Annotated in this window: 41 protein-coding genes and 1 pseudogene (2 of these 42 only partly in view); 3 read left to right on the plus strand and 39 right to left on the minus strand. The window is 42.0% G+C overall.

The features are described from left to right. From iolG to F0342_RS03590, 19 genes are all read right to left on the minus strand, one after another. Positions 1-100, minus strand: partial view of an inositol 2-dehydrogenase gene (gene iolG, locus F0342_RS03500; protein WP_149154655.1) — the beginning only. 944 nt of this gene lie to the left of the window's left edge; only the first 100 of its 1,044 coding nucleotides appear in the window; it begins with the start codon at positions 98-100; the stop codon falls past the left edge of the window. A gap of 48 nt (positions 101-148) precedes the next feature. Next, positions 149-2,251: a DUF5054 domain-containing protein gene (locus F0342_RS03505; RefSeq protein WP_149154656.1), complete on the minus strand. Its 2,103-nt coding sequence runs from the start codon at positions 2,249-2,251 to the stop codon at positions 149-151. 23 nt (positions 2,252-2,274) lie between these two features. Continuing rightward, positions 2,275-3,042 (minus strand): sugar phosphate isomerase/epimerase family protein, encoded by a 768-nt coding sequence (locus F0342_RS03510; RefSeq protein WP_149154657.1) that lies wholly within the window; start codon positions 3,040-3,042, stop codon positions 2,275-2,277. A gap of 33 nt (positions 3,043-3,075) precedes the next feature. Further along, positions 3,076-4,050 carry an aldo/keto reductase gene (locus F0342_RS03515; protein WP_395940657.1) on the minus strand — a complete coding sequence of 325 codons (975 nt, stop codon included), beginning with the start codon at positions 4,048-4,050 and terminating at the stop codon, positions 3,076-3,078. A 183-nt stretch (positions 4,051-4,233) separates the two neighbouring features. Next, complete coding sequence (locus F0342_RS03520; RefSeq protein WP_188048389.1) at positions 4,234-5,088, minus strand: carbohydrate ABC transporter permease; 855 nt, start codon at positions 5,086-5,088, stop codon at positions 4,234-4,236. Next, on the minus strand, positions 5,088-6,014 hold the full coding sequence (locus F0342_RS03525; RefSeq protein ID WP_149154659.1) for a carbohydrate ABC transporter permease: 927 nt from the start codon (positions 6,012-6,014) through the stop codon (positions 5,088-5,090). Before F0342_RS03525 ends, F0342_RS03520 begins: the two co-directional genes overlap by 1 nt. A gap of 71 nt (positions 6,015-6,085) precedes the next feature. Continuing rightward, positions 6,086-7,402 carry an extracellular solute-binding protein gene (locus F0342_RS03530; RefSeq protein WP_149154660.1) on the minus strand — a complete coding sequence of 439 codons (1,317 nt, stop codon included), beginning with the start codon at positions 7,400-7,402 and terminating at the stop codon, positions 6,086-6,088. A gap of 86 nt (positions 7,403-7,488) precedes the next feature. Continuing rightward, a complete protein-coding gene (locus F0342_RS03535) occupies positions 7,489-8,529 on the minus strand; it encodes a LacI family DNA-binding transcriptional regulator (RefSeq protein WP_149154661.1) in 1,041 nt (346 codons plus the stop codon). A gap of 363 nt (positions 8,530-8,892) precedes the next feature. Beyond that, a complete protein-coding gene (locus F0342_RS03540) occupies positions 8,893-9,807 on the minus strand; it encodes a hypothetical protein (RefSeq protein ID WP_149154662.1) in 915 nt (304 codons plus the stop codon). A gap of 12 nt (positions 9,808-9,819) precedes the next feature. Next, on the minus strand, positions 9,820-10,545 hold the full coding sequence (locus F0342_RS03545) for a glycerophosphodiester phosphodiesterase (RefSeq protein WP_188048390.1): 726 nt from the start codon (positions 10,543-10,545) through the stop codon (positions 9,820-9,822). A 135-nt stretch (positions 10,546-10,680) separates the two neighbouring features. Then, positions 10,681-11,016, minus strand: coding sequence for an MgtC/SapB family protein (locus F0342_RS03550; protein WP_149154967.1), 336 nt, complete (start codon positions 11,014-11,016; stop codon positions 10,681-10,683). A gap of 18 nt (positions 11,017-11,034) precedes the next feature. After that, positions 11,035-12,342, minus strand: a complete 1,308-nt coding sequence (locus F0342_RS03555; RefSeq protein WP_149154664.1) for a CehA/McbA family metallohydrolase — start codon at positions 12,340-12,342, stop codon at positions 11,035-11,037. A gap of 18 nt (positions 12,343-12,360) precedes the next feature. Further along, positions 12,361-13,227, minus strand: a complete 867-nt coding sequence (locus tag F0342_RS03560; protein ID WP_149154665.1) for a carbohydrate ABC transporter permease — start codon at positions 13,225-13,227, stop codon at positions 12,361-12,363. Between the two features lie 3 nt (positions 13,228-13,230). Beyond that, entirely contained in the window at positions 13,231-14,106 is an 876-nt protein-coding gene (locus tag F0342_RS03565; RefSeq protein ID WP_149154666.1) for an ABC transporter permease subunit, read from the minus strand. 145 nt (positions 14,107-14,251) lie between these two features. Continuing rightward, entirely contained in the window at positions 14,252-15,658 is a 1,407-nt protein-coding gene (locus F0342_RS03570; RefSeq protein WP_149154667.1) for an extracellular solute-binding protein, read from the minus strand. Positions 15,659-15,765: 107 nt separating this feature from the next. Continuing rightward, complete coding sequence (locus tag F0342_RS03575) at positions 15,766-16,782, minus strand: LacI family DNA-binding transcriptional regulator (protein WP_149154668.1); 1,017 nt, start codon at positions 16,780-16,782, stop codon at positions 15,766-15,768. 744 nt (positions 16,783-17,526) lie between these two features. Then, the gene (locus F0342_RS03580; protein WP_149154669.1) at positions 17,527-18,387 is read right to left on the minus strand and encodes an ROK family protein; all 861 of its coding nucleotides are present in this window, start codon (positions 18,385-18,387) and stop codon (positions 17,527-17,529) included. 896 nt (positions 18,388-19,283) lie between these two features. Then, positions 19,284-21,206, minus strand: coding sequence for a PTS fructose transporter subunit IIABC (locus tag F0342_RS03585; protein WP_149154670.1), 1,923 nt, complete (start codon positions 21,204-21,206; stop codon positions 19,284-19,286). A gap of 128 nt (positions 21,207-21,334) precedes the next feature. Next, positions 21,335-23,281, minus strand: a complete 1,947-nt coding sequence (locus F0342_RS03590; protein ID WP_149154671.1) for a BglG family transcription antiterminator — start codon at positions 23,279-23,281, stop codon at positions 21,335-21,337. Between the two features lie 166 nt (positions 23,282-23,447). On the opposite strand from F0342_RS03590, the pseudogene F0342_RS03595 reads away from it, so the two are divergent. Beyond that, positions 23,448-23,681, plus strand: a pseudogene (locus tag F0342_RS03595) (LacI family DNA-binding transcriptional regulator); the annotation flags it as partial. A 260-nt stretch (positions 23,682-23,941) separates the two neighbouring features. Here the strand turns inward: F0342_RS03595 and F0342_RS03600 are convergent. From F0342_RS03600 to F0342_RS03615, 4 genes are all read right to left on the minus strand, one after another. Further along, the gene (locus F0342_RS03600) at positions 23,942-25,069 is read right to left on the minus strand and encodes a glycerate kinase family protein (RefSeq protein WP_149154673.1); all 1,128 of its coding nucleotides are present in this window, start codon (positions 25,067-25,069) and stop codon (positions 23,942-23,944) included. Positions 25,070-25,132: 63 nt separating this feature from the next. Beyond that, entirely contained in the window at positions 25,133-26,824 is a 1,692-nt protein-coding gene (locus F0342_RS03605; protein ID WP_149154674.1) for a sugar phosphorylase, read from the minus strand. 12 nt (positions 26,825-26,836) lie between these two features. Beyond that, positions 26,837-29,476, minus strand: a complete 2,640-nt coding sequence (locus F0342_RS03610) for a glycoside hydrolase family 38 N-terminal domain-containing protein (protein ID WP_149154675.1) — start codon at positions 29,474-29,476, stop codon at positions 26,837-26,839. Positions 29,477-29,542: 66 nt separating this feature from the next. Continuing rightward, the gene (locus tag F0342_RS03615) at positions 29,543-31,495 is read right to left on the minus strand and encodes a fructose-specific PTS transporter subunit EIIC (RefSeq protein ID WP_149154676.1); all 1,953 of its coding nucleotides are present in this window, start codon (positions 31,493-31,495) and stop codon (positions 29,543-29,545) included. 426 nt (positions 31,496-31,921) lie between these two features. Between F0342_RS03615 and F0342_RS03620 the strand changes: the two genes are divergently transcribed. Then, a complete protein-coding gene (locus F0342_RS03620; RefSeq protein ID WP_149154677.1) occupies positions 31,922-32,665 on the plus strand; it encodes a MurR/RpiR family transcriptional regulator in 744 nt (247 codons plus the stop codon). Positions 32,666-32,906: 241 nt separating this feature from the next. On the opposite strand, the gene F0342_RS03625 is transcribed toward F0342_RS03620, so the two are convergent. The 16 genes from F0342_RS03625 to F0342_RS03700 all read right to left on the minus strand — a co-directional run bounded on the left by F0342_RS03625 (position 32,907) and on the right by F0342_RS03700 (position 57,561). Beyond that, positions 32,907-33,779, minus strand: a complete 873-nt coding sequence (locus tag F0342_RS03625) for an ROK family protein (protein WP_149154678.1) — start codon at positions 33,777-33,779, stop codon at positions 32,907-32,909. Positions 33,780-33,894: 115 nt separating this feature from the next. Beyond that, positions 33,895-35,349 carry an ABC transporter substrate-binding protein gene (locus F0342_RS03630; RefSeq protein ID WP_395940658.1) on the minus strand — a complete coding sequence of 485 codons (1,455 nt, stop codon included), beginning with the start codon at positions 35,347-35,349 and terminating at the stop codon, positions 33,895-33,897. A gap of 71 nt (positions 35,350-35,420) precedes the next feature. Beyond that, the gene (locus F0342_RS03635) at positions 35,421-36,386 is read right to left on the minus strand and encodes a carbohydrate ABC transporter permease (RefSeq protein WP_149154680.1); all 966 of its coding nucleotides are present in this window, start codon (positions 36,384-36,386) and stop codon (positions 35,421-35,423) included. A gap of 32 nt (positions 36,387-36,418) precedes the next feature. Further along, entirely contained in the window at positions 36,419-37,357 is a 939-nt protein-coding gene (locus F0342_RS03640) for an ABC transporter permease (protein WP_149154681.1), read from the minus strand. Positions 37,358-37,522: 165 nt separating this feature from the next. After that, positions 37,523-39,010, minus strand: a complete 1,488-nt coding sequence (locus tag F0342_RS03645) for a response regulator transcription factor (RefSeq protein WP_149154682.1) — start codon at positions 39,008-39,010, stop codon at positions 37,523-37,525. 3 nt (positions 39,011-39,013) lie between these two features. Further along, entirely contained in the window at positions 39,014-40,696 is a 1,683-nt protein-coding gene (locus F0342_RS03650; RefSeq protein ID WP_188048391.1) for a sensor histidine kinase, read from the minus strand. A 261-nt stretch (positions 40,697-40,957) separates the two neighbouring features. Continuing rightward, entirely contained in the window at positions 40,958-44,068 is a 3,111-nt protein-coding gene (locus tag F0342_RS03655; protein ID WP_149154684.1) for an alpha-mannosidase, read from the minus strand. 13 nt (positions 44,069-44,081) lie between these two features. After that, positions 44,082-45,395: a glycoside hydrolase family 125 protein gene (locus F0342_RS03660; RefSeq protein ID WP_149154685.1), complete on the minus strand. Its 1,314-nt coding sequence runs from the start codon at positions 45,393-45,395 to the stop codon at positions 44,082-44,084. Between the two features lie 5 nt (positions 45,396-45,400). Beyond that, entirely contained in the window at positions 45,401-48,097 is a 2,697-nt protein-coding gene (locus F0342_RS03665; RefSeq protein ID WP_149154686.1) for an alpha-mannosidase, read from the minus strand. Continuing rightward, a complete protein-coding gene (locus F0342_RS03670; protein ID WP_188048392.1) occupies positions 48,094-48,723 on the minus strand; it encodes a YesL family protein in 630 nt (209 codons plus the stop codon). The genes F0342_RS03665 and F0342_RS03670 overlap by 4 nt, the downstream gene beginning before the upstream one ends. Next, a complete protein-coding gene (locus F0342_RS03675; protein WP_149154688.1) occupies positions 48,716-49,627 on the minus strand; it encodes an ROK family protein in 912 nt (303 codons plus the stop codon). Before F0342_RS03675 ends, F0342_RS03670 begins: the two co-directional genes overlap by 8 nt. Before the next feature lie 6 nt (positions 49,628-49,633). Then, complete coding sequence (locus F0342_RS03680) at positions 49,634-51,010, minus strand: glycoside hydrolase family 1 protein (protein ID WP_149154689.1); 1,377 nt, start codon at positions 51,008-51,010, stop codon at positions 49,634-49,636. A gap of 223 nt (positions 51,011-51,233) precedes the next feature. After that, complete coding sequence (manA, locus tag F0342_RS03685; protein ID WP_149154690.1) at positions 51,234-52,181, minus strand: mannose-6-phosphate isomerase, class I; 948 nt, start codon at positions 52,179-52,181, stop codon at positions 51,234-51,236. A gap of 400 nt (positions 52,182-52,581) precedes the next feature. Further along, a complete protein-coding gene (locus F0342_RS03690) occupies positions 52,582-55,206 on the minus strand; it encodes an endo-beta-N-acetylglucosaminidase (RefSeq protein ID WP_262481628.1) in 2,625 nt (874 codons plus the stop codon). Positions 55,207-55,748: 542 nt separating this feature from the next. After that, a complete protein-coding gene (locus tag F0342_RS03695) occupies positions 55,749-56,438 on the minus strand; it encodes a GNAT family N-acetyltransferase (protein WP_149154691.1) in 690 nt (229 codons plus the stop codon). Positions 56,439-56,451: 13 nt separating this feature from the next. Then, positions 56,452-57,561, minus strand: coding sequence for a mandelate racemase/muconate lactonizing enzyme family protein (locus F0342_RS03700; protein ID WP_149154692.1), 1,110 nt, complete (start codon positions 57,559-57,561; stop codon positions 56,452-56,454). Positions 57,562-57,648: 87 nt separating this feature from the next. On the opposite strand from F0342_RS03700, the gene F0342_RS03705 reads away from it, so the two are divergent. Then, a protein-coding gene (locus tag F0342_RS03705) for a transcriptional regulator (protein WP_149154693.1) crosses the window boundary here: on the plus strand, positions 57,649-57,671 show its 5' portion. The gene runs 1,234 nt beyond the window's last position; only the first 23 of its 1,257 coding nucleotides appear in the window; its start codon is at positions 57,649-57,651; its stop codon lies off the right edge, out of view.

The following is a 57,671-nucleotide window of genomic DNA, read 5'->3' on the forward strand; positions in this document are numbered from 1 at the left end:
TTTTAAGGTTTACGTTAGGATGATGAACCAGGTTTTCAGCATGTAACTTTCCGATTCTTCCCGCACCGATGATTCCAATCGTTAGTTTTGTTTTACTCATATGGACTTTCCCCCTTTAGAAAGTGGTTAGATTAATAGACTGGTAAAACTACAGTTTGATTGAGAATCTAAACTTGGCATCTTCTTCGTACCACATTGGAAAATTTGTTCCCCACACGTTATTGTATAAATTGAAGTGAAATCCTCCTTCAAGAGAAGAAAACGTATTATCAAGCTCAAGCAATCTTGGTTTGCCCGGTGACACCAAGGGGGCATCCTTGCTTTCAATCACAGCCTCACCGTCCGCCCCATGATAGGCCACCCCTGTTTGTACGGCATGAAGATTACGATTTCCATTTTTCACGACTTCCAAAGGTGAAACCCACTCTCCGATTTTGTCCATTTTCCATAAGTTATGATTATCAACCATTGGGATAAACGAAAACCAAATGGCCTCTGGTAATCGGTTCGCATCCTTATCAAACCAATTCAATTCAATCTCGATAGTCGAGTCGGTTTTACTAAAAAGATACATGAGTTCTATCACTCTTGGAGCTCCAAAATATTCAACCGCTTGATTAGGCAATTTCAACCTTACATGCACGTGATCTGCTTCTCTATGCGTCACTTTCCGAATCGATTCCACTTTGGGTTTATACTTTTCTTGTTTTGGGATGGGGTTGACTAGCTCGATTCCAGGTTTTCCTTGATCCGCTTCAGACCAACGATACGTTTGCCCAATATTGACTACATATTGCTGAAACCATGTGTGATAGTTTTCAACACCAAACGTTTCATACGTAATGACCCCTAATGGGTGATGCTGGTCCGCCCATTCCTTGCCGGAAGCGTCCACTAATTTAGAAATCGAACCATCCCCGGAAAATGCCGCCTCAAATGCACCAAGCTTATAGAGAGAGTCTAAATCAAGTGGATCTCCTTCCATTCCTTCTAATCGATTGGGAGAAAGGGAATGAAATGCCTCTTCGACTTCTTTCTGTTTATCCTCTGAAAGACAGGCAACCGCTTTTTGTAAATAGGCTCTTTGTTCGTTCCATGAACGCTCAAAGAAGCGATAGCTTCTCTCCTCCCAGGTGGTTGAAAATAATTGCTCTGACATACCATCAAATTCATGCATCGCAAATGATCCTATGTAGCTATATTTGTCAGGTACTGCATCCTTTGAGATGCGGTTTTGTTTTCGAGCCCTTTGGAAATCCTGTTTCGAATAATTCTTGTAATCATTTAGGTACTTCTTTTCATCTAGCCCCCATGTATGTTCAGGAATTAACAATAATAAATCTGAAAATCCCTTATATTCCTTACTGTTTTCTTGCATTCTTCCTTGATCGAGCCATTTGTTTCGTAGTCTCAGCAGTTCACGGTAGTGTGATATTTTCTTTGGATCTGTGCCGGTGCCATGGATCCACGTGTCCCCGATCTCCTCAAGGACAATCGGTAATCTATGTTTAATTGCTCTAAGTTTCACTGCAAATTCATCCATAGTCGATGCTTTAATCTTGGCATTCGGAAATTTCTTGGCCAGTTGGTGAAACTCATGTTTGATCTCTTCAATGGAAGGTGGCCCGCAATTATCACCGGTATGAGCGAATACCATGACTTCATTTATCCCGTCAATCTTGAGGACATCACCATAGTTATCAGCATAATTAACTATCACTTCTGTTCCATCGCTTCCTCTCCAACGAAATAGATTTGGGACGTTCGGCACTTTTGATGCCGGGTTCACCCCTAAATGCAAATATTCTATTCCGTTTTCAGCTAAAGAAGAAACCATCGCATTCGTATGTCCTGGAACGTCGGTCATTTTCGAAGAAATGGTATGTTTCCCGAATCTCTCATCTAGATTCTTTGAAATGGACAATGCATGCTCAAGGAGGCGTCGATCCATCAATTCTGTATGGGTTGTAAAGGGTAAACCATGCCAAGAGACATATCCTTTATGAATGGCTTCTTCCATTTTCTTTGCCTGTTGTTCATCGGCTCTTTTTAAATATTCATGAATGAGCCAGGAGCCCGTCGTCCAGACAAACTGGGCTTCTTCCCCCTCTTTTGCAAGCTCTTCGCTTAGTTGTATGGCCTTTGGTATATAGGAACTCATGTATTGATTGGTTACATTCTCTTCAAGGTCCGTAAATCCAAGATCTAAATGGGTCTTGAAAATTACATGCACCACTTCGATATCCTTCATGTCGATTCACCTCTAGTCATTTCTTAATTGCTCAAGTGGTTGGATGTCATATTCATTAAATTCTTCAGGCTTAATTCAAGACTGTCCAGTGGATTTCCTGAACACTCATCCTGTTCTACCGCATACCACTGAACACCGTTTTGTTCACCCCAGTTAAGGATAGGAAGAAAATCGATACACCCTTCACCGATTTCAACAAAATCTTCATATTTATCGGCACTCATATCCTTAAGGTGCACAATTGGCATGCGTGATGTACATCGCTGGATATAGGTAAGGGGGTCTAAGCCTGCTTTCTTCACCCAATAGGTATCAATTTCCGGGAAAATACGGACCCCATCTTCAGGGGCAAGAATATAATCCAGCGCAGTTACACCATCGACCGACGTCATGAATTCGAAATCGTGATTATGATAGCCAATATGAAAGCCTAGAGGGGAAGCCTTCCGGGAAATTTGAATCAGTTCTTTCTTCGCCTGAATATACCCTTCAGCATTTCTCATCTTTTCATCTAAATATGGGCAGATGATATCACTTGTTTCAAAGATCCTGGCTTCCTCGAGCACCTGGTCAAATTCATTCTTTAATCGATCTAGCGGCACATGCATGCCCGCTGTCTCAAGTCCTGCCTGCTTCATGACACGGGCAATTTCTTGTGCTGAATAGCCAAATAAACCATCGAGTTGTACAGCTTCCCACCCCATATCTTTTAATTTCCATAACACCCCTGGAAAGTCTAAGCTTATTTCGTTTCTTAAGGTATACAATTGAGCTGCAAATTTATGCTTCATGGGTTCCCTCTCCTTCCGTCCATGCTTCTTACATCAGATGTTTTCCAGTACATCTTCTTTTCCCCTGAGATTTAACCAGTTCATTTCCTTAGAAGTAAGGGTTATCTTAGAACCTTCTATGGAAGATGTCAGTTCTTCCTTTGTTTGAGGACCAATGATCGCACCCGCTAAGAACGGTTGATTGAGAACATAGGCCAGAGCGATTTGAATAGGAGTACACCCCTTTAACTCTGCCAGGTTCTGTGCACGCTTGTAGCGTTCCCAGTTCCCTTCTTGATAGTAGACTCGCACCATTTCTTCGTTGTCTTGAACGTCCGGGGAGAATCGACCGCTAAAGAATCCGCCTGCTTGAGAAGACCATGAAAAAAGTGGCATCTGCGTGCCGATATGCCAATCAAGCATGTCATCATTCACTGACACACAACCAGGCCATCTTGGCTCATTGCACTTTGCCAGGCTCAGATTCGGGCTGTTGAAGGTAAACCCTATCAATCCATGTTCAGCGGCATACTCATTCGCTTCCTGTATGCGCAGATGTGTCCAATTCGAGGCACCCATCGCATGAATTCGTCCAGCGTTAAGATGTTCATTTAAAGCTTCAATAATCTCGCCCACCTCAACCGTTTCATCATCTCGATGCAGCGCATAAAAATCGATGTAATCTGTCCGAAGACGTTCGAGACTTTCCATAAGATCATTTTTTATTGCTTTAGGATATAAACGCGGACCAGGTTCCCCATCATCCGGATGGGCACCTTTTGTCATGATAAAGAGCTTATTTCTCTTCCCGCTCTTCTCCAGCCATTCTCCTAATATAGACTCACTTTCAATATATTGATGAGCAGTGTCGAACATATTGCCGCCTAAGGCTACATACTCATCCAATATGGAAAAAGCTTGCTCCTTGCTCTCATATTCATATAAGTGAGCTGTCCCCATTATTAATCGCGAACAGCTTTTCTCCGCATACTTTTGATCAATAACAGCCTTTAATGTGTGATAGTTCACGAGGTAGTTCCCCCTTCTAATCTAGTTACTTTCGAAACTAGTCAAAGTAAATCGGATTACTGATCACAATCGGTTCTTCCGAGTTTACGTCCCAAAGCGCTTTATCTGTCTAAATCCAACATAAGTCTTAATTCCTCCATATCGTTTTCGATTGAAAAGGGAAAGGTCAACTGTTTATCGTACTCACGTCTCTTTCCCTCCTGTACCGAGTCCACCTAATCCTTGTTCAAATAAAGGTTGAAGAATAAAGTATAAAATGATCATCGGAAGTGCGGCCGTTGTCGCCCCAGCCATAATCAGAGGCCAATCGATATTGTATTGACCTTGGAATGCTTTCAAGGCAATTTGGACGGTATACATTTCCTGCGACCTGGCAATCGTTAACGGCCATAAGTATTCATTCCAATGACTGAGAAAGCTGAAAATTGTGACTAATGCAATCGCAGGTTTATTCAACGGAAGGATAATTCTCCAATAAATTTGAAATTTAGAACACCCATCAATGGTAGCTTGCTCATCCAATTCACGAGGAACCGATAGGAAATTCTGTCTCATAAGGAAAATAGCAAATCCTGTCACGGCGAAGGGCAAAATGAGTCCGGCATATGAATCAAGCAATCCATCAGGTCCTGCGAACGGAACATTTTTCATCATGAAGAATAGTGGAACGACCATCAGTCCAGTTGGAATCATCATAGTTGCAAGCACCATCATAAACAGCTTATCCCGGCCAGGAAATCGAAGGCGTGCAAAAGCAAACGCTGCAAGGGACGATAGGAAAACATTGATCAACGTAGCAAGCACAGACACGACAAAACTGTTGAAAAATGCTCTTGGCAAATTGGTTTCCTGCCAAATCCTTAAGAAATTCTCCCAATAGTATTCAGTAGGTATGATCTTCGGTGGCCATGCCATGACATCACCTTGTGTTTTGACAGATGTCATAAACATCCAAATATAAGGACCTAAGAAAATCAGCAAGACAATCGAAAGCATAACGTACAAAAGGACATTTCGAATCATGTTTGACTTTTTCATCATTTTTTATCCTTTCCTGATGATAGTCTTAGTTGGAGCCATGTAACTCCTAATAAGAATGGGAATAATACAAATGATAGGGCCGCACCATAACCGACATAGTTAAACTCAAAGGATTGCTGCCAAATATGTTTGATGGCAACCATCGTACTATCCATCGGTCCACCATTGGTCAAGATGTCTACAACCGCTACGACCTGGAAGGATCCAATGACAGACATAACCATGCAGTAGACTAAGATGGGCATTATGGATGGCAATGTAATATGAACAAATTGCTTCCAAGAGTTTGCACCATCAATGCGGGCAGCTTCATAGAGAGACTGAGGAACCGCTTGAAGCGCTGCAAGGAATATCGGGATATTGTAAGCAGTCCCTCTCCATGCACCAATGAGGATTAGAATGAGCATGGCCGTTGTAGGCTGTAACAGCCAGGCAGGAGGGGTCTCTACACCAGCTACTTTCAATATGTAATTTAAGATTCCTAGGTTATTATCGAAAACCCATAAGAAGATCATGGCGGTAATAACTTCTGAAGTGATCGTAGGTAAAAAATAAAATACTTTAAAAAAACGGATTCCTTTAAGCTTTCGATTCAATAGAACTGCCACCGCAATGGCTCCGCTTAATCCGATGGCCATCGAACCTACTGTATACACGAGCGTGTTGCCGATACTTTTGATAAACAAGGCATCCTGAAGCATTCGGGCATAGTTTTCCAGTCCATTGAATACAGCAGGATTCGGAAGACTATATTCGTGAAAGCTCAGCCAAATCAAATAGATGATGGGCACAATCGAAAACAAGGTTAAAAACGTCAAGGCAGGTAGTACAAATAGATAGGATCCAATATGGTCTTTAAGCTTATGCATTTCTTTTTTCGGTTTTATGACTGAATTGTATTCATTAACAGTCTCTGTTTTCATCCTTTTCACTCCCTTATAAGAAAAAGGTATGTACCTACATACCTTTTTCTGCTCACCCTTTGTTAACGAACTTAATTCGGATTCTCAATCTCCCGCTCTGCGATTTTCTGTGCATCATCCAGCACTTCCTGCGGATCGGCACCATCAAACACAGCACGTAATGCTTTACCCCACGCATCATTTGCTTCCGGGAATGCTTCAAGCTTATACGGTTGGGCATGTTGGAGTGTTTCAACATATGGCTTAAGTAATGGATCATTATAAAACTCATCTTCATATAAATGAGCTTTTACCGGATGACGACCTTCTTCCTTCGCTAAACGGATTGCATATTTATCAGAAATGAACCATTTCATCAATTCAAATGAGGCCACTTTATTCTCCGACCCTTTAGGCACGAACAAACTTCCTCCACCTAATACAGAACCTTGTTCAGCACCTGGAAGTGGAGCGGTAGCTAAATCTTCGTATGCATCCGGGAACTCATTCTTGATTCTAGCAATATCCCATGGTCCAGAAACGAATGAAACCGCTCTTCCTGTTCCAAACATGGCGACAGGATGATCTGTTTGACGCTGTTGCGGCGGTGGTACAGGTGAAGATTTATCAACTGTTGCTAATCCCGTGTACTTCTCCATCGTTTCAACGATGACAGGATCATTTAAATTGGCCGTTATGTCTTCACCGGTAAATTTCAGGTTGTTTGTCCCTGCTGCCACAACATTTCCAAAGAAACTCCATCCGCTTGCACTTGTTACGATCCCGTATTGAGAACCATCTTTCTTCGTTAATTTTTTAGAGACTTCAACTAATTCATCCATCGTTTTAGGGACTTCTGTTATACCGTTTTCTTCAAAAACTCTCTTATTATAGAGATAGATTGTCGTATTTATATCAATTGGCACACCGTATTTAACACCCTTCCATACGGTATCCTCAATCCCGCCAGGAACAAACTGATCTTCTTCTCCCCATTCATCCCATAAATCATCAAGCGGTTCAGCCAATCCCTGTGCTCCCATTGCAAACGCATGAGCATGTGCCATATCTGGAACAGCACCACTTGAAACAGCCAGTTTCACTTTATTACTCATATCTCCCCATTCAATCCCTACTGTCTTAACCGAGATATTAGGGTACACTTCTTTAAATTCTTCAATAGCCTCAGTGATCGGTGCTGTGTTCGCATAATCAGCAGCCAACCAAATTTCTAAATCTGTCTTTGGTAAATCTGCCACCTTTTGATTAAAAGCAGGAAGCCCTTCAGCAACCAGATCGCGGTCAGGCGGGTTGACAGTGATTTTCTCTTCTGTAGAACTCCCGGTTGATGATTGACATCCAGCTAGTACTAGTAAAACGGCGACTACAAATAACAATACTTTTTTCATTGTTCTCCCCCTTGTTCTACCATCAAGTTAAAACGCTTACATTTTACACCCTATGAAGCATACCCCTTGCTAAACCCACCTTCCCCTTATCTCCCCCCTTCAACTGTGAGTCTCTCATTTATTCCCTTACATGAATCTCTCAGAACCAACTTGGCAGGGATGATTTTACACTTTGGTGACAACTCATGATGAAGTGTGCTGATTAACATGTTTGCAGCTTCTTCCCCCAATTTTTCAGGAAGCAATTCTATACTGGTCAATGTAGGATTGATCTCATGCGCAAGGGTCTCATTGTTGCTTAGAGCGACTAGCGAAACATCATTTGGAATATCGATCCCAAGCTCCCTTGCTCCCCTTATGGCACCTAAGGCCACTCGATCAGTATCAGCAATGATTGCTGTGTATTTTTTCTTTTTATAGTTTTCCAGTAAACTCATATATCCGTATTCTGAACCATTTTTATATTCTGAAATATCATAATATACGACATCTTCTTCTGGAAATGGGATCGAGTAGTTTTCATAGGCTTGTCTCAAACCCGATTTCCGGTCCTCTGAAACCGTCATATGTGAGGAGGCATTCAAGAACAGAATCTCTTTATGACCAAGTCCAATCAAATATTCTCCTACTTCCTTCACCATCTCCGTATTGTTGTTGTCAACATATTTCGTATCACCATTTGTATCATTCGGTCTTCCGATAATGACAAAAGGTGTATTCGAGGCTTTGTATTTCTTGATTCTCTGGTCTTCATCCCGTGGATTTAACAGAATGACTCCATCAACTGGATCATTCGAGGCGAAGCTCGTTTCCTCTTCTTCGAATATCCGGTCCAATAGAACTCTGTACCCGTTTTCAGAACATTTTTTCACAACACTATTAATCACTTTCATTTCGAAACTGCTTAATTCAAACTCTGCATATGTAGGCATTTTAAGACCAATGATCATTGTCTTTTTCGTCGCTAAACTGCGCGCCATATGGTTTGGAACATAGTTCAATTGATTGGCCACTTCTAATACTCTATTCGTCACTTCGATACTGATGGGCCGTTTTTTACTAAATACATTGGATACGGTACTTTTAGATACACCTGCTTCTCTTGCTACATCACCAATGGTTGTCACGCTATCTCCTCTTCTCTCTTCGTTAAACCGGTTTCATTGATAGTAAAAAAAATATCCATTATATAAGGTAATTATGGCTTTTTATAGATAAAAATAGTGAATGATCATCGTGTTTTATCGAACCGGTTTCATTATTGATGAGTCCATTATATTTAATATTTTAAAATAAGTCAATATTCTGAATAATACTTTTTTGTGAGTTTGAGTGGTCATTTTCATTCCTCACCTTTTTTCAATAGTATGACCCGCAGCAAGTCCCTTCGAAGCAATCACTATGAGAAAAAGAAGACATTCTGTATATCCGTTCCAAGAAAACAAAAAGGATGTACAAATCTCCTTCATTAATGTTTTGACGCTTCATGGTTATTCCAAAGAATGAACAAACCGCTCAGGCCATTCCATTTTCGGATGAAAATTATAATGTAAGGAATGTGTGAAGATGACGGCATTTACCCATTTGGTTTTAAACATTAATGGCTTTTCAATCAAATAATCTAAAAGGTCTACCTTTACTGAATAATCAGTATAGTCATCAAGGTCACCTTCAAACCCTTTTGGCCAATACCGTTTTAAAGGGTGATCAGGTAAACGGCCACCTGATTTAACTAGTTGATACGATTCTTTCAGCCAATCTGAAAGTAGAATACCCGTTAAAGGTTCCTTCATCTTTTCCCACCCGCAAAGTAGAGACCCATGTTTCCCCCATTCGATTCTGATAATCGCTCTCTGTTGATGATTTTGTGCTTCTTTAACGGCAGCTTCTGAACTGAGAACTCTAGAATGGAACCAGCACATGACATTAGTCACCACTTCAGTTACTGGATGATACTCAATCCAAATTTCTTCATGATCACACGGTTCATAATCATCAGGGAAATCATAATCGTCCTCCCAGAATAAGTGATAACCCATCAGAGGCTTAGACGGATGATGAATAGCGACAATATCTTTTAGAGGAAAACACTCTTTTGGAGTAATCATGAGGATCGGACAAAATGTTTGGATCAGCCGTATTTCTTTTTTAGAGAGTGGCACCAAGGGGTCTAACTCTAGCACTCTTTGATACAGCTCTCCTGCTTTGCGTAAATAACCATCTAAGTGATAAAACTCAGCCTGCTGTGAGGTATACTTTACTTGCTGAGGATAGACTTTTTTTAAAAGTTCCAGTTGAGTAATCGCGAGTTCATAAAAATGATTCGTTGATATCTTCTCTTTTTTCATATTTGCCATGATTTCTTGATTTCGCTTATTCCACTCATGTAAAAACGTTTCAATCATCAGACAATCTCCTCACCCTTTTCTTTTATTTCTTAAGCCTACAAGAGTTGTCACCTCATTCGTTGTGATGGAATGAACATCCATTTCTATAAACCTATTCATCATATCCAACTCATCTACTGTCCATACTGATGTAGGAAGTCCTCTTAATCTTGCAGGTTCGATGAAATCTTCCCTACATAGCTGATAATTGACATTAATTCCACAGCATGAGCAAATAATCGCATCTTCGATCGTTTTTTTCACAAAGGCTTTATAGTCTTCTTCTCCCTTTAGAAAGTGACTTGCATTTGCATTTAACAACACTTGGTACGGGGAGTAAAACGTTTTGACATAAATTGCTGTTTCTTTTTCACATCCGGAGAAGATGGCGCTATCCCTCATCTTATGTTTCTCAACCGTCTGGATCAAAGGATCAATGACATCAAGATCCTTCACATCCAGATTGATCATTCGATGGCGCTCCTTGATAAGAGGTAACACTTCATCAAGCAAGTAAATGTTGCCTTCTTTCATGATGTGTTTTAATTCCACATACGTTAAATCTCTCAATCTCTTAAATTCTGCATTTGTCCGGACTTCCTCATCATGATGCAGGACTACTTTTCCATCTCTCGTGACCCGAATATCCACCTCTATCACATCTGCCCCTGCATTCAAACCTTCCATGACAGAAGTCACAGAGTTCGGCCGAGTATCCATGCATCCAGAATGGGCTGTTATCAATGGCTTGCTCAATCTAATCACCTCGCATTTATGGTGGGATGGAGGGACTGGTACATTGTCCCAACTCACCTATTTGTTTGGCAAGAAACAAGGGACCTGTCACCATGTACCACATATCCCTCCCTCAATTCTGAAAGATTCCTTCCATTAAAACCACCTTCTTGCCGAGGTTGTTAAGCCATACACAATTAAATTGGGTCTAACTAGAATGGCGCCCGCTGCTAACCAATCCCATATACCACTTGCTGCTACACGTGATGGATCATATCGGACATTCGGATGGTCAACCCATTCTAAAAATCCATAGATCGACAGAAGCAGCAAGCAGCTTCCTAACGATACCAATAGATGTGTTTTTAATCCTGCGGTCTTATTGGAATATTCTCTTTCCCATCCGATGATGTATCCAAGAAGAGCAGATATTCCAAGACGCTTTTCAAAAAGAAAATCGTACGAATTCAATTGAGTATCAATGAAATCCATAACCTTCACACTGATCCCTTAGTCTTTATTTTTATAGAGGTTTCCTTCGTTTGAGAAATAAATCGGATTGCTTAACGCTGCCATTAACCTTCTTTTCACTTGTGGAAAATAACGCCATACTTCCACACGATAAAAAGTACGATTATCTATAGCCCACGAAAGTTCCAATGTATCCAATCCCTCTTCCACCATGACTTGTTGTTCGTTACCTTCGTTTGATATTACTTTGACAATGTCACTAAATTGGACATCATTCACTTTCAGCACTACTTGATCATCCTTTTCTTCACATAGTTCACCTACCATACGGTCTCCGCAAGTCAGGTTAATAAACGGCCCTTGTGGCGAATAGCTTAGGACCACATGCCCTTTATTAATTGATTTAAGTATTTCAGTACTTGTTAGGGACTTACTATACACCCAGTTAGCAGGCATCCCATGCTTCACGTAAGGATCCGGTCGATGTGTATCACTGCCGCCAACCGCAACTAGCCTTCTCCCTGACACAAGTTGTTCATGCCACCAATCAACTGCATTCTGATTTTCCTCTCTCCACGGTCCGTTCCAAACTTCTACCCAATCGTAATCAAAATCCCAATCCCACCTCCAGCCGGTATTGCGACAATATGGATGATTAAACGAAATATAGGCACCCTGATCACGAGCTTCTTTTAACCGACTATGCAATTCATCCATTGTTGATACACGAAAATCCTTAACAGGATCCTCTGCACCGAATAAATTTAGATGTCCTTTATTTGTTGTAAGCTCCATCCCAGGGATAAACAAGGTGTTTGTGTCACGTGGAAACGCTTCATTTTGACTTGCTGCGTTATGATCGGTTAAGCCTATGAAATCAAGCCCCATTTTTTCAGCAAATCCTGCGTTTTCCTCCAGCGTAAAAATGCCATCACTGTGAACACTATGAACGTGGAGATCTCCTATTAACCAGCGTTCTTGTTCCAATGTATATTCAATGGTTACATTTACTGTACAACCTGGTTTAGCAACTTTATAGCTTCCAAGCAGAACAGCCCATTCCCCGGCTTCGATGGCGCCATGCAAATATCCGGGTGTCGCCTTTGCCTGATGTATGTAGAATTCTTTTCTGGCCCCCCCGCTCCAGCCGCGAACACGATTTTGATCACGGACACCTAAATCAATAATGCTTGATGCTACACCATCATTTGACACTTCCATTACTACCTTAATTTGTTCCACTCCTTCTGGAACGGAGAAAGGAACTTCAATATATAATCCCTCTTCATCATGTGAAATAAATCTTTGCACTGTTTCAGTATTGGATTTCTCTCGAACAATTCCCATTTTTCATCCCTCCACTTGCTATTCTTTTGATGAACCAAGCATAATACCTTTCACAAAATACTTTTGTACATATGGATAAATCACCAGCAACGGAATGAGAGCAATGATGATCCCTGCCATCCTGACATTTGCTGTTATAAAGTCACTGCTCGATGTTGAATCAGACGTAAAAATGATAGAACGAAGTGCAAGCTGGAGTGTATATTTTTGATCATCGTTTATATACAAGAGTGCCGAAGTAAAGTGATTCCACCTGCTTACAAATTCGAATAATGTGACCGTCGCAAGACCTGGTTTTGCTAACGGTAAAAATACCCGAAAGAATATTCGCAAATCTCCAGCCCCATCCATTCTTGCAGATTCAGCCAAATCATGCGATACGGTAGAGAAATAGTTTCTCATTAAGAGAACGCTAAATCCTGAAACTAAACCGTGTATGACAAGAGAAGAAAGTGTATTTAATAACCCAAGCTCCTTGTTCACCACGTATAAAGGAATCATGATGGCCTCTCCAGGAATCATCATCGTTAACATGATAAGAGTTATCATAAGTTTCTTACCAGGTAACCCTCTTTGGACTAGTACATAGCCAGCCATCGCAGATAAAAAGACGTGAAGGATAGTACCTACCACCGTTACAATAACATTATTATAAAACGGCCTCCAAAGTTCCATTTTATTCCAAATGGTAACGTATCCCTCGAAGCTGATTTCCGTAGGGAATAGTTTAATCCCTGGTTTCATCGATTCGATATTTGAAGACAATGAAACGGTAAGGGCATTCAGTAAAGGTACAATCATCGTAAGTATTAATAGTAATAGAAAAAGAGTATTCAGGCTGTAAAAAAGTCTTCTCTTCAAACTCCACTGACTCCATCCCTTCATGTTCTATACCTCCTCATCAAAACGCAACATTTTTCTCGCAACAAGGGTAAGAATGAGCGTAAATAAAATAACGATAAATGAGGCTGCCGTCGCAACTCCCATTTGAAATTGGAGTATTCCCTTTTCATACGTATAAGTCATTAAGACGTCAACTTGCCTGATAATTGCTGGGTTTCGCATAACAAAAATTTGATCAAATATTTTTAAAACACCTAATATATTTAATAAAAATACAACCTTCATTGTTGGATATAATTGCGGGATCATGATATGTCTTATTTCTTGCCAACGGGTTGCACCATCTATTTTCGCTGCTTCATATAATGTAGGGCTTATCCCAACAATGGCCGCTAAGTAAAGGATGCAAATATACCCCATATCCTTCCAAATGGCAGTAAGGACCATTAAAGGGCGTGCATATTCATCTTGTGTAAAGAAATGGATCGGTTTCCCACCAAATGCTTTAATGATTTCATTTACCAGTCCTCCATCGGGAGATAAGATGTAAATCCATATCCCACCAACGACAACCCATGAAAATAAATGTGGGATATAGATAACCATTTGTGTAAACTTTTTAAAGGCTGTCCGAACAACCTCATTAAGTGATATAGCTACAATGATAGGAAAGAAAAATCCGACAATTAATATTCCCCCGCCAATTAATAACGTGTTAACTAAGACACGCCAAAATATCGGATCATGTATAACCGTCATATAATTTTCAAAACCGACAAATGGTTTATCCCCTATTATTCTAAATTCCTGGAAGCTAATCACTAACCCCCTTATCAATGGGTAATAAGCAAATAGAATAAAATAGGCGAAAATAGGGATCATCATTAGGTACAGCCAAGTGTGTCGTTTAAGAGCATTCATTCATATCATCACCTTTTATAATCTCGGATACTAGGAGTTTTTAAAAAAACAAAAGGTTTACGGAGTTGGTATATTTAGGTTCCTACCATCCATATTTTAAAAAGAAGGTGGGCTTTCGCACCACCCTGTACGGAGCAACTTCGAATTATTTATCGATTAAACCTGCATCCATTAGTTCCTTATGCATCTTCTCTACTGCTTCTTTTGCTGGCATTTCACCCGTCATTGCTTTAAATGCATAGTTTTGAATGATTTTCTCTGCTTGTGGCCAATCTGCTGTGGAAACTTCCAGAGAAGAGTTTGCAAGAATGAGTTCTTGTGCATCTTCAACACCTGGCAGTAAACCGAATGGATTTTCAAAGTTTGTGTTGTTCGGAATCGGAGAACCATGGTCCATGCTATGTTCCTTTCCAACATCCGTTAACTCATATTTCCCATCAGTTAAAGTGTAATCGTGGTCTAAAATTCCCAGAGTCGATAAAATGTTCCCTTCTTCAGAGTGCCAGAATTCAAGGAATTCCATTGCAACATCAGGATGTTCAGCATTTACAGGTATTGCCCATACACTTGGATCACCACGGCGAAGCATGATTTTACCATCTTTACCTTCAGCGCCAGTAATACCTTTTGCCTCGAAAGTCGTATTTGGATCTTCAGTTTGGCGAATGTTGTTAAATAATCCAACCCATGCGTCCCAATATGTAACCACCCCTACACGGTCGGTTAAAAATAGTTCACGCATTTTCCCTGAATCATTTGTTGCAAAGTTTGGATCCAGTAATCCCTCTTCATAAAGGTTTGCAAACCATTCAAAAACTGGAACGGCAGCATCTGTTGAGATTGGTATTGTACGGTTACCGTCTTCATCAATGACATATCGATATTTAACCCCTGCAGCACTTAAGAATCCTTGGATATCATATAAACCAGCTGTTGAAAGACCATACGTATCATCTTTTCCGTTTCCATCTGGATCTTGCTCTTTGAATGCTTTAAACACGTTGTAATAATCATCAAGTGTTTTGGGAGCTTCAAGATTTAATTTTTCCATCCAATCCTGTCGGACAATTGGTAATGTTCCACCTTCAAATTTATTAAACACACCGTAGATTTTACCTTCATCATACGTAATCAGTTCCCATTCATCTGTCGGAATGACTGTTGAATCAGCTAATACCTTAGAAGTATCAATTTTGTCATTTAACTCTGTTAACACACCTTGGTCAACTAGAATATCCATCTGGTTTTTTGTAAGTAGTAGAAGATCGAATTTTTCACCTGAAGAAATAGAAGCCATTAATTTTTGACTATAGTCAGCTGGAGGCTTAACTAAATCCACCTTAATGCCTGTTAATCTTTCAATTTCTTTTATAAACAGATCATTTTCTTCCGGTGTTTTTCCACCGACCACACTTGATAAGATACGAAGTGTCTTTTCTTCTTTATCATCTTTTTTATCCGTTGATGTTTCATTTGAGGAACAAGCACTGATGAATAAACTAATAATAACCATAAATAAAACCAGTAGCTTCAAGCTTTTTTTCTGCTTCATTGCATTTCCTCCCTTTTTTCAATACTATTCCCAGTCACAAATTTGCAACTGTAAAGGTTGTAACTATTTAACATACATCCCCCCTTTCAAATAACATAATCAAACGTTTATTCATGTTTTGTGATGTGTGCACATGAATCCCTTACATAAAGTTTTGCAGGTATCTTTTTTTGCCTTGGGGACAGCTGTTCCTGTAACACATTAATTAACATTTCAGCTGCTTCCTCCCCTAATTTTTCTGGGAACAATTCAACACTTGTTAACTTAGGTGTCGTCTCCAGAGCAATTGTTTCATTATTGCTTAGTGCAACCAATGATAGTTTCTTGGGTATTTCAATTCCCCGTTCCCTTGCTCCCCGGAGTACACCTAATGCTACCCGATCAGTATCAGCGATGATCGCTGTATAATTTTTTTTGTTATATGTTTCTAGCAAACTATAATATCCATAATCTGATTCATTTTTATATTTGTTCTGATCGTTATACATTACATTCGCTTCATTAAACGGTACATCATAATTTTCATATGCTTGTTTCAAACCTTCTTCACGATCCTCAGCAACAGTCATTCCTAACGTTGCATTTAAGAAAAGAATTTCCATATGACCCTTTTGTAATAAAAATTCACCTACATCCTTGACAATTTCTACATTATTATTATCAACATACTTTGTATCTACATCATTTTTATTTGGCCTTCCAATTAATACACACGGCAGATTTAGCTCTTTGTATCGGATAATTCTTTGGTCTTCATTCTTTGGATTCATTAATATAACTCCATCTACTGGATCACGCGAATACAAGCCTTCATCCAATCCATTCACTCGATCCAAAAGAACTTTATACCCGCATTCTGTACATTTCCTGACTACTCCATTAATCACATTCATATCAAAACTACTTAACTTAAAATCGACAGTGGGCATTTTCAATCCAATGATCATTGTTTTCTTAATTGCAAGACTCCTAGCTACATAATTCGGAACATAATGAAGTTCCTTCGCTATATTGAGAACACGTTCTGTTACTTCAGCGCTTATCGGTCTTTTTTTACTAAACACACTAGAAACAGTCCCTTTTGAAACTCCTGCTTTTTTTGCAACATCATCAATCGTTACCATTTTTTCTCACCCTTGCTTCCTTGTAAGTAAACCGGTTTAATAATAATTAAAAAAATTATCTTTTTTCCGCAAACAAATGGTATAAAGATCCCTTTAAACTCTCAATTAAATTGTACGCCTCACTTGTTCATTTCTGTTGTATTTCTACCAAGCTACTCTTTACTTATTCAATGATTCAAGGATATCTTACCGGTTGATTCAGTAAATAGAAACGCCTACAAAGTAAAACATTGTAAGCTACATGTAAATAAAACATCATTAAACCGGTTTAATACATGAATACGCTTACATTATATTGAATATTCATAAAAAAATCAATATTCAGAATATATTTTCCGTAGAGTAATACATCATGTTATGACCAACCAACTTCCATTCAAACCTTTTTTATAGTAAAAACGTATCTTTGAAGATGATAGTCCCATAGAAGTTACAGGTACCTAAGAATGGGAATAGGGTTTGGCTTGGCTGTTAGTTAAAAAGGTTTTGAGAGAAGTCCTTTACCAAAACCTTTCTATATTACCTACTGCTGTCCTTTGTGGACCCTTCATCCTTCTCAAGGATCTCATTATTAAAGAATAGTAGATAAAGCTTCAGCATAATAAGCCATCACCAGGAATGGAAGGTTGCACCTCCTCAAAATGAAAAATGGGGACGAGAAATTGACCTTCTTGTCCCTAAAGCAGTTTATTTTATTTTTTTTAATAACTCAAAAGCTTCTTCCTTTGTCCTAACTTCTATGTTTTAGGCTGAAACCAATCCGATTGCTCCTGCCAATCCAGCATTATCACCCAGATTCGGGGGAACAATATACTCTTCTATTCTCTCCATTATTTGTTCATGTTGAATATAATCTCCCATGATCGATTGTACATGAGTATGTATGAGTGGAAACAGCTGTTTCTGCTTCATTACCCCTCCTCCAAGAATGATCCGTTTTGGAGATAATATGAGAATATATTGAGTGATCGCTTGTGCAAGGTAGTAAGCTTCCATCTCCCATACCTTCTTCTCATTACTTAATTCATATGCTTTCTTCCCCCATCGTTTCTCAATGGCAGGACCAGCTGCAAGTCCTTCAAGGCAATCACCATGGTACGAACAGTTTCCTTGATAGTGGTCTTCTACGTGTCGCCGGACAAGGATATGCCCCATTTCAGGATGAGTCAAACCGTGGACAAGTTTACCTTCCACCAATGCCCCTACACCAATCCCCGTTCCAACAGTGATATAAATACAACTATCGAGTCCTTTCGCAGCTCCCCAAAGACTTTCCCCCAGAGCAGCAGCATTTACATCCGTGTCAAATCCAATCGGGATAGAAAAGTGTTTCTTGAGTTCGCCAATCAGATTCACATGATTCCAGTGCCTTTTCGGTGTGCTGGTTATGTAGCCGTAGGTAGAGCTCGAACGATCAAGATCAACCGGTCCGAAAGAACCTACACCTAATGCGCTAATCTTCTTATTCTGAAAAAAGGAATGGACATGCTCCAACGTTTCATCAGGAGTAGTCGTTGGAATTGTTACACGTTCGAATATATTTCCATCCTTGTCACCTACCCCACAAACAAACTTGGTTCCTCCTGCTTCAATTGCTCCAATCATCCTTTGTTGCTCCTTTCCATCACTTTCCAAAGTTCTAGTTATACTGACTTCTTTCCGAAAACCCTTACAATTACTATAATCGAATTCTCAACGTATAGAAAGCTTGTCTTTCTAGCCCGTCAGGTTTCATAACAGTAATTCTTTGATGGATACTCTTCATATAATCCTGTAGCTTGCAACCCTAAAAGCTAACTTTCTTTAAGCATCTAATAATTCCTACAGTCCTCTTCCCCCGCCGACTCTAAAACACCTCTTTTAGCAAATATTGTTGCTATCTTAAGGAAGAAAGTAGTAGTTGATTTCCGCTCCAGGTGCTCGCTTTCCGCGGGGCGTGAGTTGAGCCTCCTCGGGCTTTGCCCTGTGGGGTCTCAACTTCTAGCTCCGGCGGCTAGCCCCTCGAGGTCATAAGTTAAATGGTCCAAGAAGGCAAAAAACGCCTTCCCGGCCCATTTAGCTTATGCTTGTCGGGGCTGGGCGAGCCGCCTCCGCTTTTCGTACTTTCCCGCTATTCCCGCAGGAGTCGAGCACCTTCCTCTCCAATCAACTTTCTGAGCATGTTTCTTTTTAAAAAGATAAATATTAGCAAACAACATTTTTTAAAGAGTGTTTTTTGACACCTTTTAGATCTGTCACGAAAGATCTCTTAAAGATGGTGAGAAAAAACTGCGTAGACTCCGGCGGATTTTGGTCGTGCCGAGACCCCGTTCGACTAAGCTGAAGAGGCTTGGCCGAACGCTAGCTGCAAGGAGCAGTTCCCCTCGCCATCCAGCACACACTGATTGACAAAGCCTCGTCAGAGCTTATGTTTAAAAACAACAATCTTTGCGAAAAGAGCCAACAGTAAAAAAAAGAAACTCAACTTTTACAATAAAGTTGAGTTTCTTTCATTCTATCACCTATTCGATCATTTCTAATAATTTATAAGCTTTCTCTTTGGTTTCAGCATTCAACAACTGATTCCGATAGTCTTCGTCCATCAGCTGTCGGGAAAGCAACTGCAAGATTTTCAGATGCTCATTTCCTTCACTTTCTTTCGGCACGGCAATCATGAAAATCAACTTGGCATCCGATCCATCCAGACTCTTCCAATCCACACCGTCTTTCTTGATTCCAAACACAACACTTGGTTTTGTAACGGCAGTGGACTTCCCATGAGGAATGGCAATATTCATACCGATCCCCGTGGTACTTTCTTCTTCCCGGTCTATGATGGCCTGTCTAAAATCGATGGGTGAAGTGATCGTTCCCGCTCTATCTAATTTTTGAATCATTTCATCAATAACATCGTCACGTGTAGAACCTTTCAAGTCAACATCAATCAGCTCTAAATTGGTTATATCCGTTAGCTTGTTGATTTCAATTGACTCCATTTGAGGTTGCTCTTCAGCAATTTCTGCTGAGTTTGTAATTTCACCCTCTGCTACCGCCTCTTCATCCGTAACAACATCCTTCTTTAAAAGGTTGACCACTAACGCGGTGACAACGGCACCAGCAATAACAGCAACAAAGAACATCAATACGTTATCCACCGCACCAAGGACAGCAACAATCGGACCACCATGGGCCACTCGGTCTCCTACATGACCAAGCATCGCAATGACGGATCCTGTCATAGAACCAACCATGATACTTGGAATGACACGGAGTGGGTCTTGTGCCGCAAATGGAATTGCTCCTTCTGTAATACCGAATAAGCCCATTGTAAATGCTGCTTTCCCTGTTTCTCTTTCAGAAGCCTGGAATTTCTTTTTGCCGATGAAAGTGGCCAGTCCCATCCCAATTGGCGGGATACAAATGGCTACGGCTATCGGTCCCATAATTTCATAGTTTCCTTCTGCAATCATGGCAGAACCGAAGAGGAAGGCAACCTTGTTCACCGGTCCTCCCATATCGAAGGAGATCATGGCGCCAAGTATGAGGGCAAGTAAGATAGAGCTTGTCCCTTGCATTCCTGCCAGCCAGCCTGTTAGTACTTCAAATGTTTGAGCGACTGGTGCACCAATTATAAATACAAATGCCAGTCCGACAATTAAGGATGCCAACACCGGTATAATGATAATCGGCATGATTGGTTGAATGGCTTTAGGTACTTTAATCTTTTTAATATAAAGGGCAACGTATCCAGCCAGGAAACCAGCTATGATACCACCGATGAACCCTGCACCGGCTTCACTTCCATAGAAACTTCCATTCGCTGCAATATACCCACCGACGATACCCGGTGCAAGTCCAGGTCTGTCTGCAATACTATACGCGATGAACCCTGCCAGGATCGGGACCATGAATGTGAATGATGCTCCGCCGATCGCTTCAATGCTCTTCCAGAATGAATCCTCTGGTATGACGAGACCACCCGGCGTTTTCACTCCACCCATCGTCAAGGCAACGGCAATCAATAATCCACCAATCACAATGAACGGGATCATATACGATACGCCATTCATTAGGTGGCGGTAGATTGGGTTTTCTTTCTTCTCCGCCTGTTTCTTTTCTCCGGAAGTAGAGTGATAGACAGGTACATCGCCACTCATTACTTTCTTAAGCAACTGCTCCGGTTTACGAATGCCATCCTGCACTCCGGCTACTAATACTTTCTTTCCATTGAACCGCTCTTTGTTTACGGTTTTATCAGCAGCAATGATAATACCGTCTGCTTCTTGTATATCCTTTTCAGTGAACTCATTTTCTACCCCGATGGAACCCTGGGTCTCTACTTTCAATTGGACCCCCAACTGTTTCGCTGCTTTTTCCAGATTTTCAGCAGCCATATAAGTATGGGCAATACCATTAGGACAAGATGTAATGGCTAGTAGTTTCATCTCTCATTCTCCTTTTTCGTAATCGCTTACAATCACTATACAATGAAAAGCCGAAACAAAAAGACCATTCTTTTACCGGAGCTCCGGTAAAAAGCCAAAAATAAGAAGCAAAGCCATTTCGCTTTACTTCATTCATTCTTGAACACAGATAGAAAGTTCATGATATCCTGCTGCACAATCAACGATTGAATCTTCTTGGGATCTTCACTCAAAGAGGAGATTTCGCTAAATAGTTGTTTCACTTCTTTCTGCTCTTCATTTTTCACTGCCAACAGAAAGACTAATGATACTTTTTCTACTCCCCATTCTATAGGTTCCTTTAAGGTCGCAATACCAATTGACGATTGCTTGATCAAGTCCGGGTGTCCATGTGGTATGGCTATCCCTGCCCCGATGGCGGTAGCTGACATTCTCTCCCTTATCATGGTGCTTTCGATATATTCTTTTTCGACGTAGCCTTTTGAATAGAGAGAGGCAGCGAGCTTCTTTATGACCTCATATTTGTTTGTTTCTTCCTGTTGAAGAAACACCAAAAATGGATTGGTATATTTTAATAAGATAGATTCCTCAGGTGATCGTTTTAGGGAGCGTTTATCCTGCTTTAGCCACTGCTCCAGACGTTCTTCATCACTATTTTCCAACAGAGGTGACACGACGATATGAGGGACGTTGATTTCCGGCAAAGAAATGGTGCTGATCACCAAGTCCACTTCTTGCTTACAGAGGAAATCCTGTAATTCAGACTTAGCAATACTTCCTAAAACGTTTACAGAATAGAATTTCCGTTCAATTTTCGTACGCAATAATTGAGACATACCGATACCCATATGACAAACCAGTACAACTTTTGTTGTGGTTAGATGTTGATTTTTGATTCTCTCAAGTGAAGATTGAAAGTGTAAGGTTAAATAAGCTGCTTCTTCTTCAGGAATATCAAGAGCTAATGATTGATTAATATCCACTAACGAAAGCATCATTTGATCAAACATATAAGGATACATTTTCTTGATTTCATGTAACATGACATTCGAGACAGGCAGTCCATGTTCCAAACGATTAAGTGTTGAATGCAAATGGACGTTTAATCCTTCCCATAATTCCCGGTCATTAGTAAAATCGATGTTCGTAGATTGGGATACCCGATCCACTAGCATACTCATCACCTTTAAGAGAATAGGATTGTCATCTTGAAAGCTTTGGTTTAAGGTGTCCTTCTGAGATCGATATTTCCCGCCAAGGAAATGAAGGGTCAGGTAAGCCTTTTCTTTATCTGGAAAATGAATGGAGAAGAAAGGTTCAAGCTTCTCTAAGAAATCAACAGCCCAACGATACTCGGTTTTCTTTTGTAAAAAAAGACGTTCTTCCTCTGATATAGAAATGATTTGTCCCAGTTTGGTCCTCTTGATCATAAGAAGAGTATGAAGGACAATCCGTTCAAAGCTTTCGTCGGTAAAACGCAGAGCATATTTCCGCTGCACTTCTTTCAGCTCCGTATTTACAACCTTGAATTCTGTAGAAGAAAATTGATCCTTCATGAAATCATGAATAAGCGCTGGATGATTGACCATTTCCGATAAACGGGACAAGGCTGAGCGCTTATTCTTTTCTGTGCCTTCTAATGTTAAGCCTACCTTTTGCCTGGTACCTAACTTAATATCAAAACGCTTTAACCATGTTTCAATTTTTTCTATATCTCTTTTTATAATGGCCTTACTCACGTAAAACCGGCTCATAAAGTCCTGAGATGTGACCGGAGTAGTATCCATTAGTAGATGATAGGCTATTTGAATAACCCTTCTTTCGTCATCCTGGTCACTCGATGTCGAATCAGTGGAATGGAGGAGACCGAACAGCTTTTTTTCATCCTCTTCGTTTACTTCCAAACAGACACCCAGTCCAGGTTTTCGAATTAGTTCAGCAGAAGAAATACCTTCTAAAAAATGTTGGATCGCTTTCAAATCGTTTCGTACCGTCTTTTCAGAGCACTGTACTTGGTCGGTAATATTCCTTACTAATATATAATGATTGGATTCACCTATAAGCATACGCAAGATTTCGTTTTGTCTCTCATTCATGATTTCACCTTCTTTATGTTAGAAACAACTGGCCATTTGTCTATTTTATGATACTTTTTGCATATTGAAATGTAAACCAGGGACGGACCTCACCAAGCACCTTCTAAAATCACCTTCCATAAGGTAAAATAATGACATGATCAAGAACGAACAAGGAGGATTTTGATTGATCACAATCAAGGAAGTGGCCAGGAGAGCTCAAGTATCGAGTGCAACAGTATCCAGAATGTTGAACAATTCCGGGTATGTAAGTGAAGAGGCACGAGATCGAATTCTGAAAGTAATAGAAGAAACAGGATATGTTCCAAGTGAGAATGCGAAATCGCTTCGGACGAAAAAAACGAAGGTGATTGGTGTCATCCTGCCGAAGCTCGGTTCAGAAACGACGAGCCGGATGGTGAGAATAGTGAGATAAAGATTTTTCGACAGCTTGGCATGATTTTCTTAAATCTCGCATGATTAACTGGATTCAGGACGTAATCTTCCGAAAAGAGGCACGATTTTTTTATTTCCCGCTCGATCTTAGCTAATTCTCGCATAATTCTTATAAAATAAGAGATTTATAGAGTCCAAGGTTACCGTTATGATGGGCTTATAACCTAAATAAAGAAAAATGCGACCTAAAATATGAAAAAAGACGAGGCAAACACCCCGTCTCACTCAATTCTTCAACAATCGCACAACCTGCTCAACCGTCACCCGGATCTGCTCACTCGTCACCTCACTCTTTAACGCTTCCTTCAGCGACCGGCACTCCGTCTGAATCGAAAATACAGCATCAAGATACTGATTCACCACTGCCAAATCCGTATCAATCCGACCCGCGATCCCGATTACTTTCTTACTGTGCTTCTTCGCCAGTTTCGCAACCCCAACCGGCACTTTCCCCATCAGTGATTGCTGATCCAAGCTTCCTTCTCCGGTGAAGATGATGTCTGCTTTCTTCACTTTCTCTTCTAACTTGGTAAGTTCAATAATCGTATCCACCCCCGATTGAAGAACCCCGTTCAAAGCCGCCACAATACTTCCACCAAGCCCTCCGGCAGCTCCCGATCCAGGGACATCTTGGACGTCGATCCCATACACTTCACTAAATAGGGAAGAGAGCCTCACCAAACCGGCGTCAAGTTCTACTATCCCCTCAGTAGTTGCGCCCTTCTGTCTGCCAAAAATATGGGCAGCACCCATCCTTCCGTAAAAAGGATTCGTGACATCGCTCGCAATCGTGAACGAGCATTTCTCCAGTTCGGGTAACCGCTCATGATCAGAAAAGGAAGCTGCCCTAAGCAATGGATTCCCTTCTATCCCAAGCTCTACTCCGTCCTCATCATAAAATGTCCATCCCAAAGCCTGCAACATCCCGACTCCCCCGTCGTTCGTAGCACTCCCTCCAAGGGAAATGACAATGTTGCGATATCCGTTCATGACGGCATCCTTTATCTGTTCACCCAAACCATAGGTATTCGCCTTCATCGGATTCCGTTTCTCAAATGGTACAAGGGGAAGTCCGCTGCTGCGGGCACTCTCAATAAACGCAGTGTCACCATAAAGAACAACATAACGTGCAAGGACAGGGTTCATTAACGGATCATTGACCGGGACTTCCTTCTCTTCTCCATCCAGACATGAGAGCAGGGCATCCAGGGTTCCCTCTCCACCATCTGCCATGGGAGAGTTCTCAACATGAGCTGATGGCATAACAGAAAGGATCCCCTTACGAGCCGCTTCTCCCACTTCAAAAGCTGATAATGAATCCTTATAGGAATCAGAAGCTATTAAAAAATTCATATCACACACGCTCCTATGAAAAGGTGCCAGAAGCCTGTAAAAGCGACTGGCACCTATATTGATCTATTGTTTTACCCACATGAATTCATACGGATTTAATTCAACTTCTCCACTTACTTCTTTCCCGCTCTGTAAATCGAAGCCTGGGTGAGGAAGTGTTACAACTACGGGAGCAGCATCCAGATTGACTATAAATATGATGCTCTCTCCTGTTTCCTGATTAAAACGCTTCAGTCCGAATAGATTGGCCCCCAGTTCCAGCACTTCCTGCCCTGCATACGGAGAAAAAGCCGATTCCTTCTGACGGATCGAAATCATTTCCTGTAAGCCTTCAAAGATCCCTTTACGACGGGAGTTTGTCTCTAACTCCTCAAGGATGCTTGAAAGCTCCAGCTTCTCGCGATTGATCCTGCGATTGATGCCTGACGTTTCAACCCCGGATTCATCATTGTGAGAACCCAGTAAGGAATGATAATAAATGGCCGGAACTCCCACAAACGATAACAGGATCGAATGTGCGGCAAGCATCTTCTTTACTTCCAGCTCTTCTGTCGTATCCTCGCCTCGGTTGACCAATGCTGCTGAATAGTTGATGTTCAACTCATATACAGACTGGCTTCCGTCACTATTGGCTTTGTATGAAACACGCCCGCCGTTCACGGTCACTTTGTCCACGAGCAGTTGCTTCTCCTCATTAGTCAGAATTCCCTCAGTCGGACGCATCCCGATTCCGTCATGACTGGCAAGAAAGTTGAAATAAGTCGCAGTATCTGATACGGTATCAATCGTTTTCGCCCATTCCGTCAGCTTTTCACCATTGTGAGTTGTCAATGAGAACAGCACCAACGGAGGCAGGGAGAATTGATAAACCATATTGGCTTCATCGGTTCCATCACCGAAATAGCTGATATTTTCTTGATGTGGGACATTCGTTTCCGTAATGATTTGTGTATTCGGCTTAAAGAAGTCCATGACTTCTCTCCACAGCTTGATGATTTCATGTGCCTGGGACAAATGGATGGAGGTTGTACCTGATTCCTTCCAAATGAAACCGATGGCATCCAATCGGATACTTGTCCCGCCCTTACTTGCATACTCAAGTAAAATATCCGTCGTTTCCTCCAATACCGGGAAGTGGCGGAAATTCAAATCGACCTGATCTTCACTAAACGTCGTCCAGGCCGTTTTCACGCCGTCCTGTCCTTCGTATTCATGATACAAAGGCGATGTGCGGGGACGAACCACTTCACTTGCATCAAAAGAGGGATCCTTTGGAACAAAGTATTCCTTGTATCTCTCTTCACCATTGATATAACCTTGAAACCACGCACTGGATTTCGAAATATGATTGGCAACAAAATCAAACATTAAGCGATAATCCTGAGCCAGCTCTTCAATGTTCGACCAATTCCCGAGCTTCGGGTCCACTTGACGATAGTCCACGACGGAGAAACCATCATCGGATGTATAAGGAAACATCGGCAGCAAGTGAACGTCCGTAATCGAACCCTTCACCTTTTCATTTAAGAAGGTGCGAAGAGAGGCAAGTGTGGGTTTGCCCTCTTCGTAAATGCTGTCACCATACGTGATCAGATAAACGTTTTCTTCAGACACAGGCGCTGCGCTTTCCCAGGGATGACGACTCCATTTATCCACGAGCTCTGTAAAAGAAGTCAGGAACTCCTCTTTGAAATCTTCCCCATAGATCGTTCTTAATCTTTCTTCCACATTTCTTACTAATTCTTGCTTTGTCATGACTTCACCTTCTTATGATAGTTTTAATGTGAGGTGGCTCTTCGGATTGACTCTCATCTCCGTGCCCGCATCTTCCTGGTATTCCTCCGCAAGATTTGTGATGGAAACCTTACTGAATTCATGATTTAATTTCACGGTTTGAACGGTTTCAGTCGGATTGAACAAGCGAATGACTATCGACTTGTCATCATAAGCGCGTTTGCAGCTGCTCATGACAATGGAAGAGTTGTCCATTTCAAATAGTGAAACAGCTTCCGCCATCTCCTTAATCGGATAAGGAATTTCAAAACGCTCCAGGCGTTCTTCAAAAGTATTTAAGCTTTGTTTCTGATAAGAAGCATGCCTGTCCACATATTGATTCGTTAGGTCAAACATCGCCACCGGCTCTGCATCCCCGACATAAATGCCGTATTCAAACACCATCTTCTGCTTCATCTGCGCGTCAGGGGTATAAACGACTTTATTGTTAATGCCCGATGCTCTTCCCGGACGCCACAACAGATCATCTTTCCCTAACAGACCAACGCTTCTAAATAAAGTAAGTGCGAGTTCACCTGAATCTTCAAGCACTTCATATTCCTTGATCCCTCTTGTAACGGCTGCAAAGGTATGGGATTCGGTCGATACCCCTGCAAAGTTTTCAAGTGAGTAAATCGGGACAGGTGCTTCTGCAAACCCTTTTTCTTTCCAATCCTTCATATACGGATTGTTCACATTCCGCTCAATCAGCCCGAACCCCTGATCGGCAAAGGAAGTCTGAGGTTTGTTCGTCCCTGTGTTCAATCGAACGCGTACACGGTGATCCTCAACAGAATTCTCGATCGTATGTTGAACCCGAACGAACTTTTCATTTTTTCGAAGCTCAAGAGTCGAGATGATCACCAACGCTTCACTGTTGATTTCCGACTGGCGGTCCTCCAGGTTTCCTGGTACAAGGGCCTCATGCTTCACTATGATTTTCTGTGATAGTCCACCTGCTTCTACAGAAAGCAGCTCTCCATTTTCCAACCATAGAGGCTGATCACCTTCTAAAGGAGAGAAGTCATAGGAATCTCCTGCATCACCAACGTTTTCAAATCGAAGCAGATTGGAAATTACTTTGCCCATACCTTTCTCAGTCAGGGTCAGATTACCATCCACGAATTCCACTTTTACGTGTTCATTTTCAATCGCCTGACTTCCGCTCTCTTCAAGCTTTTTCATTCCTTCGCTGAGTTCTTCAACGATATATGTCTTGTACCCGATTCCCGCAACATCTTTCAATTCTGCCAACACGACGGTACGATAATAACCCGGCACTTCTACCTGCTTCTCGCCTTCCGCTGTCACAACGATTCTTTTACCGCCGCTTATATATTCCTGGTCGATGGCTTCCATATCAACAGGCTCGCCGCTTTGATCCTTCACGTTGAATTGATTAGACTTTGTAAACAGGACAGCCTCCACAGTCCCGGAAAATACAGACGCATTCGTGTTAAAGAATACATAAATGGAGTCCTTGCCAAGTTTGTTGCTGATCGCTTCAGTCATTTGTTTCTTCAAGATATTCAGGAGTCCTTCTGCAATCCGGTTCACCTTTTCCAGTCGTTGAACGATATCACGATTGGTATCATCGGAGTTACACCCGCCGATACTGTCGTGGGCATGGACATCAAAGAGTTCCTTCCACATTCCGTCTAACCATGCCTGGGGATAACGAAGGCCCAAAGATTGACCAATGACGGCCAGTGGCTCCAGTACATTCAAAATCTTATGTTCAATTTCATAGTTTGCTTTTTTAATATCATAGCGCTGGGAACGAATCGTGTTATGAATGCGGGATTTCTGCGTCGCCGTCAGTTCACCTTCAATCACATTCGAAAAATCCGCCTCGTTCTCCCAGGCATCCTTCATGAAGGTCTCATAGTCGGAAAGGACAAACTCATAGTCCTCTGAGCTTTCATTCAGCCGCTTAATGGTTTCAGGGAAATGCTCACGCACAAGCACCTGATCCCCGCCTGCCGGGAGAAGGAGATGGTCACTATTCTGATTCATATCAGCCAGTTTCTCCAGAATCGGAAACAGTCTATCCTCTTTATATTCCTCTGAAGCTTCAAGGAATTTCCCCGGTCCATATCCGAAATAAATATTGTTGGCGTGCACTGTTTCACCGTCTGGGGATTTCCACTTGAAATTCAAATCACCTTTCAATTGGTCGGTGTAGATTCCGCGCTGAAGGACACTGTTATCGATACCGAATCCTTTGAAAATCGAAGGCAGATACTGATTCTGCCCGAAAATATCAGGCAGGTAACCACAATTCATACTGTGACCGAAGCTCTTTGAGATCTTCGTTCCATACAAAAGATTGCGTATGATGGATTCTTTATTCACCAAAAGGGAATCCGTCTGCGTATACCAAGGTCCGATAAATAGCTGCTTCTCTTCCACAAGCAGCTTCAATCGGTCCCTGTTTTCAGGACGGACCTTCAAATACTCCTCCACGATGCTTGCCTGAGCATCGAATACATAACCCGTATAGTCTTGATCTGTTTCAAGGACATCTAAGAGATGATCCAGGTTTTCTGCAAGTAATACATTTGAATCTTCTATTGTAAAATACCACTCACGATCCCAGTGGGAATGAGGTACGACATAAACGCGCTTTTTCATGGATGTTCCCTCCAAATAATAGGTAAAGGGTTCCGGGTCCATAAAGACCCAGCCCCCTTTTTTAGATTATTTTTCGTTCTTTTTCAAAAGTGCAAAGCGGATGAATATGTTTGCGAAGGCGATGAATAACGCCCCGACAGCTAGTCCGATCAGGTAAGCCCAAACATTTTCAACGAGCGGCCAGCCCCAGATAGCAGGGAGTGGATACCACTGAACTGCCCCAAGGACTACAGCTGTTACAGATCCTAAAATAGCTCCGATGATGTTGATCGGTATCGTGATCAGCGGGTTACGAAGCATAAATGGAATCGCTCCCTCACTGATGGCGATAAATCCAAGTAATAATGACGTATTCCCTGCCACTCGCAGGTTCGCATCGAACACACGGCGACCGACTACATATTTATCGATAACCGTCGCCAGTCCCAAACCGATCGGCGGGATAACGATGGCTAATACCCGGGCTGTTAACGGATAAATTTGATCAGCAGCAAGCCCGATGGCAATCGCTCCGGCTGCTTTGTTGATCGGTCCACCTAAGTCAAAGGCAGTGGCAGCTGCGATGATACTTGCGAGCACTACATTGCCTGCCCCTTGAGCTGCTGTGATCCACTCACTTAGAAGCGCATTTAATCCGCCGAAAACGGGATCAACAATGTAGAAATTCAGGAAGAAAATCGTTAACACAGAAATCGCAGGGATGATTAACATCGGTTTCATTGCAATTAAATTTTTATTTAACTTAATTTTTTCATTTAAGAATTTAGAGACATATCCGGCCGTTAATCCAAGGATTAGTGCCCCTAGGAAACCTGATGGAATTCCACCTTCGATTCCCCAGAACGTATAGTGAAGTCCTGCTGCAAACACCCCTCCAATAAACCCTGATACAAGTCCAACCCTGTCGGCTATTGAATAAGCCACGAAAGCCCCGAAAATTGGATACATAAACTTAAAGATCATACCGCCAAATTTATCGAGATGATGAAGGATCACCAACAGTTCATTTGAGTGAGTCGCATACTTAATATCATGAATTTGATCTACGAGTCCCAGTGGCATGGCAGAGAGTTTCGCAATCCCCATCATCAAACCGGCTGCGACAAGGACAGGAATCATATAAGAAATCCCGGTCATGACCGCCTGAGTGATCTCAGACAGAAGGCCTTGCTTATTACCTCCAGTAGAAACCTCTACTTCACTACTGTCCCCCGAAACGGTTCCATCGGGATTCGTCAACGCGCGATTAATGATTTCCTTGGCATGCTTCAATGGTTCCGCTACACGTGTTTGAACGTAAGGCTTCCCAGCGAAACGTTCCTTATTCTTAGGAGCAATATCGGTAGCGAAGACAACGGCATCCGCTTCTTTCAAAATCGCCCCCCGGTGCTCATCTTCAATCCCATTCGCACCCTGTTTCTCCGTTAGAACGCGGACACCCATTTCACGCCCTGCTTTTTCCAATGCCTCTGCAGACATATATGTGTGGGCGATACCCGCTGCACAGGCCGTGATGGCCAGTACCGTTTTGGTATATTCTTGAGGAGCCTCGACTGCTTCTTCCTTTTGGTCCAGTAATGTTAGAAACTCTGAAGGTGAAGAAGCTCTCATCAAGTTATCGATATAACCTCTGTCCATAAGTCTTGTACTCAGTTCAGAAAGGACACTTAAATGGGTTGAACCGGCTTCTGCATCCGGAATGGCAAGCAAGAACACGAGCTGGACTTTGTTCGTCGGATCAATGCTTTCCCATGTATCGATGCCGTTACGAAGTCTGGCGACGGCAAATTTCGCTGTCTTTACAGCTGAGCTTTTCCCATGGGGGATCGCAAGCCCTGCCTCTAATCCTGTAGGAGAGATCTGTTCCCTCTCCAGTACGGCTTGTAAAAAATCTTCCTTAGACGTTAAAACATCCTGTTTATATAACGCATCCACAAGCGTTTCAAGAATCTCTTGTTTTGAGTTTGATTCAATATCAAATATGACCAACTGTTCATCTGTCATGTTTCTTAATTCCATGAGGTTCACCTCTCTATAAATGATGGTTATTCTTCGTAAACACTGTTGCTATTTTCACAGGGAACGAAGTAGTTGATTTCCACTCCAGGACGCTCGCTTTCCGCGGGGCGCGCGGTGAGCCTCCTCGGCGCAAGCGCCTGTGGGGTCTCACCTGTCCCGCTATTCCCGCAGGAGTCGACCGTCCTTCCGTTCCAATCAACTTTCTTAGATACGGTTGTACAGAATCCTTATTTAAACAACGTTCTGAGTATGTGTCTGAAATCCCTTACAATGTAGTTATAACACAGAAACCACAAGGTCTTTTGTACATCCAGCGTACAATTGTACAGAATGAAAGCCTTATCATGAGTGAGGTAGATAAAAGAGTATAGCAATCAGTGATATAATGAATGATAAACAATGAAACGGTTTACAAAGGAGTATTCTATGGGGAAAGTATTGGATCGATTTTCTTCCCATATCGGGGAGCTTACATACGCAGAAAAACATGTCCTTTATTATGTAGAGGAGAATTTGGAGACAGCGAAGAATCAATCGCTGACCGCCATGGCCGAAAGCAATAGCGTCAGTACCACTACGATCATTCGTATGTGTCATAAGCTTGGGCTCGGGGGCTTCTCTGAATTCAAGTTTAACCTAAAGAGTATCGAGGAAAACGTGGGGCCAGGTGAAAACATGCTCGAGCGTTATCGCCAGGATACGAATCGAACACTTGAGTCTTTACGGGTGGAAGAATTGGAAAGAATCAGCGAACAGCTTTTACAAGCAAATCGGGTGATGATTGTAGCCGTGGGGTTAACGAAGATGGCGGGAGAATACTTTAGCAAACTGTTTATGCAGGTTAACAAGCCAACGTCATACGTGTATGAATCACATATCATCGACTTGCTCCCCAATATGGTTCAGCAGGACGATCTCATCGTCTTCATCTCATCCAGTGGAGAGACAAAGACCATCGTCGGGGCAGCTGAGAAGATCCGTTATAAGAATGCCGACTCCCTGGCGATCACCAATTCAGCAGACAGCACACTGGCCAAGCTCACCCGGAACGCCATCAGCGCCGATGTACAAAAAGTACAGTTTGCGGGGTATGATTTGACGCCACGATCTACGATGGTGATCTTGATTGATTTGATTTTTGAATTTTACTTGAAGAAAGTGATGAAGTGATCATTAAACAAGTGTTTAGTTGGATTCTTCCTATTGCTTAGGGGTTTCCAATGATTAATCAAACGTTTGTTTAAATCCATACAAGGAAGGATACGTATTCAAAAAAGTACTCGAATACATAATAAACATGAAAGCTTCAATAACCTCAATTATTCCTAATGTCGTGGAAAAGCTTATAAAACGTAAAAGACCTCAACAACTTCTCTCATTCGTTAAGGTCTTTTCAGCAACTTCCCCCTATTTATTTACATGTTCTTAGTACACCTTCCCTGGCTAAAAACATCGATCCCATCACTCCCTGATTGTCATTCAATTCAGGAGGCACAATATACTGTTCAAAGTCGTCAATATTGACATATTGATTTAGTAGTTTTGCTACTTCCCCTCGAATGAGTGGGTATAAAATGTTTTGCTTCATGACTCCGCCACCCAAAATGATTTTTTCTGGAGCGAGGATTAAGATGTAGTTTACGATGGCTTGGGCAAGGTAGTAGGCCTCAAGTTCCCAAACTACTTGCATCTCTTCCAGCTCGTCCCCTTTCTTTCCGTATCGGGTATGTATAGCCGTACCAGAAGCCAGGCCTTCTAAACAATCCCGATGATAGTGACAGCTGCCTTCAAAAGAATCTTCTGAGTGCCTGGGTACATAAATATGGCCCATTTCGGTATTGAAGAGCCCCTTTGACACTTTACCATTTTGAACAAATCCCGCCCCAATCCCCGTTCCGACGGTTATATATAAACAACTGTCGGACTCCTGTGCAGCTCCTGAATGAAATTCCCCCAATGCCGCTGCATTCACATCTGTATCAACATAAACAGGAACAGAAAAGTGACCTGAGAGGGCTTGATAGATATTGAAATTCTTCCAAAGTTGTTTAGGTGTATTTAATAGTTGTCCAAAATTGTTTCTATTCTTATTTAATTCTATCGGCCCAAAACAGCCTACTCCAATCGAAGTTAAAGCGTATTTGGAAAAGTATGAGTAGACGTTCCCTAATGTTGTCTCAGGATCTTGAGTAGGAAAGACCGTCTTACTTATGATTTCCCCCTTCTCATTTCCCATGGCACAAACAAATTTCGTTCCACCGGCTTCTATTGCACCATATAACATGAATCTCCCTCCAATTGAAAGAAGGGTTCCAACTTGTCTGAACCCTTCCCTTCAAATTATTATCCATTGTTGCTAATCGTGTAATGATATAAAGGAGAGGTGTCCCCCCGCGCTCCTATTGTTCCTTCTTCCACTCGTCATATTGCTTTTGAATTTCATCCAATACTTTCTGCATGCCGGCTTCGTTTAGCTTTTTATTGAAAGCCGGTAAGTATTCTTCAGGATCTACAGCACCTTTTAATAATGCAGGAGAGAATTCACTTGTAACATTCGAGATTGCTGCAATTTCTGTTCTAACCGGATTAGAGTCAAAATAGAAACCAAGTGCCGGAGACGATTTTGCGCTTTCATTGAATCTTTCAAATGCCTCCCATTTGTCTGCCGGATCATCTTCGTAAAGCTTTAGGATCAGCTGATTCCCGATTGCAAAGCTCGGCATGTTATAGTTTTCAACACGAGCAGGTAAGTCTTTAATCGTTCCATCTTCGTTCTCTTCATAGTGAACCCCTTCGATTCCTTTATCAAGCAAGTTCCTTAAATATTCGTCGGAGTTTAATAGATTCAAAAACATCATGGCTCTTTCAGGATGTTTTGAGGTAGCTGAAATGGCTTGCATGGAACCTGTCACTGAGTTATTGAAGATATATGGTTCATGAAGTTCTCTAGTTACGATTTCATATCCTGCTGATCTGGACCAGATGTCTTCTGCATATGGCTGATAAATCTCTTTACGGACGAACCAGTTAGCCGTTTCCAGGGGCCATGAGTCTGTGCTTGTTGCTGCATCTTTTTGGATGTAGCCTTTTTTATAGTATTCATGCATCGTTTTTAACGTTTCCATCGTAACATCTTCTTCGTATTTGTTCACAACCTCATCAGTGTTTCCATCTAAACGGAATGCAAATGGTAACTCCTCTTGAAGGATGGAGTCGAACGGAAGATACGCATCAAATGTTGCAATAGGTGTTACATTCTTTTCTTTTTCTTTAATAACAGCCAGCAACGGCTCTAGATCTTCAATTGAGTTCACTTTTGAAATATCCAGTCCATGTTTTTTTACCAGTTCATTATTAAAGGAAAGGACGGCTTGCTGACCTACTTCTTTATTAGTTGGTACTGCATAAAGTTCCCCATCAATCTTAGCGCCTTCAAGGAATGCCGGGTCAATTAGCTTCTTCATGTCTTTCCCGTATTCATCCATTAAGTCACTCAATCCAACAAATGCTCCCCTTCTTGCATTTAATGCGTAATTGTTGGCCCATGAGCTTGTGAAGGCAATATCATACTCTTCTCCAGAAGTTGTGATAACCTGCATCCGATCATTATACTCTCCCCAATCCAGAAGTTTAAGGTCGATAGAGGTGTTGATCTTTTCCTTCGTGTACTTGTTTACCTCTTTCATGACATCTTCAACATCTTTTTGAGGTGTTCCGATTAAATACCAGGTCAGAGTAACATGATCCTCCGTGGAGTCACCTGATGTTTCCCCGCTTGAACTTTTCCCGCTACATGCTGCCAATATCCCCATAAGCAGCACCAATACAAGTGAAAGTACCCCTACTTTTTTCATTTCCATCCCCCAGTTCGTTTAATTGATTTGGTTCTATCAAAAAAGGAATTGCGTTCCTTCAATGAATACGATCAATCTTTTACTCCTCCAATAGTCAGCCCTTTTATAAAGTACTTTTGAAAGAAAGGATACGATAAAGCAATTGGAAGAGTGGCAATAACCACCATCGCCATTCTAGCTGAATCTTGCGGAATTGATTCTAAGATTGAACTGTTTTGATTCGATAGCATGGCATTCTGTTTAATAAAGTCCATATTGTTCTCAATCCGCATTAATAGCGATTGCAATGGTATCAAGTTCGGATCGTCAATGAAAAGGAGAGCGTTAAACCAATCGTTCCAATATGCAAGGGTATTGAATAGTGCAATGGTTGCTATACCTGGAACAGATAACGGCAGAACAATGGTTAGAAATATTCTCCACTCTCCAGCTCCGTCGATGCGGGCGGACTCAAGTATTGCCTCAGGTACGGATCGTAGGAAAAACGTTCTCATGATTATGATATAGAAAGCATTAACAGCCATTGGAAGAATTAAAGCCCACATCGAATTCTTCAAATCCAGAAATTGTGTCATCACGATGTAGAATGGAACCATTCCTCCGCTAAATAGCATCGTGAAAAAAGCGATAAATGTAAATTGCTTTCTGAATATAAACTGCTTTCTTGATATAGCATAGGCATACAATGCAATGACCGTCACACTGATGAAAGTACCTAATACTGTAACCAAAATGGTTACTCCATAAGCTCTCACCACCTGTGCTTTCATTTCCCATAAATACTTATATGCTTCCAAACTCCACTGTTCCGGAATAAGTTGATAACCATTTTCCGCTAATGATTGTTCATTACTAAGCGAAATGATAATCACATATAAAAATGGAAATATACATAGAAAGGCAAAGGTACCAAGCAATAGATGCATAAAGATGCTCGTCTTACCTGAGAATCCATAAGGGTTATACGTTTTTTTCTTCGATTGTTTCTTATCCGCTTCCTTCTGGTAACTCGTCGTGACATTAGTGGATGTTTCCATCTAGTACTCTCCTTTCTCTCTAAGGTATTTTCTTAGAACAAGGCATTATCTTCATCAATCTTTCTCACAACATAGTTAGTTATTAGAATTAATATAAATCCAACGGTTGCTTGGTATAAACCAGCTGCTGTACTCATTCCTATATCCCCCATTGTCATCAATCCCCGGTAAACATAGGTATCGATAACATTTGTTACAGAGTAAAGAGGTCCCGAGTCACGAGGGATTTGATAGAACAATCCGAAATCGGCGCTGAAGATGCTGCCAATATTCAGTATCGTTAATATCACAATGAGTGGCATGATCATAGGAATGGTAACGTGACGAATCTGCTGCCACTTATTTGCTCCATCAATCATTGCCGCTTCATAATGCGTCCTATCAATACCGACAATGGCAGCAAGATACACAATACTGCTAAACCCTACACCTTTCCACTGGCTAATAACTGTGATGAAATAAGGCCAATATTTTGGTTCGTTATACCACGAAACGGGCTCTATATTAAAGAAGCCCAACACACTATTAAATAATCCCTTGTCTACACTAAGAAAGGCGAATACAAAGTAACTAACTACCACCCACGATAAGAAATGAGGAAACAACATTCCAGTCTGATAGATTTTGGCTAATTTCTGCTTCGTTATTTCACTTAATATAATGGCTACGGCTACGGATAATATCAATCCGACTATGATAAAGAGGATGTTATAGAGTAGGGTATTTCTCGTTATGACAAACGCATCATTTGTACTGAACAAGAATCTGAAATTTTCAAATCCCACCCATTCACTGTGAAATACGCTGGCAAAAAAGCCATCCGGATGAAACCGAAAGTTCTTAAATGCAATGATCTGCCCAAACATGGGAATATATTTCATGACGATGAGCCATATAAACCCTGGTAAAATCATTAATAGCCATATTCGGTTATCGTACACATTTTTAACAAATCGATTGACTCTGCTCATGTTTCTCCTCCCTTCTAATCTCTATAATTCAATTATATGAAAACCCTTACATGATAAAAAGTTGAGATACCTTAGATTTACTGGTCAAAATAAATACAATCATTGGAATTGACTCTATTTTTAGGAAACTATCAAAAAAAGCCTCTTAAACGAAGAGACTTTTTCTCATGCTTGTGAGTGTTGTTTTCTCCACTCAGATGGGGTTGCATGTTCGTATTTTTTAAATTGCTTATAGAAATAAGTAGCATCCGTATAACCTACTTTTTTGCCGATATGCCCCGCTTTTTCATGTGAATTCATTAAAAGTTTCTTAGCCCGGTCAATTCTCAGGTGGTTCAGATATTTGGTGAAGGAGTCTTTGACTTCCTTTTGAAATAATTGTCCTAAATAGATAGGATTGATGTGAAAACGATGGCCGAGTGTTTTCAAGGACATGTCTTCTGAGTAGTTCTGATGGATATAGGTAAGAACCGTTTGAATGATCGGACTCTTCTTCTCTTCTCCACTCTCATCATGTTCTATGTACCTTATGCATTGATCCATGATGGCAAGGGCGTCTTCATTACCTTGAAGGTACAGAATTTGATGGATTAATTGAACGTATTGAGAATACTCCAAGGAAATCAGAAACTTGTTTTTCATCTGAAAGAAGTATTCAAGCATGATGCTTTTTATAACGAATACGTCTTTATCCTGTTCTAGCTGAGTGAAGATTCCACTTAAATAATTGCGTACAGTATCATATTCCTGATTGGCTAAGTGCTCCAGAATATCTGGTTTCAGGTAGTTAATCGTCTGCTTTTCGGATGTTGACGATTTCAAGTGCATTTCCTCTGCTATACGATGATCTTGACCCGGTAGCAGCATCTTCAATTCACACGCCATTTCTAACTCCCGGTATACCTTCTCGGCATCTTCGATGAAATCTACCCTTCTACTCATGACAACAACGTGTTCTCTCCCGTTGCATTCATGCTCAACAATCGAGGAGACTTCCGCTTTCTCCTCTTCAAAAGACTCCTCAGACCAAATGAGGAGAATATCCCCCGAAGGTGTAGTGATCGCCAATGTACTAGTTTCTTCCTCGATCGTTTTCTGCAGGTGTATCGCTTCTTCCAATTCTGTTTTTAACAAACCTAGACGAAGAGGTGTTTGAATATTGACCATTGGGTAAAACGAGATTCTTTCTTTAAAATCATTCTCCGTCATTTTTCTCATCAGCCATCTCCAAATGGAGTGATCGCGGAGAATAAGGATAGACTCTTCTTCTAGTGTTATCCGATCTATTTTTTCCTTCAAGTGAAGGATGGTAGACAAGAGCTCATCTTCATTAATGGGCTTTAATAAATAATTTTCAATACCAAGTTTCAGGCCTTTTTTCACCAAGTCGAACTCTTGAAAACCTGAAAGAATAATGGACTTAATCGATTCTTTTTCCTTGCTTATCCTCTCTATCAACTCAAGGCCGGTTAGCTCAGGCATTTTAATATCAGTAATTAATACATCAAATTCAATTTCCCTGGACAGTTCTAATGCTTCCAAGCCATTCTTCGCTGTAGCCACAATGGTAAATCCAATGTCTTCCCAATCAAGTATATACTTCAACCCTTCTAGAATAAGCGGTTCATCGTCTACCAGCATAACTCTTATCACTTACTACACCTCATTTATTATTGGTAATTTAACCGTGACGGAAGTTTTGACATTAGGTACACTCCGTATCTCCACACCATAATCGGAACCATACTTTAATTGAATACGCCTGTGAACATTTCCCAGGCCGATTGAATCGGAAGTTCCTTCTTCCTGTTTCAATCTTGACTTGATGTCTTCCAACTTTTTATATTCAATGCCACTTCCATTGTCTTCAATTTCTAGGATAAGTCTATCGTTCTGCTCATAAATGGTGACCGTTAATTGGTTGGTTTCGCTATCTCTCCTGAAGCCATGCAATAAGAAGTTTTCAATCAAAGGCTGTAATATAAACGAAGGCATATAGTAGTCCCTGATTTTTTCTTCTACATCAAAGTTGTCGATTAACTGGTTTTGAAATCGTATTTTAAATAATTCAATATATTGTTGTGCATGGTTGATTTCGTTCTCAACCGTGACTAAGTCTACTGTTTTCAACGAGTATCGAAATAACTGAGCTAATTGGACAATCATTTTGGCAGATGTTCGTCCACCCTCGGCTAATGATTTCATTCGTATGGCTTCCAGTGTGTTGTATAAGAAATGAGGATTAATCTGTGCTTGAAGATTCGCCAATTCAGCTTCTCTTTGTTTCAGCTTGGATAGGTAGACTCTATCTATGTAATCATTTAAATCATCCAATGTTTTATTAATAGTATGGGAGATATCTGTAAGATCATCATCTACATTGGCTGTTATAATTCGTGCCGATAAGTTTCCTTCTTGTACTTCCTTCATCTTATTAAGAATTTCATCAACTCGTTTAGAGTATCCTCGTAATGCTATGTAAGGAAGGGCAATAGACAAAACCGTTAACAATACAATAATAGACAAAATCGTTAATTTATACGTAAGGAGCTGAGCCATTTCCTTCTCTGAAATTACGGCAGTGATCATGAGCTGACTCGTGGGCTCGATGGAGGATTGAATATAATAGCGCTCATCGAAATTCACTTTTTTTTGAACGGCACTATAAGATAAGTCCTTAAGAAGTCTTTCAGGAGCATTCCCATTAGAATAATAGAGTTGTTTGTTCCTATCTGTGATAAAAAAGGATCCCTTGGAGGGGGTATCTTTCAATGATAATAACCTATCTAAATTTTCATAACTGAAATAGACCATTACTTTTCCCAATCGATCCATAGAAACGGGATCGTTTATTTGTTCTTCCACGACATACATATCCTTAGGCACGTCATACATATCCTTAGGAAGGGGGTGGTTTTCTACCATAAAGCCAGTGTCTTCTTTAGATTGATTATTTTGATTCCACCTACCATGATCGAACAGATACACATATTCTGTTCCTAAACTTTCATTTCGAACCAGCAATGCGATGGACTCAGAATCTCTAGAGAAATAGTTCTTTACATAAATATCGAAATTATAAGGAACAAAGGAATCACTGCTCGAGAATTTATCTAAACGATACCCAATATATTCTTGGTAGTCATGCTGTAAAGCAAAAGCCAAATCTTCAATTAACCGTTCTTCTTGGTAAAGCTGACGAATACCTTGACTAACGAATTGATGCTTGGCATGTATTTCAGATTTGATTTCATCGATAACCGCTTCTTGTCTATCAATTTCACGTTGAACGATAAAGTCAGAATAATATTCTGATAGAAAAACAAATAAGGTGGACATTGTAAGGAAAATGATGAGGGAATAAGTTAAAAACACCCTATAAAACATTCTCTTGCTTATTCGTTTGAAAAATAGGAACGCTTTCATTTTTGAATCCCCTAACGTAAGGTAAAAGGGGGAACAGAAGCTCAGAAGCACCTGTTCCCTGTCCTTCACCTGCGATTCTATCAAATTGGCAAATCTGAGGTGCTGTCCGGATGATCCAACCTGTAATATTCTTTTTGAGTATAAACTTGGTTCAGTCTAGGGACGCTCAGAGTTCTATCCCTTTATGACGATTTCAATCGTCTTGATTTCATAAGGATCGAATGTTAAACATAATGGGTTTTTGTTAAAATCCGTGATGTTTTCATCTTCCATGAGGTTCACTTCCCGCCATGCATCTACCGGCAATGAGCTGGTGATGGTGACGGACGAGCGTGCACCTTCCATTTCATGAAGACGGACAATCAGGGATTCACGGTCTTCCGCTTTTTTCACCGTGTCGATGATGACGCCATGACCGGAAATAGACAGAAGGGGTTCTTGGAACCCGGATTGGGTTTCTCCCCGGACGATCCGAAGCGGTGCGTTCAGGTAAGTGGCTTCCCGTTCTATATCATGCTTAGACGTCTGTCCAGCAAAAGGATAGAGTGAATAGACGAAGTGATGATGCCCTATATCAGCCTTGGGATCTGGATATACGGGGCCTTTTAGTAAGGAAAGGCCCAGGACATTATCTTTAATAGAGTAGCCATACTTACTATCGTTCATCAAACTGATCCCATAATAAGGTTCGGTGAGTGCAGCCCATTTATGTCCCACCGACTCGAATCTTGCCATATCCCAAGAAGTGTTCCAGTGGGTTGGACGTTTGACGTTCCCGAACTGGATATCGTAAATGGCTTCGGTGGATCGGATGGCAACTGGAAACTCCACTTTGAGAAGCTGCTGTCTGGCCGACCAATTAATATCCGTCTCGAAGTCGATGCGTTTTGTATGAGAATAACAATGGATTCTCTGGAAAATTTCCATTTGTGGAGTTTTCCATGTAAATGCTACGGTTGTTTTTAAAGGTCCATTTTCAAGTATAGTACACTCCTCGAGTAAATCAATAGGAGTCGATTTCTCCACATAATAAAGGTCAATGTCCCAGGCATCGTGGGCTAGTGGCTTGTCTTCATAGAGTTTCAGCACATTGCCTGTTGCTCCAGCCTGAATCATCTCCCGTCCCTCTTCTTTATCGTAAAGACTTGTGATGTGACCATTTGCATTCCATCGGATGCGATAAACCGGTGTTTCCCATTTTCTTTCATCCAGGTCAATGTTACTCAACGTCTCCTTTTCCTTGCCCTTCCTCCCTGTCAAACAGATCGTTTGGTAAGAGAATGGTCTCGCTTCAGGCACAAGGACGAGGGTATCACCATTGGACAGAGACTGGGTCTCGACCTCTAACCCATCCAGCTCATAAACTCCATTGGATTCAGGCACGGTGACCAGAACCGGTGATGTATATTGATGTGGATGAAGAAAGGACCAATGATGATCTCCATACAAGATATGATTCTCTTGAGTGGTTATAATCGTATCCTTGATTCCAGACGCTTTTTCATAATCTTGGTGGGCATCCTCATATACTTCCGTGATCGAAGAACCCGGGATGATGTCGTGGAATTGATTTAGTAGAATCATCTTCCAACCCGTTTCAAGGAGTGCCTGGGGATATTGATCCCATCCATTCACAGCACTGTTCCAGGAAGAGAGAAGTTCCGCTTCACGGTACCCGTATTCAAGCTTCCGATTCGTCTCTTTCATCTTGGCATGGCTTGTGTAGGTACCTCTGTGATACTCCAAATATAATTCCCCGTCCCACGTATGGGTGTACTGATCAGTTTTCCCCACGGTATCATGAAGCTTCTCGAAATAGGTCTGGGCATTGACGGACTTAACGGACGGCATGCTTGGAACGGTGTCGAGATGGCGCTTCATTTCGATCATTTCACGATTGACGCCGCCACCTCCGTCTCCGTATCCATATGCCAGGAGCAGTTCTTTATTCAAGTCTTTATCACGGTACTTTTCCCAAATGCCTTTAACGGTTTCAGCCGTGACCAGCCCGTTATACGTATAGAACCATGAGTCGGCAGGTCTTCCCGGCTCAGGCGTCGTAATAAAATGGGTCAGAATTTCGGAACCGTCAATTCCTCTCCACTGGAACGTATCGTGGGGCATCCGGTTGTATTGATTCCAACTGATTTTCGTCGTCATGAACGTATCAATGCCAGATTTCCTTAATATTTGGGGGAGGGACCAGCTGTAGCCGAATACATCAGGAAGCCATAATGTCCGGGTCTTCTTATTGAACTCTTTCTCAAAAAACCTTTTACCATATAAAAGCTGACGTACAAAGGATTCCCCGGATGGAATGTTACAATCGGCTTCCACCCACATGGAGCCCTCCACCTCCCACTGACCGTCCGCAACCTTCGCTTTGATCGCTGCGTACAATTCCGGATCTTCCTCCTTCACCCATTCGTAAAGTTGAGGCTGACTTTGCAGGAAAGTGTAGTCAGGATAAAGTTCCATCAATCTAAGTACTGTGTAGAACGTCCTCCTTGCCTTTTCCTTCGTATGTTTTGTACGCCACAGCCAGGCAAGATCGATATGGGAATGACCGGTGGCATGAATGGTTATATCCGAGTGCTTAGGAAGGTTATTCATTTCATGTAATAGTACAGAACGAGCAGCATAAAGACTTTGATAAAAGGCATCATTACCTCTGTCCGACCAGTCGATCTCACGGAATGCCCGGTTGAGGATGGTCAATACGATGGAACGGTTAGGGTCGTGCTCATCTTGCTGTTTAATAGAATCCAGTATCGCTTTGGATTTGAAATACAACTCATCCACTTTCTCATCCAAGTATCCCCACCAGGCTTCCTTCAACCGGTAATACTGGTTAGCAGGCTGACCGCCCCCCTCTAGGCCGGACCAAAGCTGAATGGAAATATCGAGGGAGTCCTCTGCAGGCAGTATGACTTCTTTATGATTGGAGTCGACCCCCTGGAACGGCTTCCCATTCACATAGAGGAGGGACTCGAATCCTGAGTTATTCCCTCCTCCGGTCCTTCCGAGATCGAGGTAGAGGACAGCCTTCTTTCCTTCCCATTCTTCCGGGATAGAAATAAACGCATTCAGCCATAGATATTTGTCCCTTCCTGACCAGGTATCGTTTACTTTCATCTTTTGATCTGAATATCCTTCAGGGAAAATGTTCTCTTTTCCTTTTATAGGCTCATAAAGATTGAAAGAGTCGATGACCCTTATATCCCGGTAACGCAGGCGATCCAACTCGTTCACTCGGTTTTCTAGCTTTTGGATAGGATAAAACATATGGATCCTCCATTCAAGAGTTTTTACTGATAAGTGCCAATGGACTTTCGGGTACGAAGATCCCGACTTCACTTAGAATAAATTCACTAAACATGGAATTGGCCCACGCAAACCAAGAACGAGTGAACTCTTCCGGACGATCGGCATCGAATCCTTCGTGCATGTAAAGGGTGGATGCGTGTGTATTCTTGAACATCTCGAGGATCTTTGCCTTTTCTTCTTGAGAAGTCGCCGTCATTCCCTGGATGGCCAGGCCGATGTGCCAGATGTAATGATCAGGTGTGTGGGGACTTCCGATTCCTTCCGCCTTTTTCCCTTCATAGAAGTAAGGATTGTGGCGACTTAGAATGAACTTCCGGGTATTTAAATACGTTTCATCATTAGGATCTGTATATCCTAGGTACGGGATGGCCAAAAGGCTTGGTACGTTGGCATCATCCATCAGATTGTACCGCCCGTCCCCATCGGTTTCGTAAGCATAGATTTCCCCGAAGACCGGATGGTTCACTTTAGCGAATGTCTCGATACCCTTCTTGATTTCAACAGAAAGCTGCTCCATTTGACCGGCGAGCTCGTCCTCCTTCATTTCCTCAAGCATTTCCTTCGCATATCCCAGTACCACAACAGCGAACATATTGGCAGGCACAAGATATCCATACAAACACGCGTCATCACTAGGACGGAATCCCGACCAAGTCATACCTGTCTTCACGGAGTATCCACCTTTCCCCTCCCTTAGAAGAGTATCCGATACGCGGCAGTTCTCCCGTTCAAAGAGATACGGAGAGTCAGCCTCGTGATCCTGCTCCACTTTCCATACATCATGGATGACCGTCAGCACTTCCTTTAGCTGGTCATTCAATACGCTCTCGTCACCTGTCGCCTTCCAATAAAGGTACGTCAATTGAATCGGATAGCACAGGGAGTCCACTTCATATTTACGTTCCCAGATCCAAGGGGTCATCTCCGTACGGTCAGCCTGATGTCCTTGATTGTCAGCCGTTTGGTTGAAGGCATTCGCATAAGGATCCAGAAGAATGTATTTCCATTGGCGTTCGATGACCCCTTTCAGCATTGCGGCAATTTCCGCATCTTCTTTCGCGAGAGTCAAATACGGGCGAACCTGAGCGGACGAATCCCTGAGCCACATGGCCGGGATGTCCCCTGTTATCACAAAGGTTCCATCCTTATCCTTTTTCAAAGTCGTTTGGTACGTATTCAAGAAGCAATTTTCGAATAATTCATAGACTTCCGGATCATGGATATAGGCCGACTTCACTTTATTCATAATCGTTTGAAAAGACGCTGGTACTACTTTTTCACTCATGATATTCACTCCTCGTCAGTTTGAATTAAAACAGTAATAATTTCTTTGGGTCGGATGGTCCGCTCCACGTTTCCGTGTCCTAGACATTCTTTCTTTTCTTCTAGAATCGTAGAAAGATAGACTTCATCTCCCTCTACACTCAGTTCCTGTGGTTCATCCGTCGGGTTAAACCACCTGACAATGATTCCTATTCCTTCTTCCGCAGGCTTGCATGCTGTCAAGGCTAAAGCATCACCCGACCATTTGAATAGACTGACAGTCTTTTCATTTCTTCCTTCACCTTGTTCTACTTGAACAACAGTCGGATTCAAAGGATAGTGATAGGCTTCATTGAAAGCACGTGAATCAATGACATTTCCTTGATGGGGGATCACTATAAATTCTGCTTTATTTAGACCAAGGCACTGTGCTTCCGGTGTTTCAAACACCCCCCAATCCCCGAGCTCCCCGACGGATCGGAGCAGTGTGACCGCAATCGATTTTCCGTCCACGATTTCATATTCATGAAGACCCTTCCCAGCAATCGTCAACCCCTTCTCATGGTCATCGAGGCTGACAAACCTTTGCATATGGTGATCGAACGTCGGATTGATCCACTGGCTTTCCGGTTTATTTGGACGCTTTACCACTTCAAAAACACTATCGGCAAAGTGATACAGATTCCCTTTTCCAACAGGAAACAACGCACGCAAGCGATGGTCTTTTGCTTGATTGTCTATTGTCACTTCGACCTTCAGCCCTTTAGAACCCTTTTCGAGGATGAGCAAGGTTTTAAAGGTTAGCAACACTTCTTCCTCATGTCGTCCCGCTTTACGCTCAGGGTGCCAGACCAGGTCCTGCCGCTCTAATTCCAATTGTTCATCGGCTTGCTTCGGGACAGAAATCTTGGACTCAATCTCAATGGATGCACGATATGGGTTATTTTCTACAAGGTTCACGGAAGAGGCTTGCTGCTCCGTTGTGTAGACAATACCGTCATTACTTGCTTTGAACATATACTCGTTTCCGATATCCCCCATGTCTTCATACATTCCAAGGCTTTCATATTGATAGCCCGTTTGTTTGTCCAAGATTGAATAGGATCCATTCTCATGAACGGTCACACAGATATGCTCGTTTTCAAGCTTTTGTTCTGATTGGTGCCACATAAGGTTTTCCTCATGAGGCGTACCTTCACCAGGCACTAAATAACACGTTTCATAGCCAATATGAATAGGGGATTCTATTGCAAATGTTATTTCTATTTCCTTCGCATAATAAGGTTTTCTGAATCCATCTCCCGGGAGGTCGTAACCGAATGAGATGCCCTTTTCTTTCACATGAACAGGTATCGTCGTTCCATCCCCTCTCTCTAACACAAAAGAAGGGAGTGGGGTGCTCTTTAACTTACCGGGAATCTGACGAAAATCCAATTCATCAAAATAGATTTTCTGAACCATCACTTTTTCTCGAATGACCTGAGTAGAAGGTTTTCCATCCGTGTAAAACAGGATAAGTGGAATCGCTTCAGGGTTATGATGTGTCGTAGAGATACCGGATGCAATCTCACGCGCTTGCTCCGTAACATATCTCAAAGCCCCTTTCTCAACCTTATCGAAACGTGTCTCCATTTCCCGGTGAACGCCATCTACACTGCACCCACAAATACTGTCATGAGGATGATTCTCCATAAGCATCTTCCAATAAAATTCCGCAAAATCACGGTGAAGTCTTTTGTCTTCTACCAGGAGCCCCATCGGCTCAAATACTCTTTCCAATAGAGCCTGACAGCGGTCGTTCGCCTGCTTTAAATAGATTCTCGCAGAAGCTGTGTTCACAAGTGTCGACCATCCATCCGTTTTTTGGTTCCTGAGTTCTCCACGAATGGTTTGAAGCTCATCCGGCAGTTCTTTTTTCACCTCATCTATATATTCTTTGAAACTTGAGTGCTTGAATGTGACATTCGGAATGAGATCATTTGCCGTCGCGATAGCTTGTACAATATCTTTTTGCAGAGGTTGATGATCACAACCATTCATAAATAATAATCGGGAAGTAGAAGCAAACTTCTCAGCATCTGCAAGTTTCTTTTTCCAAAAGGCTTCAGCCTCCGCTTTACCGGCGGGAATTTCATTTCCATTGGAATACCAATTGGCGAATAAAATCCCTAATACATTCGAGCCATCAGGAGCTTCCCACTTCATTTCTGAATAAGGGGAAGAGAATTCATCACCGTGATGAACCTGATTATTAAACCCTGTCGGTGTCACCCCTCTTCCGAAGGCTGCAACATCTATATGGGCTTGTTGTAATAATTGCGGTGCCTGTCCATAAATGCCGAACGTATCAGGAAAATACCCCAGCGTACCTTCTTGCCCAAGTTTCTTCGTATCTTTCATCCCATAAAGCAAATTCCTTACATTCGCTTCAGAACTTGTAAGAAATGCATCCTGCAAGATATACCATGGACCGATGATCAAACGTCCTTCACGAATATATCGTTTGACTTCTTCTCCTTTATCAGGACGGACCTGCAAATAGTCATCCACCATAATCGTCTGTCCATCCAGGTGAAAACTGTGGAAACCCGGATCTTGTGCCAATTGCTCTAATAAATCATCAAACAGCTTTACTAAGTAATAACGGTGTTCTTCAAGTGACATATACCATTCCCGATCCCAATGAGAATGGGAAATAATATGAGCAGTTTTGTTCTCCATCATGACTCTCCTCCAATCATTTTCACTTGTAATTCTGTATAGCGATTCATCGATACTTTCATCACCCAATAGGCTGGCATGACACCTAAGGCAAAGGGAATTAGCCCAGGCATTTGATAAATCAGGTAACCTACCATCGTTAAGCCGATGGAGAGGATAAGATTCTGTTTGAAGCTGATGATCGTAATAATAAATGGCTGGTACAGGTAACGCCTAAAAGACTGGTCAAAATGAACGTAATAGGGGAATAAATATAGAAATGAAAATACATACAGAATTAGTATGAATAAAATGAGCATCGTGCTGAATAAAGCGATGATACCTTTTAGTTGAGTCACAAGATAAAGATCAACCCATAAGAATAGACCAACACTTGAATAGATCCAGCCCAGACCGTTAACCTTCCAAAAATTCTTTTTGTAATATTGATGGTATTCTTTGAAGAAAGGTTCATCCCGTCCACCTTTCAACCACTTTCTAGTAATGGCAAATAAAGAAACGGTTGCAGGGAAAATCCCAAGGACAACACCCCCAATTACAATATGTAAAATCCAAAAAAGATTAAGCTGAATCGTCTTCCAAATCCAAAGGCTCGCTTCTGTAAATAATCCGCCTAATCGACTAAACATGAAGATCACCCTTTCTGTATTCTGCCAACCACACATAAGCAGCTCCAACCAATTGAGCTTCATCCAGATAGTGACACAAAGAAATGGAAGGACGTACCTTAGCAATAGGCTTTGAATCCACTATCTTGTCCATTCTGGATTCCAGCTCCGCTAAAAAATCAGGCTGTCTGGTAATTCCTCCCCCTACCAAAATCTTCTCAGGATCCAATATGTACTGGATGTTGAAGATTCCGATCGCCAGAGTATAAAAAAAGGAATCTAATGATTTCTGAGCTCCTTCATGGTTCTTCCCGGCTTGTTCAAATACCAGCGGCCCTGTCCATCCATCGTCATAAGGGGCTTGATGCTTCAGCCTTCTTGAAATGGCAGAGGACGAACCCAACTCACTCCATGTCTCATAAACATTTTCATGAATGTCACTTGCTAAAATCGAGTATCCGAATTCGCCGCCATGAAGATTGGCTCCCTTGAAGAGTTTCTTGTTAATGACAAGAGCCCCACCTATTCCCGTACCACATACGATACAGGCGAAAGTTTCACTTTCTCTTGCCGCCCCCTTCCAAAGCTCTGAAAGGGCAGCGCAATTGGCATCATTCTCCATTGCAACCGGCAAACGATATCTCTTTCCGAGCAACTGCTTGACATTATGCTCATGAACAAATGGCACAGCACTATATCCTAAGACATTCCCTGCATCCGTCACACTTCCCGGACTACTAATGGTTATGCCAATCAAGGAATAATTCTTGTTCATGCGCTTATAATACTGATCGATCATGTCACTAAATTCATCGATTGATTGAGGGGTTGATGCTTCTTCTTTCTCAACTAACTGACCTGTAATAGAAACCAGCGCAAGCTTAATGTAGGTGCCGCCTATATCAATGGTTAATATAAACTCCATATCTTATCACCCTAAATCCGGAAGCCGATTTGATTCGGCAAGAGCCTTAAACCAGTCTGCACTTTTTTTCTTATACCTTCTCCCGGTCTTCAAATCCAGTTCAACGAGTCCATACCTATTCTTGTACTCATTTAGCCATGACCAGTTATCAATGAAGGTCCATACATGATACCCATAACAATTTGACCCTTCTTCGATTCCTTTGTGAAGCCACTTTAGATGATTGCTCATAAATTCAATCCGGTAGGAATCCTGAATCATCCCTGTTGAATCTCTAAACCTTGATTCACCCTCCACTCCCATCCCATTCTCCGCTATATACCAGGGGATGTTTCCATATTGGTCTCTTATCTTGAGGGCAATATCATAAATGCCTTTTTCGTATATTTCCCAGCCGCGATATGGATTCATTTTCGCTCCGTCCCATTGATACGGTTCGAAATAGTGATCAAGTGTGTTTGTCGAAGCAGGTGACCCTGCCTGTACCCTTCGTGGTTGATAATAATTAACACCAAGAAAGTCCACGGGGGAATCTTTCAATAGTTGGAAGTCTCCAGGAAAATAACGGACGTTAATGTGTTCATGTTCTATGAAGGACAACAACTCTTCCGGGAACTTACCCTTAACAACCGGATCTAAAAAGCTCCGATTATACAGCACATCGGCCCACATAGCTGCTTCCAAGTCTTTAGGGTTGTCTGAGCGGGGATAACTTGGCGTTAAGTTTAAAATGATACCTATTTTCCCCCGATGGTTCCTGTCCTTAAATGCCCTTACTGCTTTCACGTGGGCCATCAACGTATGATATCCAGCCTGAAATGCTCGATTGAGATCGAACACTCCCGGTAGATGCTTATCATTTAAATAACCCATCTCAATGGGTACAATGGGTTCATTAAACGTGACCCATTCCTCAACAAGATCCCCAAATCGTTCAAATGCCACCTTAGCGTAAAACTCAAACTCATCGACAACTTCCCGATTGTCCCAACCGCCTTTCTCGTACAATCGAAAGGGCATATCGAAATGAAACAAATTAACAATGGGCTTAATACCACTTTCATTAAGCCTCTGAAATACATCCCTATAAAAGGCAACCGCCTCTTCATTTACTTGAGTGCCATCAGGTAATAACCTCGCCCACGATATCGAGGTTCGAAAGGAATTAAAGCCTGTTTGCTTCATCGTGACAATGTCTTCTTTATAGTGAGCATAAAAGCCTGAAGTATCTTCCGGTCCTATCTGCTGAAAGAAACGTTCAGGTTCCTTCTGAAACCAATAATCCCAAACATTTTTAGCCTTTCCTCCACCACTTCCCGCTCCCTCCATCTGGGGTCCCGAAGAAGCCGCTCCCCATAAAAAACCATCAGGAAATTCCATCATTAACACCCTCTCTAGAAATCGCTTACATTTCTTCTTAAAGCCATCATATATAGAAAGAAAAGGAGTTGGAATATGTTCACTCCAACTCCTTTAATAAACGCATGAAAACTTTAAAAATGACACTTTTTGTGGATGGTTCCCTACTCTTTTTACTTAGAGGAAAAGTAAAAGAATGATAAAAAAAACGCAAAGCTCATAAGCTCTGCGCCATTCTTATAACCAATCAAACATGAGAAACAATCAACTCAACCTGTCCCTCAATCTCAAATGTCTCAACATCCGCGGGTATTATGAAATGATCTCCTTTTGTAAGAGAATACTCTTCTCCTTGGACCTTCAGTACACCGGTTCCATCCAGTACACTTGCCAATTGAAATGGCTGGTCTTGCACAAATGCGGCATGTCCATCGACTTGCCATTTGTACACTGTGAAGTATTCTGCTTCTACAAATTTCGTGGACTCGACCCCTTCTCGTTTCTCCACAACCGGTTCAACAGCCGCAGCCTTGTGTGGAATGGTTGTCACTTCAATCGATTTGTCGATATGCAGCTCACGGGTATTCCCTTCCGCATCCTTACGATCATAATCATACACACGATACGTCGTATCCGAACTTTGCTGTGTTTCTAACACCAAAGTTCCTTTGCAAAGCGCATGGATGGTGCCACTTGGAACATAGAAGAAGTCACCAGGCTTAACCGGGATGCGTCGCAGCAGGTCATTCCACTCGCCTTTTTCAATCATCGATACAAACTCTTCCTTCGTTTGAGCTGTATGTCCAAAAATCATCTCGGCATCTTCATCACAATCGATGATGTACCAGCACTCGGTTTTACCCAGTTCACCGTTTTCATGTTCTTTAGCATAGGTATCATCCGGGTGCACCTGCACAGAAAGATCTGCGTTGGCGTCCAATATTTTCGTCAGTAATGGAAACACCGGTGAAGAATGGTTCCCAAATAACTCACGATGCTCCTTCCAAAGCTCGCCAATCGTCTTTCCGGCAAACTCACCGCTGACCACTGTGCTCTGGCCATTCGGGTGGCCTGATATGGCCCAGCATTCACCCGTTATATCGGATGGAATATCGTAGTTGAATTGGTCCTTTAACGTCGTACCTCCCCAGATTCTTTCCTGGAATACGGGTTGTAGAAATAGTGGTTGGTTCATGGTTGCCTCCTAATGTTTACTTTTTGTATGTACTTTTACGATTTCACTAATCTTATCAACGATCTCATTCAGTTGATTCTTTTGAGCTCCACTTAGTTGATGTCTTATCTCATTGATAACCATTTCATCAATCTTTAGGCTCTTTAACTCTTCCCAATTGATTGTCTTATATTATGTAGGTTCTATCAAGTACGAAATAGTGTTCGATCCTCTTTCATTGACTGACAATCGATCACCCGTAGTGGCTTATTCCGGATGACCGCTTCACTCCCACCTTCTTGTCATTATGTTCCCCCATCACTTTCTATCTTATCGACTATCCTAACTTCCAGTTGCCATCTTTAAAAAAAGGCCAAAATCGACATCCGATTTTGGCAGAATTCTATTCTACATAAGTAATTTAATATCCATGAACCTCCAGTTCAAAAATACGTGCAGCTTGATCCCCTGTTTGAGTAGGTTCGTTTATCGATAAACGAACGAAGCGAGCTTCTGTCACGGGTATCGTATGCTCGGTAACAGAGGCCTGATTATCATCCACGCTTACGTTCCCTTCCCACGTATCTCCATCCATACTTGTCTCTATAACAAAGGATTTCGTGTTAAACGCCGGAGATTCTCCTCCTGCTTCAGCATGTTTCACGATGAATTTAGATAAATGATACGTATCTTCTAAATCCACCACCATCCACTGATCCGTACCAAGCGCACACCATTTACTGTTATTCTCCACTACCCCATCAACAGCCTTATCTGCTCCTTCACTTGGAGCACAGGCACCACTTGATTCAGTCGCTTTATTCAAGGCAACATTTTCAATCGCATCCGCGTCTTCAGAGACGAAAATATAAGCTTGTTTCGTCATGACATCTTCGCCCGATGTATTCCTAGCCGTCAACGTAACTGAAAATAACCCCTCCTCGAGATATTGAACAACAGGGTTCTCCTCTGAACTAACCACCGGCTGACCGCCCTCGAACTGCCATTCCCACTCTTCGGTGACTTCTGAAGCTTCACTGTAGAATTGTACTTTATCGCCTGGGCGTATAACCGTTTGATCGACCCGAAAGTCTGCTTCCGGTTTTGGATAGGCTGGCCAGTCCATCGTGACGACACTGCCTTCTCCTCTTACAAGCTCTTTACTGACAGGTACCACCTCATAAGAAGTAGTTTCTTCTTTTCCATTCCTTTTCAAATCATTTAAGGCAAGGACATGGTTTGGAGTTTCTCCTACCCATTCTTTGGAACCATCTGAATGAATTCTGTACACCTCATAATGTTTAACTTTGTCCATTTTATTCCATGATAACCGGACATCCGCATATAAACCATCTACAAAATGTACTTGTGAGATCTCAAGCCCTGATGGTTTTCGAGGCTTATCTTTTCCATCTTTATCATTGTAAATCTTCATTTCTCCAATATGGATTTCATAATCCTCAGGTTTTTTAACATTATCGAAGTGAAGGGATACGGAGGAAAGACGTTTTCCCTTAAATTTTGTGAGATTAAACGTTTGTGTGACCCAATCTCCGCGACTCTTCTTTTTCACTTTTAATAAGGAAGTCTTATCATGATCAAAGCCTAGTTGTACGTCCATCTCTGGTTTCTTTTCATCCGTTTTATACGTAATCGAAAACTTTGTGTCTTTGGTAATTTCCACATCTGTTTCATAAAGAGACAGAGTTGTCTTGCTATTCTCGTCACGTGTGCCTTGAACTTTCAATGAACTTCCACCGTAGTAAGACGTACTCCAATCAAAGGCTGGATCCAATAATTCGCCTTCACCTTCCACTTTCCAACGCCAAGTCGGTAAAATGTCTTGGAGACTTCGGTTATTCCACTCCCGTTCAGATAACTTTTCTCCGTCAATGGCAAAGAATTCCCCACTCCCCGTATTAAAGTTCGTCGTGAATGGTAGCGACTGAATCGTTGTCTTTTCAGAAAAATGACTTGAAATTCCAGGCCAATTCACTTCAGGATCCCCAGTCCAAAACGCTTCTTCTTTTTGATAGAACTCGTTCATCGCACTTGACGATTTAAATGCCCAATCAGGGCGATAAATACCAAGAGATGTCCAAGGAGAACCGTCCTCTCTGAATAGGTTGTCCCAATTGACAGAGGTCTCTGTCCCGTTTGCTTCCACATCTATTCCTGAATACAAATCGTAAGGAGATCGTCCAATTTCCAACGCCTTTTCGTATGAGCGTTCTTGACTTTCACCCTTCCACCAGAAATTCAGGAACATACTGTCGGATACACGTTGGGCCTCATCTTGCAGAAAGTACGTATTTTCATCCGTCAAATAGTTCTGCCAATCTATCTCGCCTGATTTCACCATCGAATCATACCACATAATCTCAAAGCCCTTTGGCTTATGATCCTGAAGATAGATAAGGAACTCTTGCATCTTCTCAGCTCGTTCCCCGTCTCCACCCTCGGTCTCCTGATTAATAAACCAGCCGTCAAACCCATAATATTCTGCCACTTCAAGCAACTTGTCAGCAGCAGGGAACGATCCATCCTCCCGCTGTGTCAACATTTGATCGACCCACTCTTCTTTTCCGCCATACACTTTTGGCGGGAAAAAGACGTTTCCTAAAACCGGTACCCCGTTACGGTGAGAAGCATCGATCACATCAGCACTCGGGGGCACGATGATACCTTCTCCAGAAGAACCTGCCCAGTACACCATCACGTCTACATATTGCCAAAAGGCAAATGTATTCGCATAAAACTCCTCTCCTCCTTGAGAAGGTACTCCACTTGTATGAGGGTTCAAAGCAGATAAAGCTACAACACGTGCAGAATTAGTCCCTTCACTTGACTCTACCCGTTCCGCCAGAGGAACCATGGACCTGTTGTAGGCTGCATCCGGATCCTGGTCAGGCGACCATTCTAGAAGACCTTCCGGATACCAATGAGAAGAAGTGGGACCTTCCGCCAATACTGCCATGGGAAATAGAAACAAAACGAAAAACATGAAACTTCCAACCAGCCTTTTATAACCGTTCTTCATTTCCATTGCTCAACCTCCTATTATGAATGGATCAATCCTTTTATTGCCTCGTTCCAATCCACCCCCTTCATGAATTAGAAACTACTAATCTCCATCTTGTAAACGTTTACAATTATAGAAAAAAGCAGATGAATTAGATTTAATTTAGTCGAGAAGGTAATAGGAATCAATTGATTTGGAGGATGTTGTAAAGTATGAACAGTTAATCTTTAAATATTACAGTCTATTTATATATCAATCTGAGAACGAATTTATGAGAAACTGGAGGAGAAGGTTCATATGATAGGTACTTTGTATGTGGCAGTTTGAAGCTTCCTTCATAAGTATCAATGGGAGGGAACTCCTTATGAATCGGGAATTGATGATTAAACAATCATTGCAAGATTAATAGATGAAGTAAATAAGATTCGGTCCGAAAATCAAGTATTAAGAAAAATTAAATTTAAAACTATCAAAATGGGAAAATACCTTTTCAAACTCATATCCTAGATTCAACAATTTCATTGTTCAAAAAAGGAAGCACGAGAACCCCCGGTGCTTCCTTATCCCTACCCATATACATATACAACGGTATTTTCTGATTCGAGTGATATTCCACGCCAGCCGGCTTTTAATAATTCCTGTTGTTTCGAGACATCAGCCATCGGTACTTTCTCCATGTTGTACATCTCTCTTTCATCTTTGCCGTCGAGTCGTTTGACGAAGATGTAGCGCAGTTGATGGTCATATTTATGTTTCAGGGCAGCGATGTGCATGCCCTGTTTGAATTTGTCTTTCATACTCGGGATATTGAAGGGAGCGACGGTGCAGGCTACATAGGTGAAGGTCCGGTCCAGGTTCTTCAATTCATCCATGATCAGGTATGCCAGTGTCTGTTGGAGGCGGTTTCCTCTGTACACTGGATGGACATTCGATATTTCCTGGTAGATGACCTGTGGAAGCTCATCTGTGGACAACCCGATATCAAGGCCAAGATGCTCCCCATCTATGGGAGGGATCAACAAAGCGCGGAAGGCGATGAGTCTATTCCCCGTGAAGGCTCCGATCATCAGCCCATTCCCCCCCAAGATATAAATGAATTCCTCCTGACTGAGGGGCTGCAGAGTCGATTTTTCATTGAGCTCATCCACCACTGTCTCCTGCAGATCGAGTATTTGCCGTAAATGCTCCATCTCCAACAAACGTACTGAATACGGTTCGTTCGTCTTTTCCAAAACGCCTTCTAATAGTTGCTCCATGCTTTACATCTCCTTACTCTATGTCACTTGTATACTTGGTCAATTCATTCAATATCCCTTTATCCACCTTCACCCCAAGGCCCGCTTTTTCGTTCAGGCGGATAAATGGAATATCATATTGGAGATCCCCGATATCCTTGGAAAACTTAATCGGGCCAGTCAATTCTACACTCGTGATCGCTTTTTTGGAAAACGCGACGTGGAATCCAGCCGCTGACGCGATAGATGATTCCACCATCGATCCGACTTGGCATTCCATACCCGCCATCTCAGCCATATGAGTGAGCTTGACTGCAGGATAGATTCCTCCGCATTTCATCAATTTAATATTCACTTTATCCGCTGCCTGCTTTTGGATGATATCACGCATCTCACGTGTTCCCTTTAAGCCTTCGTCGATCATTAGCGGGAGAGTGGTCATCGATTTAATCCTGACCATGCCGTCGATGTCATCGGCTGCTACAGGCTGCTCGAGCCAATCGATGCCCAGTTCTTCGAGGAAGCGAATGACCTTTAAAGTCCTGCTGCTGTTCATCCATCCCTGGTTGACGTCTACCCGGATCGGCACATCGCGGCCCACTCGTTCCCGGACCGCCCTGATCCGCTCAATATCCTGGTCGATAGCTGTCCCGACCTTCATCTTAAGAGATGCGAAACCTGCTTCTATCATCCTGGCCGCTTCCTCTGCCATTTGCGCAGGCTCTGTTATGCTTAACACGTGGGTCAAGGGAAACGCTTCATGATAGCGTCCGCCCAACAGCTGATAAACCGGCTGGTCCAATGCTTTTCCCATAATGTCGTAGCAGGCGATATCGATGGCCGCCTTAGCAGCAGGGGCGTTGTAGATCGCTTGATCCATCAGTTCATGGATCTTCTCGATCTGAAAAGGGTCTCGGCCGATCAATGCCGGGGCTAGCGAATATTTGAGCACCTGGAAGGTACTTTCCCATGTCTCCCCGGTCACATGCTCATCAGCAACGGATTCGCCATACCCGATGATCCCCTCATCCGTCTCCATCTCGACGATAATGGAAGGCATGTCATCGTACGTATGATAACTGATAATAAAAGGCTCTTTAAGCGGCAGTCTTATGGCATACAAATTGATTTTCTTTACGATCATATCAAACTCACTCCTATTCTTCTAACATCTTTTCGCTGGGCTTGGTATAATGTCGTTATATAGTCGTTATTAAGGAAAGGAGAACCTATGAAAACGAAAATCGCCCTGAT

Source organism: Bacillus sp. CH30_1T (assembly GCF_008364765.1).
GTDB lineage: Bacteria > Bacillota > Bacilli > Bacillales > Bacillaceae_B > Rossellomorea.

Excerpts from the sequence above, each read along its gene's own strand:
- F0342_RS03570 (WP_149154667.1), bottom strand. The coding sequence starts at position 15,658 with ATGAAGCAGAAAAAAAGCTTGAAGCTACTGGTTTTATTTATGGTTATT.
- F0342_RS03590 (WP_149154671.1), bottom strand. The coding sequence starts at position 23,281 with ATGAATGAGAGACAAAACGAAATCTTGCGTATGCTTATAGGTGAATCC.
- F0342_RS03670 (WP_188048392.1), bottom strand. The coding sequence starts at position 48,723 with ATGTTTAGTCGATTAGGCGGATTATTTACAGAAGCGAGCCTTTGGATT.
- manA (WP_149154690.1), bottom strand. The coding sequence starts at position 52,181 with ATGAACCAACCACTATTTCTACAACCCGTATTCCAGGAAAGAATCTGG.
- F0342_RS03655 (WP_149154684.1), bottom strand. The coding sequence starts at position 44,068 with ATGTTTTATCCTATCCAAAAGCTAGAAAACCGAGTGAACGAGTTGGAT.
- F0342_RS03610 (WP_149154675.1), bottom strand. The coding sequence starts at position 29,476 with ATGAAAAAGCGCGTTTATGTCGTACCTCATTCCCACTGGGATCGTGAG.
- F0342_RS03650 (WP_188048391.1), bottom strand. The coding sequence starts at position 40,696 with ATGTCCACCTTATTTGTTTTTCTATCAGAATATTATTCTGACTTTATC.
- F0342_RS03565 (WP_149154666.1), bottom strand. The coding sequence starts at position 14,106 with ATGAATGCTCTTAAACGACACACTTGGCTGTACCTAATGATGATCCCT.
- F0342_RS03540 (WP_149154662.1), bottom strand. The coding sequence starts at position 9,807 with ATGATTGAAACGTTTTTACATGAGTGGAATAAGCGAAATCAAGAAATC.
- F0342_RS03530 (WP_149154660.1), bottom strand. The coding sequence starts at position 7,402 with ATGAAAAAAGTATTGTTATTTGTAGTCGCCGTTTTACTAGTACTAGCT.
- F0342_RS03580 (WP_149154669.1), bottom strand. The coding sequence starts at position 18,387 with ATGATTGGAGCAATTGAAGCAGGAGGAACCAAGTTTGTTTGTGGGGTA.
- F0342_RS03525 (WP_149154659.1), bottom strand. The coding sequence starts at position 6,014 with ATGAAAACAGAGACTGTTAATGAATACAATTCAGTCATAAAACCGAAA.
- F0342_RS03660 (WP_149154685.1), bottom strand. The coding sequence starts at position 45,395 with ATGAGTGAAAAAGTAGTACCAGCGTCTTTTCAAACGATTATGAATAAA.
- F0342_RS03665 (WP_149154686.1), bottom strand. The coding sequence starts at position 48,097 with ATGATGGAGAACAAAACTGCTCATATTATTTCCCATTCTCATTGGGAT.
- F0342_RS03690 (WP_262481628.1), bottom strand. The coding sequence starts at position 55,206 with ATGGAAATGAAGAACGGTTATAAAAGGCTGGTTGGAAGTTTCATGTTT.
- F0342_RS03585 (WP_149154670.1), bottom strand. The coding sequence starts at position 21,206 with ATGAAACTACTAGCCATTACATCTTGTCCTAATGGTATTGCCCATACT.
- F0342_RS03625 (WP_149154678.1), bottom strand. The coding sequence starts at position 33,779 with ATGTTATATGGTGCAATAGAAGCCGGTGGAACGAAATTTGTTTGTGCC.
- F0342_RS03640 (WP_149154681.1), bottom strand. The coding sequence starts at position 37,357 with ATGAGCAGAGTCAATCGATTTGTTAAAAATGTGTACGATAACCGAATA.
- F0342_RS03560 (WP_149154665.1), bottom strand. The coding sequence starts at position 13,227 with ATGAAGGGATGGAGTCAGTGGAGTTTGAAGAGAAGACTTTTTTACAGC.
- F0342_RS03550 (WP_149154967.1), bottom strand. The coding sequence starts at position 11,016 with ATGGATTTCATTGATACTCAATTGAATTCGTACGATTTTCTTTTTGAA.
- F0342_RS03505 (WP_149154656.1), bottom strand. The coding sequence starts at position 2,251 with ATGAAGGATATCGAAGTGGTGCATGTAATTTTCAAGACCCATTTAGAT.
- F0342_RS03635 (WP_149154680.1), bottom strand. The coding sequence starts at position 36,386 with ATGGAAACATCCACTAATGTCACGACGAGTTACCAGAAGGAAGCGGAT.
- F0342_RS03675 (WP_149154688.1), bottom strand. The coding sequence starts at position 49,627 with ATGGAGTTTATATTAACCATTGATATAGGCGGCACCTACATTAAGCTT.
- F0342_RS03680 (WP_149154689.1), bottom strand. The coding sequence starts at position 51,010 with ATGATGGAATTTCCTGATGGTTTTTTATGGGGAGCGGCTTCTTCGGGA.
- F0342_RS03600 (WP_149154673.1), bottom strand. The coding sequence starts at position 25,069 with ATGAATTTTTTAATAGCTTCTGATTCCTATAAGGATTCATTATCAGCT.
- F0342_RS03575 (WP_149154668.1), bottom strand. The coding sequence starts at position 16,782 with ATGGTAACGATTGATGATGTTGCAAAAAAAGCAGGAGTTTCAAAAGGG.
- F0342_RS03620 (WP_149154677.1), top strand. The coding sequence starts at position 31,922 with ATGGGGAAAGTATTGGATCGATTTTCTTCCCATATCGGGGAGCTTACA.
- F0342_RS03695 (WP_149154691.1), bottom strand. The coding sequence starts at position 56,438 with ATGGAGCAACTATTAGAAGGCGTTTTGGAAAAGACGAACGAACCGTAT.
- F0342_RS03520 (WP_188048389.1), bottom strand. The coding sequence starts at position 5,088 with ATGAAAAAGTCAAACATGATTCGAAATGTCCTTTTGTACGTTATGCTT.
- F0342_RS03615 (WP_149154676.1), bottom strand. The coding sequence starts at position 31,495 with ATGGAATTAAGAAACATGACAGATGAACAGTTGGTCATATTTGATATT.
- F0342_RS03555 (WP_149154664.1), bottom strand. The coding sequence starts at position 12,342 with ATGGGAATTGTTCGAGAGAAATCCAATACTGAAACAGTGCAAAGATTT.
- F0342_RS03605 (WP_149154674.1), bottom strand. The coding sequence starts at position 26,824 with ATGACAAAGCAAGAATTAGTAAGAAATGTGGAAGAAAGATTAAGAACG.
- F0342_RS03700 (WP_149154692.1), bottom strand. The coding sequence starts at position 57,561 with ATGATCGTAAAGAAAATCAATTTGTATGCCATAAGACTGCCGCTTAAA.
- F0342_RS03510 (WP_149154657.1), bottom strand. The coding sequence starts at position 3,042 with ATGAAGCATAAATTTGCAGCTCAATTGTATACCTTAAGAAACGAAATA.
- F0342_RS03630 (WP_395940658.1), bottom strand. The coding sequence starts at position 35,349 with ATGAAAAAAGTAGGGGTACTTTCACTTGTATTGGTGCTGCTTATGGGG.